Source organism: Mesorhizobium sp. WSM4833, assembly GCF_055811095.1.
Window position 1 is genome coordinate 1 of record NZ_JBVVQG010000009.1, and the last position, 54710, is coordinate 54710.

General features: G+C 59.2%; 59 protein-coding genes and 3 pseudogenes (1 of these 62 running past the window's edge). 18 read left to right on the plus strand and 44 right to left on the minus strand.

What is annotated here, in order from left to right; translation table 11 throughout:
* Positions 1-377: 377 nt before the first annotated feature.
* From AC0L2D_RS19100 to AC0L2D_RS19130, 7 genes are all read right to left on the minus strand, one after another.
* Complete coding sequence (locus AC0L2D_RS19100; protein ID WP_013525019.1) at positions 378-758, minus strand: DUF982 domain-containing protein; 381 nt, start codon at positions 756-758, stop codon at positions 378-380.
* Between the two features lie 476 nt (positions 759-1234).
* Positions 1235-1609: an SPW repeat protein gene (locus AC0L2D_RS19105; protein ID WP_420845292.1), complete on the minus strand. Its 375-nt coding sequence runs from the start codon at positions 1607-1609 to the stop codon at positions 1235-1237.
* 24 nt (positions 1610-1633) lie between these two features.
* A complete protein-coding gene (locus AC0L2D_RS19110) occupies positions 1634-1957 on the minus strand; it encodes a hypothetical protein (RefSeq protein WP_027163556.1) in 324 nt (107 codons plus the stop codon).
* Positions 1958-1969: 12 nt separating this feature from the next.
* Complete coding sequence (locus AC0L2D_RS19115; RefSeq protein ID WP_013525022.1) at positions 1970-2737, minus strand: NADH dehydrogenase ubiquinone Fe-S protein 4; 768 nt, start codon at positions 2735-2737, stop codon at positions 1970-1972.
* Positions 2738-2808: 71 nt separating this feature from the next.
* On the minus strand, positions 2809-3318 hold the full coding sequence (locus AC0L2D_RS19120) for an Hsp20/alpha crystallin family protein (RefSeq protein ID WP_013525023.1): 510 nt from the start codon (positions 3316-3318) through the stop codon (positions 2809-2811).
* Positions 3319-3390: 72 nt separating this feature from the next.
* Entirely contained in the window at positions 3391-3867 is a 477-nt protein-coding gene (locus tag AC0L2D_RS19125) for an Hsp20 family protein (RefSeq protein WP_164752017.1), read from the minus strand.
* Between the two features lie 228 nt (positions 3868-4095).
* Positions 4096-4449: a hypothetical protein gene (locus tag AC0L2D_RS19130; RefSeq protein WP_013525025.1), complete on the minus strand. Its 354-nt coding sequence runs from the start codon at positions 4447-4449 to the stop codon at positions 4096-4098.
* A gap of 286 nt (positions 4450-4735) precedes the next feature.
* On the opposite strand from AC0L2D_RS19130, the gene AC0L2D_RS19135 reads away from it, so the two are divergent.
* Positions 4736-6076, plus strand: a complete 1341-nt coding sequence (locus AC0L2D_RS19135) for a Do family serine endopeptidase (protein WP_473541933.1) — start codon at positions 4736-4738, stop codon at positions 6074-6076.
* 562 nt (positions 6077-6638) lie between these two features.
* Here the strand turns inward: AC0L2D_RS19135 and AC0L2D_RS19140 are convergent.
* The 12 genes and pseudogenes from AC0L2D_RS19140 to AC0L2D_RS19195 all read right to left on the minus strand — a co-directional run bounded on the left by AC0L2D_RS19140 (position 6639) and on the right by AC0L2D_RS19195 (position 18531).
* Entirely contained in the window at positions 6639-6875 is a 237-nt protein-coding gene (locus AC0L2D_RS19140) for a hypothetical protein (protein ID WP_013525027.1), read from the minus strand.
* A gap of 478 nt (positions 6876-7353) precedes the next feature.
* Complete coding sequence (locus tag AC0L2D_RS19145) at positions 7354-8607, minus strand: GGDEF domain-containing protein (RefSeq protein ID WP_473542166.1); 1254 nt, start codon at positions 8605-8607, stop codon at positions 7354-7356.
* Positions 8608-10125: 1518 nt separating this feature from the next.
* The gene (gene ku / locus AC0L2D_RS19150; protein WP_027163560.1) at positions 10126-10950 is read right to left on the minus strand and encodes a non-homologous end joining protein Ku; all 825 of its coding nucleotides are present in this window, start codon (positions 10948-10950) and stop codon (positions 10126-10128) included.
* Between the two features lie 83 nt (positions 10951-11033).
* Positions 11034-11894 (minus strand): ATP-dependent DNA ligase, encoded by an 861-nt coding sequence (locus AC0L2D_RS19155; RefSeq protein ID WP_027163561.1) that lies wholly within the window; start codon positions 11892-11894, stop codon positions 11034-11036.
* A 235-nt stretch (positions 11895-12129) separates the two neighbouring features.
* Complete coding sequence (locus AC0L2D_RS19160; RefSeq protein ID WP_084652748.1) at positions 12130-12450, minus strand: KTSC domain-containing protein; 321 nt, start codon at positions 12448-12450, stop codon at positions 12130-12132.
* 598 nt (positions 12451-13048) lie between these two features.
* Positions 13049-13240, minus strand: a complete 192-nt coding sequence (locus AC0L2D_RS19165) for a hypothetical protein (protein WP_013525035.1) — start codon at positions 13238-13240, stop codon at positions 13049-13051.
* Entirely contained in the window at positions 13237-13377 is a 141-nt protein-coding gene (locus tag AC0L2D_RS19170) for an entericidin A/B family lipoprotein (protein WP_032809501.1), read from the minus strand. The genes AC0L2D_RS19165 and AC0L2D_RS19170 overlap by 4 nt, the downstream gene beginning before the upstream one ends.
* A 344-nt stretch (positions 13378-13721) precedes the next feature.
* Positions 13722-13911, minus strand: a pseudogene (locus tag AC0L2D_RS19175) (alpha/beta fold hydrolase); the annotation flags it as partial.
* Between the two features lie 150 nt (positions 13912-14061).
* The gene (locus AC0L2D_RS19180) at positions 14062-14772 is read right to left on the minus strand and encodes a hypothetical protein (protein ID WP_024505780.1); all 711 of its coding nucleotides are present in this window, start codon (positions 14770-14772) and stop codon (positions 14062-14064) included.
* 5 nt (positions 14773-14777) lie between these two features.
* Positions 14778-15371: an SOS response-associated peptidase gene (locus AC0L2D_RS19185; protein ID WP_013525037.1), complete on the minus strand. Its 594-nt coding sequence runs from the start codon at positions 15369-15371 to the stop codon at positions 14778-14780.
* Between the two features lie 1391 nt (positions 15372-16762).
* Positions 16763-17245: a DUF2269 family protein gene (locus tag AC0L2D_RS19190; protein ID WP_024505778.1), complete on the minus strand. Its 483-nt coding sequence runs from the start codon at positions 17243-17245 to the stop codon at positions 16763-16765.
* Positions 17245-18531 (minus strand): SDR family oxidoreductase, encoded by a 1287-nt coding sequence (locus AC0L2D_RS19195; RefSeq protein WP_473541938.1) that lies wholly within the window; start codon positions 18529-18531, stop codon positions 17245-17247. Before AC0L2D_RS19195 ends, AC0L2D_RS19190 begins: the two co-directional genes overlap by 1 nt.
* Between AC0L2D_RS19195 and AC0L2D_RS19200 the strand changes: the two genes are divergently transcribed.
* Complete coding sequence (locus AC0L2D_RS19200; protein WP_164778240.1) at positions 18436-18912, plus strand: hypothetical protein; 477 nt, start codon at positions 18436-18438, stop codon at positions 18910-18912. The two genes, AC0L2D_RS19195 and AC0L2D_RS19200, sit on opposite strands and share 96 nt — an antisense overlap.
* 53 nt (positions 18913-18965) lie before the next feature.
* On the opposite strand, the gene AC0L2D_RS19205 is transcribed toward AC0L2D_RS19200, so the two are convergent.
* Entirely contained in the window at positions 18966-19490 is a 525-nt protein-coding gene (locus AC0L2D_RS19205; protein WP_013525050.1) for a YciE/YciF ferroxidase family protein, read from the minus strand.
* A 550-nt stretch (positions 19491-20040) separates the two neighbouring features.
* The gene (locus AC0L2D_RS19210) at positions 20041-20175 is read right to left on the minus strand and encodes a hypothetical protein (RefSeq protein WP_013525051.1); all 135 of its coding nucleotides are present in this window, start codon (positions 20173-20175) and stop codon (positions 20041-20043) included.
* A gap of 444 nt (positions 20176-20619) precedes the next feature.
* On the opposite strand from AC0L2D_RS19210, the gene AC0L2D_RS19215 reads away from it, so the two are divergent.
* Both AC0L2D_RS19215 and AC0L2D_RS19220 read left to right on the plus strand, forming a co-directional pair.
* Positions 20620-21588, plus strand: a complete 969-nt coding sequence (locus AC0L2D_RS19215) for a manganese catalase family protein (protein ID WP_013525052.1) — start codon at positions 20620-20622, stop codon at positions 21586-21588.
* Positions 21589-21713: 125 nt separating this feature from the next.
* Complete coding sequence (locus tag AC0L2D_RS19220) at positions 21714-22763, plus strand: chemotaxis protein CheB (RefSeq protein ID WP_013525053.1); 1050 nt, start codon at positions 21714-21716, stop codon at positions 22761-22763.
* 131 nt (positions 22764-22894) lie between these two features.
* Here the strand turns inward: AC0L2D_RS19220 and AC0L2D_RS19225 are convergent, their stop codons facing one another.
* The 6 genes and pseudogenes from AC0L2D_RS19225 to AC0L2D_RS19250 all read right to left on the minus strand — a co-directional run bounded on the left by AC0L2D_RS19225 (position 22895) and on the right by AC0L2D_RS19250 (position 28427).
* Entirely contained in the window at positions 22895-23047 is a 153-nt protein-coding gene (locus AC0L2D_RS19225; RefSeq protein WP_155925010.1) for a hypothetical protein, read from the minus strand.
* Positions 23048-23676: 629 nt separating this feature from the next.
* Positions 23677-24285 (minus strand): EF-hand domain-containing protein, encoded by a 609-nt coding sequence (locus AC0L2D_RS19230; protein WP_013525054.1) that lies wholly within the window; start codon positions 24283-24285, stop codon positions 23677-23679.
* 169 nt (positions 24286-24454) lie between these two features.
* Positions 24455-24658 (minus strand): annotated as a pseudogene (locus tag AC0L2D_RS19235) (IclR family transcriptional regulator domain-containing protein); the annotation flags it as partial.
* Between the two features lie 91 nt (positions 24659-24749).
* Positions 24750-25085, minus strand: coding sequence for a helix-turn-helix domain-containing protein (locus tag AC0L2D_RS19240; RefSeq protein WP_082827633.1), 336 nt, complete (start codon positions 25083-25085; stop codon positions 24750-24752).
* A 1705-nt stretch (positions 25086-26790) separates the two neighbouring features.
* Entirely contained in the window at positions 26791-27522 is a 732-nt protein-coding gene (locus tag AC0L2D_RS19245) for a Crp/Fnr family transcriptional regulator (RefSeq protein WP_013525055.1), read from the minus strand.
* A 653-nt stretch (positions 27523-28175) separates the two neighbouring features.
* Positions 28176-28427 (minus strand): hypothetical protein, encoded by a 252-nt coding sequence (locus AC0L2D_RS19250; RefSeq protein ID WP_473541942.1) that lies wholly within the window; start codon positions 28425-28427, stop codon positions 28176-28178.
* 432 nt (positions 28428-28859) lie between these two features.
* Here AC0L2D_RS19250 and AC0L2D_RS19255 point away from each other — a divergent pair, with 432 nt between their 5' ends.
* Positions 28860-29081, plus strand: coding sequence for a DUF768 domain-containing protein (locus tag AC0L2D_RS19255; RefSeq protein ID WP_013525056.1), 222 nt, complete (start codon positions 28860-28862; stop codon positions 29079-29081).
* Positions 29082-29693: 612 nt separating this feature from the next.
* Here the strand turns inward: AC0L2D_RS19255 and AC0L2D_RS19260 are convergent.
* From AC0L2D_RS19260 to AC0L2D_RS19275, 4 genes are all read right to left on the minus strand, one after another.
* Positions 29694-30029: a DUF982 domain-containing protein gene (locus AC0L2D_RS19260; RefSeq protein ID WP_473541944.1), complete on the minus strand. Its 336-nt coding sequence runs from the start codon at positions 30027-30029 to the stop codon at positions 29694-29696.
* Positions 30030-30187: 158 nt separating this feature from the next.
* A complete protein-coding gene (locus AC0L2D_RS19265; RefSeq protein ID WP_013525059.1) occupies positions 30188-30580 on the minus strand; it encodes a response regulator in 393 nt (130 codons plus the stop codon).
* A 79-nt stretch (positions 30581-30659) separates the two neighbouring features.
* The gene (locus AC0L2D_RS19270; RefSeq protein WP_013525060.1) at positions 30660-30902 is read right to left on the minus strand and encodes a DUF982 domain-containing protein; all 243 of its coding nucleotides are present in this window, start codon (positions 30900-30902) and stop codon (positions 30660-30662) included.
* Entirely contained in the window at positions 30902-31132 is a 231-nt protein-coding gene (locus tag AC0L2D_RS19275) for a hypothetical protein (protein WP_473541946.1), read from the minus strand. Before AC0L2D_RS19275 ends, AC0L2D_RS19270 begins: the two co-directional genes overlap by 1 nt.
* Positions 31133-32217: 1085 nt before the next feature.
* Between AC0L2D_RS19275 and AC0L2D_RS19280 the strand changes: the two genes are divergently transcribed.
* Both AC0L2D_RS19280 and AC0L2D_RS19285 read left to right on the plus strand, forming a co-directional pair.
* Positions 32218-32961, plus strand: a complete 744-nt coding sequence (locus tag AC0L2D_RS19280; RefSeq protein WP_013525063.1) for a Crp/Fnr family transcriptional regulator — start codon at positions 32218-32220, stop codon at positions 32959-32961.
* 9 nt (positions 32962-32970) lie between these two features.
* Positions 32971-33198: a DUF6894 family protein gene (locus AC0L2D_RS19285; protein ID WP_013525064.1), complete on the plus strand. Its 228-nt coding sequence runs from the start codon at positions 32971-32973 to the stop codon at positions 33196-33198.
* A gap of 476 nt (positions 33199-33674) precedes the next feature.
* Here the strand turns inward: AC0L2D_RS19285 and AC0L2D_RS19290 are convergent.
* The 4 genes and pseudogenes from AC0L2D_RS19290 to AC0L2D_RS19305 all read right to left on the minus strand — a co-directional run.
* Positions 33675-34010 (minus strand): annotated as a pseudogene (locus AC0L2D_RS19290) (Crp/Fnr family transcriptional regulator); the annotation flags it as partial.
* A 391-nt stretch (positions 34011-34401) separates the two neighbouring features.
* Positions 34402-34647, minus strand: coding sequence for a DUF6894 family protein (locus tag AC0L2D_RS19295; protein ID WP_063174025.1), 246 nt, complete (start codon positions 34645-34647; stop codon positions 34402-34404).
* Positions 34648-34689: 42 nt separating this feature from the next.
* Positions 34690-35073: a hypothetical protein gene (locus AC0L2D_RS19300; RefSeq protein ID WP_027161841.1), complete on the minus strand. Its 384-nt coding sequence runs from the start codon at positions 35071-35073 to the stop codon at positions 34690-34692.
* A gap of 733 nt (positions 35074-35806) precedes the next feature.
* A complete protein-coding gene (locus AC0L2D_RS19305; protein ID WP_473541950.1) occupies positions 35807-37723 on the minus strand; it encodes a hybrid sensor histidine kinase/response regulator in 1917 nt (638 codons plus the stop codon).
* 256 nt (positions 37724-37979) lie between these two features.
* Here AC0L2D_RS19305 and AC0L2D_RS19310 point away from each other — a divergent pair, with 256 nt between their 5' ends.
* Entirely contained in the window at positions 37980-39419 is a 1440-nt protein-coding gene (locus AC0L2D_RS19310) for a DUF7125 family protein (RefSeq protein ID WP_473541952.1), read from the plus strand.
* Entirely contained in the window at positions 39416-40471 is a 1056-nt protein-coding gene (locus tag AC0L2D_RS19315) for a sensor histidine kinase (RefSeq protein ID WP_013525069.1), read from the plus strand. Before AC0L2D_RS19310 ends, AC0L2D_RS19315 begins: the two co-directional genes overlap by 4 nt.
* 35 nt (positions 40472-40506) lie before the next feature.
* Here AC0L2D_RS19315 and AC0L2D_RS19320 read toward each other — a convergent pair whose 3' ends face one another.
* Complete coding sequence (locus tag AC0L2D_RS19320; RefSeq protein WP_473541954.1) at positions 40507-40836, minus strand: recombinase family protein; 330 nt, start codon at positions 40834-40836, stop codon at positions 40507-40509.
* A gap of 235 nt (positions 40837-41071) precedes the next feature.
* The gene (locus AC0L2D_RS19325; protein ID WP_473541956.1) at positions 41072-41263 is read right to left on the minus strand and encodes a recombinase family protein; all 192 of its coding nucleotides are present in this window, start codon (positions 41261-41263) and stop codon (positions 41072-41074) included.
* A gap of 267 nt (positions 41264-41530) precedes the next feature.
* Between AC0L2D_RS19325 and AC0L2D_RS19330 the strand changes: the two genes are divergently transcribed.
* The 3 genes from AC0L2D_RS19330 to AC0L2D_RS19340 all read left to right on the plus strand — a co-directional run bounded on the left by AC0L2D_RS19330 (position 41531) and on the right by AC0L2D_RS19340 (position 43118).
* Positions 41531-41845 carry a YMGG-like glycine zipper-containing protein gene (locus AC0L2D_RS19330; protein ID WP_127366923.1) on the plus strand — a complete coding sequence of 105 codons (315 nt, stop codon included), beginning with the start codon at positions 41531-41533 and terminating at the stop codon, positions 41843-41845.
* A 179-nt stretch (positions 41846-42024) separates the two neighbouring features.
* On the plus strand, positions 42025-42639 hold the full coding sequence (locus AC0L2D_RS19335) for a class I SAM-dependent methyltransferase (protein WP_127366922.1): 615 nt from the start codon (positions 42025-42027) through the stop codon (positions 42637-42639).
* A complete protein-coding gene (locus AC0L2D_RS19340; RefSeq protein WP_473541958.1) occupies positions 42636-43118 on the plus strand; it encodes a nuclear transport factor 2 family protein in 483 nt (160 codons plus the stop codon). The genes AC0L2D_RS19335 and AC0L2D_RS19340 overlap by 4 nt, the downstream gene beginning before the upstream one ends.
* Before the next feature lie 244 nt (positions 43119-43362).
* Here the strand turns inward: AC0L2D_RS19340 and AC0L2D_RS19345 are convergent, their stop codons facing one another.
* The 5 genes from AC0L2D_RS19345 to AC0L2D_RS19365 form a co-directional block, all read right to left on the minus strand.
* Positions 43363-43674, minus strand: coding sequence for a hypothetical protein (locus AC0L2D_RS19345; RefSeq protein ID WP_127366921.1), 312 nt, complete (start codon positions 43672-43674; stop codon positions 43363-43365).
* Positions 43675-44605: 931 nt separating this feature from the next.
* Positions 44606-45916, minus strand: a complete 1311-nt coding sequence (locus AC0L2D_RS19350; RefSeq protein WP_473541960.1) for an HlyD family type I secretion periplasmic adaptor subunit — start codon at positions 45914-45916, stop codon at positions 44606-44608.
* Positions 45916-47661, minus strand: a complete 1746-nt coding sequence (locus AC0L2D_RS19355) for a type I secretion system permease/ATPase (protein WP_473541962.1) — start codon at positions 47659-47661, stop codon at positions 45916-45918. Before AC0L2D_RS19355 ends, AC0L2D_RS19350 begins: the two co-directional genes overlap by 1 nt.
* A gap of 101 nt (positions 47662-47762) precedes the next feature.
* A complete protein-coding gene (gene eglC / locus AC0L2D_RS19360) occupies positions 47763-49154 on the minus strand; it encodes an endo-1,3-1,4-beta-glycanase EglC (RefSeq protein ID WP_473541964.1) in 1392 nt (463 codons plus the stop codon).
* A gap of 350 nt (positions 49155-49504) precedes the next feature.
* On the minus strand, positions 49505-49768 hold the full coding sequence (locus AC0L2D_RS19365) for a hypothetical protein (protein ID WP_013525078.1): 264 nt from the start codon (positions 49766-49768) through the stop codon (positions 49505-49507).
* Positions 49769-50065: 297 nt separating this feature from the next.
* On the opposite strand from AC0L2D_RS19365, the gene AC0L2D_RS19370 reads away from it, so the two are divergent.
* From AC0L2D_RS19370 to AC0L2D_RS19395, 6 genes are all read left to right on the plus strand, one after another.
* Positions 50066-50587, plus strand: a complete 522-nt coding sequence (locus AC0L2D_RS19370) for a hypothetical protein (RefSeq protein WP_473541966.1) — start codon at positions 50066-50068, stop codon at positions 50585-50587.
* A 20-nt stretch (positions 50588-50607) separates the two neighbouring features.
* A complete protein-coding gene (locus AC0L2D_RS19375; protein WP_013525079.1) occupies positions 50608-51516 on the plus strand; it encodes a lipid kinase in 909 nt (302 codons plus the stop codon).
* 388 nt (positions 51517-51904) lie between these two features.
* Entirely contained in the window at positions 51905-52141 is a 237-nt protein-coding gene (locus AC0L2D_RS19380; protein ID WP_013525080.1) for a hypothetical protein, read from the plus strand.
* Positions 52138-53385 carry a hypothetical protein gene (locus AC0L2D_RS19385; protein ID WP_473541968.1) on the plus strand — a complete coding sequence of 416 codons (1248 nt, stop codon included), beginning with the start codon at positions 52138-52140 and terminating at the stop codon, positions 53383-53385. The genes AC0L2D_RS19380 and AC0L2D_RS19385 overlap by 4 nt, the downstream gene beginning before the upstream one ends.
* Entirely contained in the window at positions 53372-53569 is a 198-nt protein-coding gene (locus tag AC0L2D_RS19390) for a hypothetical protein (protein ID WP_473541969.1), read from the plus strand. Before AC0L2D_RS19385 ends, AC0L2D_RS19390 begins: the two co-directional genes overlap by 14 nt.
* 51 nt (positions 53570-53620) lie before the next feature.
* Complete coding sequence (locus AC0L2D_RS19395) at positions 53621-53995, plus strand: hypothetical protein (RefSeq protein ID WP_473541971.1); 375 nt, start codon at positions 53621-53623, stop codon at positions 53993-53995.
* A 3-nt stretch (positions 53996-53998) separates the two neighbouring features.
* Here AC0L2D_RS19395 and AC0L2D_RS19400 read toward each other — a convergent pair whose 3' ends face one another.
* On the minus strand, positions 53999-54445 hold the full coding sequence (locus AC0L2D_RS19400) for a GtrA family protein (RefSeq protein ID WP_245268669.1): 447 nt from the start codon (positions 54443-54445) through the stop codon (positions 53999-54001).
* Positions 54438-54710: the end of a class I SAM-dependent methyltransferase gene (locus tag AC0L2D_RS19405; RefSeq protein ID WP_013525084.1), read on the minus strand. Its footprint extends 420 nt past the window's final position; the window shows 273 of its 693 coding nt (coding positions 421-693); its start codon lies beyond the right edge, outside the window; its stop codon occupies positions 54438-54440. Before AC0L2D_RS19405 ends, AC0L2D_RS19400 begins: the two co-directional genes overlap by 8 nt.

Consider the following 54710-nt stretch of genomic DNA (forward strand, 5'->3'; position numbering starts at 1 on the left):
GGCGCCCGCCCGGCCGGCGCCTAACGTCCCAACAAACCCGCCACAGGCGCCGGCCACCCCTCCAATCGCTTACCGAGATGTGGATTGTGGGGGATGCGCACCATGTGTCGGCGATGACCAGTCGATGCCCGTCCGCGTGAACGTCTGCGCCCGCCGTCCTCTCGAGTCAACCTGGGGAGAATTCGACCATGGAACACAGTTTGGCTGAAAATAGCGGGTGCAGTGAAGGCCTGTGTTCGGCTTGGGCTGCAATCGGCGGCTGCGGCTTGCAAATGTGAAAGGCTCTTTGCTCATCGGGGTTGGCAGCGGGAGGGCGATCGTCCGCACCCCCCGAATACGATAGCGCGAGTTGCCGGCGCAGCCCGTCCGTCATCTGGTCAACCGAGCCTCTCCTCCTCGTGAGCGCGTGGCAGATTGTTTGCTGCGGCGGCGTGATTGCCGCCGCAGAGAGTTTTAACGGTTAGTTCGTGTGCACTGCCAATCTTCGGCCCTGTCATCCAAGACGGCGCCAAGGGAACGTCTTCGATCACACCCACCCTGCGTGCCCAGGTCGCAAACGCCTTGTGCGCGGCCTCGACCGACTTGCGACCATCATACGCCGAGTAGCATGTATCACAGGCCGCTCCGTAGAGAAGGCCGCGCCTTTCGACCGGCCATTCTTCCAGAAATTCTATGGCATCCATGACGCAACCGATCTTTTTGAGGACGAAACTGTCATCTCGCACGAAAATCGGCTGTTTGAACGTAGCGCTCTCCATCGTGACCTCCCTTCAAGCCCTAAAGCGGCGCTTGTGTCTCTTCGGGTGACGCAGGATGATTCCTCGGCAAAACATGCCGGTCTGCGTGACGCCTTCGGCACAGAGAGGATATTGGAAATGCCTCTTTTCAGTTCAAGAGAGAATTGGCCGGCCGAGCCCAGCAGCCTCTTGGCAATTGGCACCTCATCCCGCTGCCAGCGCGTCTGTCCGCGAGGCCCTCGGCCCACCAACCTGCACGTCGGCGATTTGCCGTCGCGTAGCAAGGCTCTAACCGGCTATTTGGATTTGCGTCACGAGCTGCGTAGCTGGAAGAGCATCAGCGCAGCGAAGGCGGCGTTGTGTTTTCCTTTTTACTCATGTCCATTGCGGCCACTCCACACAGCGCGGGATATAGGTCGTCAAACCGGAGGGCATCGATTTTGGTCTCGCGAAAAAAAGAGCGGGCCCGGAAGGTTCGGACCCGCCAGCGGCTATGATCAGGCTGCAGAGAGCGGTCGGTCATTCGTGAGCCAAAGGCTGGCTGCTGCCAGGGCAGCAACCACAGCGCCAGCGATGGCGTGCGACCACATTGCTGCCGCCAGGCCGGCAAAGCCAAGCACCCAAGATGCGGCCACAATCCACAGGCCGACGACAAGGTTCGCCCATTCCTCATATTTGTGGAACGCCACCAAGGCGCGCGCTGCGATCAGAACGGTGATTACGCCCGCGATGAAGGCGTGCCAGACGGCAACAGCATCGGCAGCATAGCCAAGGAGCCAAGGCGAGAGCGCCAGCGCGATGCCGGCAAGGATGTTTACGACATCAAGCGCCCGCCTGCTGCTGTCGGAAGCGAGATTCTTCAACATCGTCATTCTCCTTTCCTGCGTTTCAGTACGTCAATGTACCGCCCTTGAGTCGAGGGCGGGTGCGGCAGCGGGCCTGTTCGGCCCGATGCCGCAAAGCTTCTTTGGTCCGGATTTGAAACGGACGCCGTCCTTCGGCGAGATCGGCTCAGTCAGGAGGAAGGGTTCGATCTGCCGAGGTTCGAACGCATTGCCGGCGATCTCACTCAATGCGAGATGCGGCCGGCTCTTCGGGCTGGCCGCCAGCCGGGGCGCTGCGCCGCGCGCCAGTGCGCGCGCCCGCCCTGCTGCCGCGACCGCAAGCGCGAAGGGGTTCGGGATGGTCCGTTGGGCGTCGAAGACGATCAGTGGGTCCATTCTTGCCTCCAATCATGCGGCTATCCGGGATCGTACCGGGCTGAGCCGAGTCTGGAATCTCTGGGTACTGCCTTCCAAGGCCAGCAGAGCGAGCTCAACCTCGCCCAATCGCGTCGGACGTGCATTTTCCGGCATGCCTTCAGCGGTGGCCAAGTCGATCAGGTACTCGTTCCAGGCCCAGTTCTTGAGCACGGCACGTTTCTCGTCGGGTGCGAGTACCGGGTCATCCACCACCTCCATCGGACAGGCGTAGAATGTCTCGGGCTCGGAAAGCGCCGTCTGTATGTGCGCTGCCTGTGCACCAGCGCCATAGTTGTTGCTTGCCTGGAGCCATGCCAATTGTAGCCGTTGCCAAACCACGTCGGAAAAGGCGTGCCTCTCCTCCGATGCTTGCCTGTTGCTGACCTTGGCCTGAGAGCCAGAAGATGGAGCCTGCACCACGTAGCTGAGGCCTTGGCGCTCCGCATAACGGATCGCCGCCTCCAGCGTCGGAAAATCAAGTTGAACCTGGGTCAGGGTGTCCCGGCCGCCCGTATAGCCCATCAGCGGCTCGATGAACGGGGCTGTGCGAGGTTCGAAGATCAATCGCCAGTCCTTGCGGGGCTTTGCCGAGGTCGTGGCCGAGCGGCATGGCTGGTAGATCCGTGCCGTCACGCCGTCCGGAAACACTGACCGCCCCATTGACAAAGCCGGCTCGTCGACACGAGGCCGATTGTCATTGTCCGGCCGGCCGGAGGTCCTGGTTGGGCTTCTGATGTCGCTGCTTTGAACTGTCTCCATTGTCTGTCCCTCCCATCATGAAGGGTGGTATGAGCAGCGGCCGTGACGGCCGCTGCTCATACTGCCGTGCGTCAGTTCTTGCCGTTGATTGCGATCCGCTTGGCCTTCGCCTGCGCCCGCTCGGTCTTGGGCAAGGTCACGGTCAGCACCCCGTTCTTGAAGGCGGCGTTGACCTTGTCTTCCTCGACCTCGTAGCCGAGCGGAATGAGGCGCTCGAAGCGACCGTAGAAGCGCTCGGAGAACTGCCGGTCTTTGTCCTCGGTCTCGGAACGCTTCTCGCCTTTAAGCTTGAGCGCCCCGTTGTCCAGCAGGACTTCTATGTCGCTCTCGTCCAGGCCGGGTATTTCCGCCGTGACGCGGACTTCCTTGTCCGTGTCGGAAATTTCGACGCTGGGCCAAGTGGCGGCAAAAGAGGGACTGAAGGCCGGCAGTCTGGCGCCGAAGCTGCGGAAGGCGTCATCGAACAGCCGGTTTACCTCCCGGTGGAGGGAGACGAAGGGGTCTCGATCTCCATCAGGGAAGAGACTGGGCGCCGAGTTTCCGTTGCCCCGGCCCCATGGGATCAAATCACGTACGCTCATTGTCTTTCTCCTTTCGTAGGTCTGTGAGCCGGGCCGGACGCCCGGCTCAAGCGATGCCTTCATCGTGGATTCTCAGGCCGCCAGCTTCTCGGTCTCGACCTTGGGGGCTTCGATCTTCGGCATGGGAGCCCCGCTGGAGATCTCGACCTTGCGCGGTTTCATCTCCTCGGGAACCTCGCGCTTGAGATCGATGCTCAGCAGCCCGTTCTCAAGGCTGGCGCCAGCAACTTTGACATGATCGGCCAGTTCGAACCGACGCTCGAAAGCGCGCCCGTTGATGCCGCGGTAGAGATACTGGCCGTTCTCATCGCCGGATTGCGACCCGCTCACGACCAGCATGTTGGGCTGGTGAGTGATGGTCAGCTGGTCCTGCGAGAAACCGGCGACCGCCATCGTGATGCGATAGTCATCATCATCAACCTTGGCGATATCGTAGGGCGGCCAGTTGTCGAACGAGGCCACACGGCTCGCATTTTCAAGCATGTCGACCATGCGGTCGAAGCCGATGCTGGACCGGTACAGGGGGGTAAAATCGAGGTTCATAACCACATCCTCCTTTGAGCAACATGGATCATAGGAGGCGCCAAGAGCCTTGCCGCCTCCTGGTCTTGCCGGCCCCATCAGGCGACCGGCGACCATCAATTTAGAATCGCGACTTGCACCTTCAAGAGGTATTAGGAAAATTTTCAGCGGCAATCCGGGCGAAACGCACCCATGCCACCCCCCGCCGGCGGGGTCACTCGCCGACGGGATGGTTCACGAACAATCAGGTCGCGCTTAAATCCGATCGATGAATGGCACGAACCCGGCCACCACCGCGCTGTCACTGCCATCAGGACCGGCAAGCTCGTCCGATTGATCCAATTGTTGCAAGGCATCCATGATCGCATCGAAGCTGACTGGTTCACCCGCCCCCGGCAGCATGCGAAGCGCTGGCACGGATTCTACCGCGCAGGCATCCGACGCCCATGACGAAAGGATGGCGCGCTTCTCCTGACCGTCCAGGGCAACGTCGGCCAAAACGTCGTGGGGATGTTTGAAATGCCGTGCCGGATGCAGCAAGCGGTCCAGAAAAACATCGGGGGCCACGGGTTCAATCGAGGCAAGATGGGTCGAAATGGCTGCTTCCATTGATGGTCCTCCGCTTCAGACAATCTCCTGCGTGTTTGAGTTTGGCGGCTCTCGCGATTCCCGCCAGACGAAATTTTGGGACGTCTCAAGCAAGTTTCAATGGCTTGGCACGGGTCACATTTCCCGTGGTCAACGCCTTAGAACCATTTTATCCAGCCGGTGAAACAATCGGCGAGAATCTCAGTTCTGACGTCGGGCGAAAATCAAGGACCCGAATCCGGCAGGAGAACCAGTCATGTCTTACCTCTCTAGGAACTTGTGCATTGGCTTGATCACAGGAGCCCTGATGCTCTCGACTGGCGGCCTTGCTCCGGCCACCGCACAGGAAATTCCGAACGACTTCAGCGCAATCGTGCGTCAGAAGCTGCCCGCGGTTGTCGCCATCACGACCAGGCAGATCATCCAGGATCAAACGACGCTCAACGACTTTCTCAATCCCTTCGACGGAGGAGGGCGTATCCAGCCCCAGGTGCGGGAAGCACTCGGCTCCGGCTTTGTGATCAGTCCCGAAGGCTACATCGTCACCAATAACCATGTCGTCGCCGACGCAACTGAGATTCACGTCGTGTTCTCCGACAAGGAGACGGCGCCCGCCCGGGTGGTGGGCCGCGATCCGGCAACCGACATCGCGGTATTGAAAGTCGATCCTCGGCCCAACATGACGGCGACGGCCTGGGGGGATTCGGACGCGATGCAACCAGGGGCCTGGACCATCGCCATCGGCAGTCCCTTCGGCCTCGGGGGCACGGTCACTGTCGGCGTCCTTTCTGCACGCTCTCGCGATATCCAGGCCGGTCCTTACGACGATTTCCTGCAGACTGACGCCTCGATCAACAGAGGTAACTCGGGAGGTCCTTTGTTCAACGCGCGCGGCGAAGTCATCGGAGTCAACACGGCAATCGTGTCGCCGTCAGGCGGTAGCATAGGCATTGGGTTCGCGGTGCCCTCGCGCACAGCTCGGACTATCGTCGACCAACTGATCAGCACTGGCCGCATCGAGCGCGGCTTCATCGGCGTGCGTCTTCAGGAGATCACGCCCTCCATCGCCGAGGCGCTCGGAATGCCGGGCGCCAAGGGCGCGCTGGTTGCCTCGGTCGAGGCTGGCAGCCCGGCGCAGAAAGCGGGAATCCAGGCCGGCGACGTGATAACCCGGTTCAACGACAAGGACATCCAAGGCGTCCATGACCTGACGCTGGCGGCAGCAAGCCAGAAGCCGGGATCGAAAGTGACCGTAACAACGAACCGGGGCGGCACAAACCAGGAATTGTCGCTGACTGTCGATCGACGCAGGGACCAGGAGGAACAGACCGGTGCCATTCCAAGCCTGGGGACTGAGGGCCAGCGCCTTGGTATGTCGCTGAGCGCCATTCCGGACGAAGCGCGCCAGCAACTCGGCCTGCAGGCCGACACCACGGGCGTGTTCGTCCAGGATGTCGCTCCCAACAGTCTTGCGGCCGAAAGCGGCATCCGGCCCGGCGACGTCATCGTGTCGGCCAACAACCGAAACATGACCCAGCCGTCTGACGTCCGCGAGGAATGGGCGAAATCCCGTCAGCAGAAAAAGCCAGTGCTGTTCCGTATCGACCGGCAGGGACAATCGCTTTTCGTTGCTGTGGCAAACTCCTGACTGACAGGCCAGAGACGGCGTCGCGATCTGTGCTGCTGGGCTGGCCCCCTACCGGAGCGCACCAGAGTTGTGAAGCCGATGAGCGGTATGTTTGAAGTGGCGGTCCGGCTCAACATGCGGCTGCGGGAACTGCTCTGCGGCTTTGCGCGCACGGTCGGCGACTCCGGTCGGCGAGGCGAAAGTCCTTGCGTTTCGGCGCATCCGGCGACCACACAGGTGGACAACAAAAGCCTGCGATCCGCTTCTGAGCGCGTGTGCTTTTATCGATGTAAGGAACTTCGCGCCGCAGGTTTAGACTAGCGATCTCTGGCGTGTCAACGCAAGAGAAGTCGGCGATCTCCGAAATCGGTTGAGTGATCAATGCTGTAGCGTTGTCCAGTGGCCGGCTGAGCCGCACGAGGCCTGTGATGCCTGCTACTCGGCTACGATGGTCGGGAGTCTGGAGCCCACGCGCAAGACCGACTGAACTGAAACGGGCACAAAAGTCGGTTTCACCGAGAAAGTGTCTGCAACGCTGCCGTGGATGACAGGGCCAAATTGCACATTCGATGGGTTTGCTGATTTATTCCAGACGGGTGCCCGGTTCAGCCGGGTCGTCTTCGTCGGGCTTAAGCAGGTCGATAAGCGCGGCCGCTCGTGTTCCCGGAAGCGGGCGCCCCTGTCCCATTAACGCCTCGTCAGCAAAAGCCCATGCCCATGCCTCTCTCAATTCCTCGATCGACGCACCCGTTGCGATGATCTCCGCAACCGTAATATCGTCGGCTGATCCAATGACGGAGAGAACTTCTTGCCGTGTCATCGTTTGACCGCGTTCTGACTACAACTGAACTAGATGGAGATTTCATGGAGCACTTGCAACCGATCTAATGAGGGCTGTCGCAGGATTCCCTTGCGCAAGATCAGGGGCTGCGCAATGGGCGCCATTCACCTAGCCAAACGCGCGCCACATAGGGCGCAGGGCGCAGAAATCGACGGAGCCCATGCGCTCGGCATTTGCGAAGACCCGGCAAGTCATCCAGATGATCGCCCATCACTGAGGCCATTTGGTGGAACTCCCCCTGTATCACCCACGCAGCCGGAATCGGCCATGGGTGTTCTGAACAACCCGGAAACTCGTTTCAGGGGATTATTCTCGAAATCGTAGTCTGCCGGGCGCGATGTGGAGATTACAGGGGAACCCTTCGTCTCGGTGGTCCAAAGTCCCTGAACTAACCTGTTATCGTCGACGCACGGGAAACCCCGTGATTCAGAAGAGCAGATCTCGGGCCACGCACGGCCTATGCCCCGAGGCTGCCCGGCCGAATGTGTTTGCGCGCGGATAACTCCGGTCTGTGAAGCAGCACCCTGTTGCGGCCCGTCTGCTTGGCAAGGTAAAGTGCGGCATCCGCTCGCTGCTGTAACTGCTCCGGCGAGATCGACTCAGAGGTCTGAACGGCAACTCCAATGCTCAGGGTGACCCAGCGCGACACACGGGATCCAGGGTTGGGCAAAGCGGCAGCCTCGACGCTCTTACGCATTCGTTCAGCCACAGCGGCGGCCTCTTCCTCGTTCACCCCGGGCAGGAGCACGAGGAATTCTTCGCCGCCATAACGGGCAACGTGATCGCGATCACGCCTCACGTTTTCCTTCAAGATAGTTGCGACCTTTACCAAACACCGATCTCCCTCCGCATGGCCGAGGTGGTCGTTTAGCTTCTTGAAGTTGTCAATGTCGCACATCAGCATCGCGGCACCGGCAAGGCAACGTTTGTCACGTCCCCATAGGCGCTCGAGTGTTTCCGTCATCCAGCGACGGTTGGAGATGCCGGTGAGTGGATCGGTCCTCGCCAGGAGTACCAGTCGATCATTCGCTTTCGCCAGTTCGGCGACCCTGCGTCGGTCGCGAAGCTCAAACAGGAAAGTCTTTTGAGCAAGAATTGTCATGATGCGCCGCGCGGCCACCGTTGCAAAGATACCGCTGGCGAAGAACCGCGTTCCAGCCACTGCACTCCCATGCGCGATGGCCGGGTTCTGCAGTTGAAGCATGAGATAGAGTCCGAGCGCCAGCGCAGCGATCGTCATCGTCCACGCCAGGGGGATCCCGAAGATTATGATGGCTGTGATGGCCACGAACAACATGACGTTCAATTGCCGTTCGTAGAACTCGCCACCAGCGCTTGCTCCGACCAATGCGACTGACAACAAGATCAGGAACATGCCTGCGATCAGCGAAGCTCCTTGGAGCCAAGGCGCCTGCGGTTTACGCCAGGCTAGGACCACGGCCAACGCGACGGGCGGGATGATGGCGCCGGGCAGGAGCATGGACTGCGCTACGCCCCATGGAAGCAACGCCGCGTTCAGTGCCAACGTCAGCACATCCAAAAATGCCACCCAGATCATCCACGCGCGGATGATTTTCGCCGTTTGCGACCAGACACGTGCTCGAAATAGGCGTTCGATCTCGCCACGCAGGCTGATTTCGCGCGTACGGCGCGCCAGAAGCCGGTCGACCTCAGCGGCTAGGGCAGGATCATCCTGCACATCGGGGGGCATCAGATCTGACAAGTCGATAGGCCCTACGCTGCTTTCTCCTGAACATCTATCCAAGCCATAGGCGGTCGGCGGTGGGCAAGCATGTCAACTTACCCTGAAGATTTGATTTATAGCTGCGATTTGCGAACACTCAGTCCCAAACCATCCGATGCTCGATGCGCGTACCCGAATTAACCTTTGTAATTGCGGTGGCGCTGCACCGCTGTTATCCACGCCCCGCCGCCGGGCTCGGCGAAATGTCCCGAGAGCTTCTGAAGTTGAGCACGTGAAGGAACGGGTGATGCCGATTCTTGTCATTGTCGACCTTTCGAGTATTGCCTGCAGACCAACAGGATGGATTTGGCCATGAAAGGAAGCCGACCGGTTATTTCGTTGTTGGATTTCGACATACTCTCCCGGGCTCTTACGTCAGCCATCAGGGAGAGCCCGGAATCCGATTCGACGGTCCAGGCCCGCGAGCTTGTGTGCCTATACACCGGGAAAAAGTCAGCCGACCAAAATTTGATCGCGGCCTTGCTTCACGCCAGTCGCGCCCAGCTGGACGTGGAAGCATCCAAGGCCAATCGCCCGGCCAGAATTGACTGAGTGCCTGCATCTGCTCGACGTGACCTCTCACCGGGTTGTCTCCTCGACGGAGCTACGTCCGAGACGAAGCCCAAAGGCGCGACCGACTGAGACGCAGAGCAGAATTCCCGCAGGCGACAGGACGAATATCCTGACCGCGACACGATAGCCAGCAGGTCACCGAATGGACCTTTGGAAGTCATGGCAGCGGGTTGGACTTCGATCGAGATAGCCGAGGCCATCGAGCATCCGGCCGTGGCCGACCGTCGTGGGCGCGAGGAAAACGCTGCTCTAGATCCTGCTGCTCGCACGAGCATTTTTACCCCAGGGCCATAAATTTTGCACTGACCTGAGGAACACGCATCTGCAGTCGAAGTTCGCGATGTGCTTGGTGAGGACGACTCCCTCCTTGAAACGACCAAGCTCTGGTGCGAGGGCCCGCCTCCGGTTCCGAGACCCGGTGGCGGGCCTGTGCAATGCAAGCAAGCGTTAAGTTTTTCTGCAGGCCTGGAACCTCTCTCTGAAATCGAAGTTGGGTCTGCAGCTTGGCTCCCGGGCCAGGTCTCAAAGCAGGGCCCGCCGCTGTTTGTGTCCTCAGTGGCCACTTCGTTTCCGCTCAACGCTACATTGCGATTGACTAAAGCAACGAACATCCAATGAACGCAATCTCACATGCATCGATCCATGGCCAGGTCGGCACGATCATTTTTTGGGTGACGGTGACCACGCCGACCAGTTGGTCACAAGGAGAACCAAACGACGAGACCTATAGCTACGGCACAACGGCAATCCGGCCCTCCGCGATTTGTCGCGTCGGGTGGTCTTTCCTCCCGATTGCCGCAGCGTCGCAGTGCGACGAGCCGGTGAGATTGGCCGAAGACCTGACGCCGGAAACGCGCGAGCGCGCCAAAACTACTGGGTCATGCGCGGTGATGGTGGGATTGCTATTTTTAACTATGCCGATTTGCGGCTCTTGGCCTTTGGCCGGTCTTTGCCGATGCCTTCCTTGGCGAGGCTCTTTCGAAGAACCGAGGCGAGGTCGACCACGTTCTCCTGGGGCTTTGGCGCCGGTTTCGGGGGCTTTTTGCCCTTGCGCTTGGCGTCGATCATGGCAATCAACGCATCCTCGTAAGTATCCTCGAATTTCGAAGGATCGAACTTTGTCACCTTCTTGTCGATGAGAAGCCCCGCGATTTCGAGCAGATCCAAATCATATTTTGGGCTTTTCACATCGTCGAAGACGGTGTCTTCCGACGTCATCTCATTGTGGGTGCGCAACTCGGTCAGCAGCATTCCTTTTTCAAGCGGCTGTATCAACACTTCGCGCCCGCGCTGATAGAGCACGACGCAGGATCGCGCCGCAACGCGCTTCTTGGCCATCGCATCGCGCAGGACAGAAAAGGCCTCCAACGAGGCGCCGTCAGCCGGGATTAGGTAGTATGGCTTCTCCAGGTAACGTGTGTCGATCTCGGCAACTGGAACAAAGGAATCGACATCAAGCGTATGCTGCGACGTCAGTTTCAGTTTCTTGATCTCGTCCGGCTCGACGTGGATGAAATCGCCCTTGTCCGCCTCATAGCCTTTGATCTGATCCTCGGCTTCGACAACATCGCCGGTGCCTTCGTCGACATAGGCACTCTTCACGGGTAAACCGTCGCTGCGGTTCAAAATCTTGAAGTGGATTTTCGATGCCTCGCTGGTGGCACCCACTATCTTGACCCCGCACGACACGGAACCGACCCTCAGAAAACCCTTCCAGACCGCGCGTGGCGCCACCATGCCGTTTCTCCTAGACGTCGACTTCCGCACAACGCCAGGCACACGGTTCTGTTCCGCGTCATGGGCAGCACGTTGTCGCAAGCTTATTCCTCACGGTAGTCCAGCAGCTTGGCGTGGCGGAGCCTTTCCTCGCCCTTCAGGAACCGCACGCGGCCGACCAGACCAGGCTTAAGCCATTCGGCCTTTTCTTGCTTGAGACCGATAGGCACTGGTCCGCCGACCTTCCCTTGCACGCGATCCCAAAGTCGCTGGCGCTTGTCAGCTTTAAACGCAACGAAAGCGCCGCCGGCATAGCGGCCCTTGTCGGCCATGAGCACCATTGCGGGCTTTCCAGCCTCGCGCTGCACGCCAATAATGTCCATTTCCTTTTCGGCATAGCATTTGATCTTTCGCCAGTTCATCGTCGGCCCGCTGCGATAGACGCTGTCCTTGCGCTTCGAGACCATGCCCTCCAACCCCGCCCTGTCGACCAGGTGATAAACCGCGTCACCGGTGCCGGGCATGGCTTTGCTGACCTGAATGCGGCCGACGGCTGGAATCAGTTCCTGCAGGATCTGGCGGCGGTCTTCCACCGGCATGTTGCGCAAATCATGCCCGTTCAGGTGCAGGAGGTCGAATGCCACCAAATACAGGTCGCGCGACGGCTTACGACGGGTGACGGCTGACTGCAGGGCCTGGAAGTCGGACAGGCCGGCCTCGTTGACCGTGATTGTCTCGCCGTCGATGATGAAACTTTCCGCCTCGATCGCCTCCGCCTCTCCGGCAAGTTCGATATAGCGGCCGGTCCAGTCGTAACCGTTCTTGGTGAACAGCCGGATCCCGTTTTCATCCTTGATGATTTGGGTCCGATACCCGTCGAACTTGATCTCATGGAGCCATTCGTCGCCCTGCGGTGGCGTTTCGACCAGCTCGGGCTCCATGGGCTTGATGAACTTCAGACGCATGCGCTGACTCGCATAGTGCGATTCAATTAGCGCTCGCTAAAATGGTTCCGGAACATTTTAGACGAATTGAATGTTTGATGGTTATGACGAAGCTATCCGACCTTGGACCGCCGATTCCCGGCACGCAGCACGGCGGCGAGCCTGCCGACGAGCGCGACAATTTCATGACCTGTCCGGTCTGCGGCCAGCCGTTCGACATGCGCGATTTCCGCCAGGTCGCTTGGCACAATCTGCCTCAGCATGAACCGCTGGAATCGGAGGTTGCCACGGGCCGGAACGCGAACTGGTTGCGGATCCGACCATTGAAATAGCGGCCCTTGGCAAAGGCAGATTTGAAATCGGCGACGATCTCCGGCGGTACATCCAGAAAGTCGTACTGCCTGCCACTCGCTACAAACCACACTGAGAGAACCCTGGTTTCCGGGTCGTATTCGAACTTGCGTATTGAGGTCGACGGCATGGTGCACCAGGTCATTGCCGGTGAGCGACCCGCGAGATGGCCCGCCCTGTGAGGAAGCAGAGAGCGGGCCGACCACGACTGTACGTCCATGGCCATCATCGCCTCCACGGAAGGACGGTGACAGCATTCCAACTCCCATTGGATTTCGGTGTTCCACACATAAACAAAAAGGCCCGCCACCTCTCGGCAGCGGGCAGTGTAGGTCGCTAGGATCACCCAGCGGTACCTAAAGTACACCCCGCCTCGCCAAAAGGGAAATGTTAGGTATCTCTAATGGATGATTCGGACCCTGGGGCTGACCGTGGGGTATCAAATCCGAGAATATCCTGCGGGCCAGGTCGATAGCGGAATACCGAGCTGGGGCCCCGACATCCTATTGGGCCGCCGCACAGGCAACGAAAATGCCCGTGACGCTACACCGATCCGGAAACTACTTTCTTGAGGTGACCGATGCGAGCACGGGAGGGTGTTCGCCTACCAATACACCGATTTGCTCTACTGAGTGGCTTTGAGCAGCGGCTGCTGCTTCACCTCCGGGCCAAACCGGCCGCTCCATTCATAGCCGCAGCGGGCTGTCCTAGGGATAGTTGGACTGGACGATGTGTTGATTCACCCCTGCTGGATGGCTGAGGTGCAAAACCATGCAAACCACAATGCCCCGATACGCGACAGAAAAGCCGTTGCATCGTCGACTTTATTCAAGCCGGAATTCAACCGCATGCTTGTCGGACTCACGAATGAGGCCACTGTCCATGGCGGCTTCGAACGCCTTGGTGAAATACTGATCATCGGAGGCCTCGTGATCCTGCTGCGCAAGATCGATCGGCAGCGCTCCGATCACGCGGCCCGTTGTCTTCTCGATAACCGTGACGGTCCTCTGCATCATGGTTTGTTGACCGTGTCGTCGACTGCGTTGGCCGTTGCCTTGACGTCCCGGCCGACGCCTCGGACGGTGTTGGCGCAGGCCGCAAGGGCAAAGGCACAGGCAAGAATGACAATCGGTGTGATGCGTAGCAGTTTCATGGACGGGTTCTCCTATTTGTGATTATCAAGTCCGCTTTGCCGTATCGCACCTGTAACCGCCATCACCTTGTTGTGGGCGGCCGCTTCATCTGCGGTGTCAAAGGGCGTTGCGATGGTCGTCCCATCCAGAGCCAGTATCACAGCCAGGAACGGAAGGCCGATCAGCGGTGGTGCGTAGACAACGTACGCTGGGCGGGCATTCTTCATCGCCCATGTAGCACCATTTGTCGGTCAGGACCTAATCCACCTTAAAATGCCGAAGCGCCTCTATTCTTCACATCGCCGACTTCCTGCACCACCGTGGCAAGCGATTCCTTCTATAGGAAACAGCCATGATTTTTCCTTCCGGGTAGTGATTGGGGTATGGTCGTGGAGAAATCTGCTGACAGCAAGTCGGCGACCTGGCCCCAAGTCATATGCGTGCGAGGATGGCCATGGATCAGAAGCAGAGGCGGCCCAGATCCGCCATGCCGAAGCCTTATCGGCCCGCCCTCGGTTTTTTTCCAACATTTCAAGCACGAAGTTGTCGAACATCTGCCATCCTCAAAAAATGGGCGGTTGTCGGCTTGAAGAACTCCATGAGCATGGATTGGTTCGGGACGTGCCAATCGCGACTGCAGATCGTTTCGGCTCCCAGTTAGCTTTCGCTCAGGGCTCATTCTGGACGCGAATGGCTAGACGGATTTAACGGAGCAGGCCCTCGTCGTCGAACGCGTTCCAGCCCTTCAACTTGGGCCGGGGAGCGTCATCTCTGGGGTTATTCCCGGCACCGCGACCCTTCTCGCTACCCTTTCCCGCCCGCGTCAGGGCAGCCTTGCCGGCGCCACGTCGCCTGTTCTCTGTAACTTGCTGCGCGTCCTCTTCACGCCAAAGGCTTGGCAGATCACGATCAAGGATGTCTTCGATGTGCTTGGGATCGAACACGTGGAAGGTGACGGCCTTGGATCGACCGCGCATCTTCACGGTGCGGGTGCCAATGCTTTGCAGCCGTCCGTTTTTCAGCCACTTGTGACGCTCACGCGAAGAGATCGCAAGGATGTCTTCGGCCTCGCGCGGCAGGACCGGGAGTACTGCGATGGTTTCCAGTGCCTTGGCGATCTTGTTCGAGGCGGCCTCGAACTCTTCGGCATCGTCTTCGCGCATCCGCAATGTCATGCGACCAGTCTCGGCTTTGACGTACTTCCTCACCGCCCAAGGCAGGCGGGCACGTATTTCACGCTCGATACCTTTCGTGCGCACCGACGAGCCAAGCGTCGCTGATGGCGGAAGGGGCCACTCGGTAATCAGTGACAACGAGGTGCTGACGCTTTGGCGAGAGCCGCGATCTCGAGGGGCCACAATTGCCGCAGCCAAGCCGCCAAGAATCTTTCGTGTTTGCGCAAAACGCACCGGCATCTGAGCTAGTCGCTTCCTTGTCGCACGGTTTCTACCGCCAGCGACCCGGCCGGCAGGGCCTTCAACAGCTCCACCTCGGGTTTCGTGAGGTGGATCCATGCCGCCCAATCATCCGGGCGCAGAACCACAATCTGGCGATTGTGGATGGGCGCCACGTCCAGGCCGGGTTCCGTCGTCAGCATTGCGAATGTCGGGGGCTTGTTGCCTTCGCCATCGCGCCACAGGCCGGCGATCGCCATGAACGAGGCGCCGTTGAGCGTGAAGCGATGCTTAGCCTTTGGAGACTTCTTTCCCGTGAATTCGAAGAAAGCCGACGCCGGAATAAGGCAGCGCTTGCTGTTGGAGAAGTTCCGTCCTTCCGAGCGGAAGTTGAAGATCGGCCCGCCTTTAGGCCCGGAGGGCGGAAAGGCAAAGGTCATGCGCGTGAGTTCGATCGTGTCGCCGGCGGCGCGCATGATCGGGGCGGGATCACTGATGCGGATGTCATCCGCCTGCGGCAGATCCAGTTCGGTTTGATAAGTGGGAATGTCGAGCGCCAGCAATTGCCTCATCCTGCAATATTCGGCCCAGGCGATATGCTGCTCATAGTCGTTGCACATAGCTGCCCACGCTTTCAGTCAGTTGACGACTTATAACAGATAACGCGGCTTGGCTGCGGCGCCACCATCCGGAGATTTTCCGCTATGCCCGAAATCTCGCGATCTGCTTGAGCATCGCGCAGTTTGTCCGTGATGACATCGCCGTGGCTCACAATGATGCGCTCAAGGTCCGGTTCATCAGACCATCTGCGGAAAGCCGCGCCCAGCGCCTACCGCCGCCAGGCCAGCGGGCAGTTCTCATGGGGAAAGCACTGAATGGGAACAGTGCAACGGCCGAAGTTTGACAGCGCGATTTTGTTCCACCGTCCGTGATCAGCTTCGCGCCATTTTGGAAAACCATACAGCAACCCTTTCTGGTCTGTTCGACTTCATGTGGTATGGCTCGCTATGTCTTGGACCTTTCCGAGACCGCAGTGCTGACCGAGATTCTGGCAGAGGCCCGTTCTGGTGCTGGCTCCCGTCTCGATCTGATATGCAAGGTCTGCGATGCCAAGGGCAACGAATCCAGCAATTCAGGGTAGCGTTACGGGTCCTGAGAACCGCGACGTGATGCTTCACCGGCCAACCTGCCATTGAAAAACCCGCCACTGAGGGAGCAGTAACGGGCCTTCCGGTGTATGCTCGGCCAGGGAAACCGAGCGCAATCCAAACTTCATTTTCGGAGCCATGTTGCAGTGGGTCCGCCCCTGCTGGCGGGCAGAGGCGGACCCGGCCAAGGCTTGGGACCTAGGCCCGGCAGCGGGGGACGCTGCCGCCGTTTCCAACCTGCGTCGACATATCAGGTTCCACTAATGCACAAAAAGCCCGCCACCTTTGAGCAGCGGGCGTTCCAAAGCTGCAATTCTCTTGATTAATCGATAATCCCGGAGAGCCCGGATGAGTTGGGCGAAGCCGTGAAGGCACGGGTCACGCCGGCGATGGATCCGCAGCAGAGATCGCCGAACGAAACGACTGCGGGAAACGCGGTCGCTGATTTGCTCAGGCCTGGTAGATGTGGCCTTCGTCGACGGTGGTCAAACGGCGCGTATCTCGACTGCGGCCGGACGGCGACCTCGCCGAACCGCTCGGCAACACGATCGAGGCCCCGCGGCATGCGGGAGCGCCGTGCTCGGTGACGACAAGCTCGGCTGCAATGCCGCAAGTTGCCACCGAAGTCGCCGACGATGCATTTCGAAGCCGTGCACGGGCGACGTGGATAGACGTGTCGTCGGCAATCAAAGTCCCGTCAGCCTCCCGCCACAGAGGTGCTCGGGCGATGGCCGGGAACCTGTGCAACCATAGCCAGCCGGTATGTAGGAACGGAACGAGGCAGTCTGCGGCTGGCTCCATCGCCGCCCATTTGTTAGGCGCAACGATGTTGCAGACCGTGACGAGGGAGACGAAGTCCGGTGCTACAAGGCGAACCAGTCGATCGAAGGTCGCGAAATCATCAGCCAGAAGATGGCGAGCACTGCCGCGAAGGCAGGAAAGCCAAAGGCGAACCAGAGCCGAAACAAGGTGTCATAGCGCTGTGGTGGAGGTTGCTTCTCTGCCGTGGCCTGCATAGCGAGATTGCGCATCTCGATCTGCATCCACACGACTGGAAGCCAGAACAGGCCGGTGATGAGGTAGAGCAGGATCGAAAGCACAATCCACCCCTCGGTCAGCGGATAGCCGGAATGCCAGGCGAGGAATGCACCGGTGACAGGTTGGGCGACGACGGCGGTTGCAGTGAAGATGAAATCGGCGATCACGACGATGCGTGCGACCGCCGCGATGGTCGCGGAATTTCCGGTCCGGTGAGCGAGCAGCATGAAGAAGGCGATGCCGGCGCCGGTGCCCAGCAGCACGGCCGCGCCGACGACATGCAGGAACTTGAGCATGAAGTAGGTCATCAGCGTTCCTCCAGGACCGCCAGCGCGACAAAATGCAGAACCAGGATCGGCAGGATCTTCAGGAATGGGCCGAGCGGCTCGTTCCACAGTTCTGGTCGCAGCATGGTCCCCACGATCGCATAGAAAAGAGCCACCGCAATCGCCCCGAACAGCCCCAGCCGACTGGTCGGTCGCCAGGCGATCAACGCGCCGACCGCCATGTCGGCCAGCGCTCCGGCGATGACTGCCGGTTCCGCCAGCGGACCGATGGCCGTGCCGACCAGCAAGTCGACCCCGCGGCGCCAGCCGGTGGTCAGGGAAATGATGCCGGTCATGATCCAGAAGAAGGGCAGGACAGTAAAGATCGCCGGCTTGACGAAATAGAGACGGGCGAACCATCGCTCCTGCACCGTCGCGGGATTGAGCTTTAGCGCCGCTTCGAGGCTGGATGGTTGGATCCCTGTCGCTGTGATCCACGCCTGCGGGTCGCCGACAGCGCCCCGCACGATTTCCTTGGCCGCATTGCTGCGCATCGGCGGGCGCCAGCCGAGCAGAGCCGCCGCATCGCCGACCCGGTACAGGCCGGCCGCGACGCTACCGGGCAGAGTGAACTCTCCAGCCGGTCTCGACCCGAGCCAGCGGCGGTAGAGGCCGACCACCTTCCTCATAGGCAGCGCTTCAGGTCCGGCAAGGTCAAGCGCAAGGTGCGATGCGCTATTGGGCCGGAGAAAATGCAGGACAGTGGCGATCACGTCATCCAACTGTACGACCTGAAGCCGACCCGTGCTGGGCATCACCGGCAACAGTGGCAATGCGGCCAGTCCGCGAAACAGCGCACTGGCGCCGAACGCCGGCCGGCCCAGCACGACCGACGGGCGCAGGATGACCCAGTCCAAATCGCGCGCCATCAACGCCTGGTCGCCAGCCAGCTTGGTGGCCGAGAAGGCGGACGGCTGCAGCCGATCGACCCCGATTGCCGAGAAGTGAATGACTTTTCTCACGCCCGCCTGCTCACAGGCGGCAAAGAGTGCCGATGCGCCACCCGCATGCACACCGCCAGTGCTTTCTTGCGCGCTGTCCTGCAGCACGCCGGCGCAGTTGACGACCGCGTCGATGCCTATCAGATGCGGGCTCCAGTCCTGCGTCTGCAGCGCCTTTGCCATGTCGAGCAAGACAGGCGGCAAGCCTCTGAAGGGAGCGGCGCCGGCACGATGCAGCACGCGAACGATTTCATATCCATCGGCGGCCAGGCGCGCACAAAGAGAAGCTCCGATCAGACCCGACGCGCCGGTGACGAGGACCCTCACCTGGCACCTGAAAACTGCAGTGACAGTCGCGCCTCATCCTGTCTGCACGCGGAGCCGGACGAAACAGCGGTGTCGCTGCGATCGGGCCGCACGATCGAGCGATTCCGCGCGCCTCGCCGAGGGCAGATGGAAGCGAGCGTCGCGGCGCTGCTGGCGCGTCCGGCCAGAGCTCCGACAGTTTCGAGCAACGATATCGAGCGGAAGCTCGGGTTGATTGTTCCTTTGGTTTCTACCATGGGCGCTGATCCCAAGCTGCCACGGATGTTCCTGCAACCATTCATGGGCAAGGCGAGTTGTTCGCGCAGGAATGATCGCCTCGGACGGTTCGGTGCAACGACCGTATCAACTATTTGCTCATGCACGCAGCGCCAGCCAACCTGATCGACGGTGTCGATGGACTCGATCTCCCTCCCGCCCAACGCGTTCAGCTAGATCTAAGCGGCATCTTGCAGCGCCCTTTCATTTACGTTGGTTTCTCCAAGCTGCGTCAACGCCTCGTCCGTTGCCTTCTCTTCGTCGAGCGTCTGCTGCAGCAGCGGAACCGCGTCATTCAAGCCGAGCAGCCTTGCCCAGGTTACCAATGTCCTATAACGGGCGATCTCATAATGCTCGACGGCCTGGGCAGCGGCAACAAGCCCGGCGTCGAGGGCCGGCGCCGCCTGGAACTCCTCCAGTATCTCCCCGCCCTCCTCAATGATGCCGTCGATCGCGGGACAGGTCTTGCCCTGCGCGCGCTTGCCGAAAATCTCGAACACCTGCTGCAGCCGCTCAACCTGACCCTCAGTCTCGTCGCGGTGCTTCTCGAACGCGGCGGTCAACTCTTGCGATTCGGGACCCCTGGCCATTTTCTTGAGGGCACTTAAGATCTTACGCTCCGCGTAGTATATGTCCTTCAAGGCTTCGTAAAATAGATCTTCCAGGCCCTTTGTGCTGCTCTGGGCGCTTTTCTTCGTCGCCATCTCCATGTCCCACTTCGAGTTCAATGCTTCGCGGCATATGCAGCTCTAACAACCAAGGCCATCGGTTGTTCCTCGCCCTCAAAGACATGGTGGGAACACGAGCAAGGACCGTGATCTCGCTCCGTTCTGGTCGGCACAACCGGCGCCATGTCGCCTCTGCGCCTGGCTAGCCTCGCGGCCGCTTGTCAAGCCGCCTGCCGCGCCTTAACCGGCGTTCTCGCCTATCGAAGTCGATTGCTGGTCACGCTTTCGCCGATCAATGTTGATAAGACGGCGGTCGGGGCCCGCGGCGCCGGAACGACCTCTTCAGCGTTTTGTGGGCAAGCTGCTGTGAGACCAGATCGCGCGCTTTTCGGCACATATTGCAAGCCACAATGGTCGCTCGGCTGCCTCTGCCGGTCTAAACGGGACCCGGCCCGCGGCATGCCCGGATGGTTGAAGCGGATTGTTGAAAAGGTGTGTCGGGGTGAACTAGATCATCCGCGGCCATCGGTTGCGACGATCGAGCGACGATTGCTCCTACCGGCCGCCCGACCGCCGTTTCGCTTCTTCATCGATCCTGCGACCTGAGAATCTTGAGTGCCTCGTCCTTGGTGAGGCCGCACTTTCGGGCAAAGTAGTTCGCTTCGATGGCCCTTTCGCGATCCGTCCGAGACGCGGTGTTCTGCTTGGCCTTCTTGCCCATCGATGCTATCGCCTCGATTATATCGCCTGCTGGTGATCAAGCGCCTACGCCGTGGGAGGGCTCACGCGGGGATCGGGTCACCAATCTTGCAGCTCCGCTGCCTGGCTCGAACTGTGGTTTGGCGCCTGGCGCCGGACTTTGCTGTGGCCATTCGGGATCTGTCATCCCATCGCTGTGACCTGCAGACGAATGCAGAGCCTCAGCAGTTTTTTCGCCGCTTTCATCGTGGGTTAGTCCCGACAACATGTTCGTTCCAGTACCCGGAGGAAAACGTGCGCGACCAGTCTTTTTCCCATCTGGAGGCGCTCATTGATGTGCGTCCCGACACGAATTTCACCCCTAGCGCGCCATGGCCTCGCGGATCGGCCACTGCGTCACTCGATGCAATATGGAACAATCCTCGCAGGCGGATGTTGGGCAACCCAACCCCCTGGAGGATTGCCAATGTTCATGCACAACAAGCGCCTGCAATACACCGTCCGCGTTTCGGAGCCTAATCCCCGCCTGGCCTGCATGATCATGGAACAATTCGGTGGCGCCGATGGTGAGCTTGCCGCGGCGATGCGCTATTTCACGCAAGGCCTCGGCGAGGATGATCTTGGCCGTCGCGACATGTTGCTCGACATAGCCACTGAAGAACTCAGCCACCTTGAGGTGGTGGGATCGATCGTCACCATGCTGAACAAGGGGCTCAAGGCACAACTTGCCGAAGGCCAGATGAAAGAAGCGGACCTTTATGTGATGATCGGCGCCAGCGGTACGACAGCCAAGGAATCCATCCTGTTTGGCGGTGCTCCCGCGCTGTGCGACTCAGCCGGCGTTCCCTGGACCGCGGCCTATGTCGACTCACGCGGTGAACCTACCGTGGATTTGCGGTCGAACATCGCCGCTGAAGCGCGCGCCAAGATCGTTTACGAACGCCTCATCCACATCACCGATGATCCGGGCATCAAGGACGCGCTCGGCTTCCTGATGACACGCGAGATCGCTCATCAAAAGTCATTTGAGAAAGCACTCTACGCCATCGAAAACAATTTCCCGTCAGGCAAGCTCCCGGGCATCGAGAGGTACGCCAGCATGTACGTCAACACCTCTCAAGGTGACGGCGATACCAATGGTCCATGGAATTCCGGCGAAGAGTGGGATCGGATCGATGACCTTGAAGAGGTGATGCCCGTCGACGGCGGAGACGGCTTGGCAACCGTCAAAATGGGCGCCAGAGACATGAAGGTGGTGGCCAAGATGGCCGACCGTACTCTTTCTGATCCGGCGTCCGATCCGATCACGGGCGCTGATCTAGGTGCCGGTCCGGGAGCTGGCCGAACCAAGAACGCGGATTTTGGCGGCGCGGCAAGCATTCAGGAGGCCCCGGCCGTGGCCGAGGCTGCTGTCAAACGCGCACGTAAGCGTTAGTTTGGACTGACCTCATTGCGGGCAACTATGTTCGGGTCAGGAAGCTAACGACGAAAGCAGGGCATCCGACTGGCAGCAGCGGACTGGCCGGAGTGCTCGCTATTTGTTGAGTGGGTGAAGCACATATGGCCACCGCCGCACCACGATCAGAGTCGGAACATGCGGGGCAGTCGGAGAAGGTCCGTGCCTACGGTTGCGAGAACCGGTGCATTGTCGCAATCGGAGCCTCGGCGGGGGGCCTCGACGCGCTGAAGAGACTTGTCAGGGATATTTCGCCGGACATTCCGGCGGCCCTCCTCATCGTACAGCACGTCGGTCTCACGAGTTACCTCGGCGACATTCTCGGTCGCGCTGCCAACATGCCGGTAGCGAATGCCGCCAGCGGCACGAAGGTCAGAAACGGGCACATCTTCGTTGCACCGCCCGGAGCTCACCTGCTTTTACATGATGATCACATGCTGCTGCGGCGCGGGCCGCGGGAGAATTTGGCGCGCCCTGCCATCGATCCCCTTTTTCGATCAGCGGCCTGCAGCTTTGGCGGCAGCGTGATTGGTGTCGTGCTCACGGGCAGCCTCTCCGACGGGACCGCCGGCTTGCGCGCCATCAAGATTTGCGGAGGGGTCAGCGTGGTCCAAGATCCCGACGACGCTGCAGTACCCGATATGCCGCTGAGCGCCTTGCAGAATGTGGAAGTCGACCATTGCGTCGCCCTGTCCGAAATGGCTGGCCTGTTGCGCAGGCTTGCGTCCGAACTCGCAGGGCCGACACCAGAAATCCCGCCTGTCATCCGCCTTGAGGCTGCGATTGCTGCTCAGGAGCACAGCACAATGGAACAGACAGAACGCCAGCTTGGCATCCCCTCGATATTTGTCTGCCCCGAATGTCACGGACCGCTTTGGGAGATCGAAGACGGGCCGATTACCCGTTACCGTTGTCACACCGGACATGCATTCGGAGCGGACGTTTTGATGCAGGCCCAGGCGGACGATGCGGAACAGGCCCTTTGGAGCCTTCTAAGAGCGCACCAGCAGCGGGCCGAGTTGGCGAAACGGACGGCGAAACGAGAAGCCGCTCGGGAAAGACATAGCTTGGCCAGCCAAATGGCTACGCGGGCCGCGGAACACGAAGCCGACGCGAAGCTTATTGAAGAAATTATCCATCGTCGAAGGCCGTGACAAAACATACGCCCCGACAACCATGAACTTATTTCGGTCCGGGGCTCACGGTTACCGGGTTGGCGGCGTCACTTGCCGGAGACCATGATCCCACAGAGACAGCAAGGGTGTCGGCAAAGAACGATATTAGGTCACATCAGCGTCAGGCGGACGTCGCGCAGGGCATTCAACAGAAATTCCGAACCATCTCCACCCCGCTCCAAAACGCCAACTTCAGCAGAAATGCTGGGAATTGCCAAGCCTCGGCTATCCGGAACAAAATACCCGACAGCAGCTTTGGCCACGAGCTAACGCTCGTGTCGCGGGTTCACCAATTGAAGTATGGCGCCGCCGACGAATGCGGCCTCGGCCGCCTGGAGAAACCCGATGTTTACAGATAAGATTGCTGCAAGAGGTCTGCAATGCTGGTCGAGCAATATGTCGAATCCAGAAAAAGGCGACATGACGTCATTTCTACCTCGACGGCAGAAGCCGCCATTCGGGAGGGTGCTCCCGAATGGGCAGATTTCCGGAAGAGCCTTTCAGATAATTGCGGGAAACCGTGTGCAAAAATCGCACACGAAAGTTTCTTTTTTCGTTCCCACGACACTGCAGCCGACAGTCATTCGGACATACTTTTGCCGACGACATTGGCCGCTTTTTCGCCGACGTTCGCTGCGTTATCCGTGGGGCCGCAATGTCGCCGCCAATTCCCCTGGGGTTCCTGGAAGCTTTTCGAACTTTCTGGGTCGCGCGGCAGCCCAAATTGCGGGTGCTCATGGACAAAGTAGGATTGATTCGGCTTTCCATGGCTTTGAAGGATCAACCCCCTGGCACGTCGCGCCCGATAGCGCAACGCCATTACTTCCACCCGCTCGCGCTCGACGCTGCCCGCTCGCCGCTCCGTCTGAAGTAAGTCCTCACCTCTAAACAGCTACGGCATGTCTTCGCTGTTTCGGCCATGCATGTTGGAGCCGTGCATGAAGGACTGGATTTCGTCCAGATCGATCTTGCCATCACCATTCTCGTCGATGTTGCTGAAGATCCTGCCGACCCCGCCTTCAACCTCGTTCTGGGACAATGAACCGTCGCCATCCGTGTCCAACAGTCCAAACACCAGTCGCATGCCGGCACCGCGCATCATTTGGTGACCACGGTGTCGAGCCATTCTGTGTCCTCTGCCCCAGTCGCCACGATTTAGCCAATGGTCGCCATGACGGCTAGCTTCATCGGGGCGGTCAGCATCCTTGATGCGGCCGTCCTGGTTCATGTAGCGATCTTCCTCATCGCGGAAACCTTCCTCAGAACCGCGATCCTGCTTCATTCTCTCCCGGACCGCTTGCTCAACCATCTGGCGGATCATTTCGCGTGTTGGTCCGTCCGCTTGTCGGTTGATATCCGGCAACTGCCCGCCGACCGGCTGTTCGGTGGCCGGAGGGGGTGCGGGTGTCGAGGGGGCCGGTGTTCCGCTTGTCTGGGCCAACGCGGGGAAGGTCAGAGCTATGAAAGCGGCCGCGGCCGTCGTGACGTGTGAATGTCTCATGGCGTGCTCCATCTATCGCGCCTGCTTGCTTGGAAGGCCAAACTGGAGCTCGATCTGTTTGTTCCCTGAGGGGACTAGGTTCCGGCGAAGGCAAGCTGCTCGTGAGCCCTTGGGCCAAGCCTCGAATGCCTGTGATTAATGAAGCGGCTAGTTCGGCTTCCGCAATGCGTCAAACGATTGCCCCGGCGATCGCCGCGATTGGGCGGTCAAGGGAATTCAGCACCGGGGCCCCAAAGCAGATGATCCCGTCCGCAACCTGCTGGTCGTCGCAGCTGAAGCCATTCGTGCGGATATCGCGCATTTCAGCAATGAGGTCGTCAATAGTTTGCACGCTTTCTGTGTTCGAGGCTCGGGAAGACCATCGGCATAGAGCCGCCGTACTTCGAAATCGCTCATCTGGCTGAGAAAGGCTTTGCCGGTGGCCGTAAAGGCTGCGGGCAAACGCATTCCTGGACGGAACTGGATCAGCGAATGGCTAACGCTCGAATTGCGTGCGGCGAGATAGAAGACCTCTCTCCCTTCGAGCACCGAAAGGATAATTGTTGCCCCCGGGCAACTCCGTCTCGCCAACTCCGTCGCCACGTCGGATTGCTGGGCAAAGGCGTTCGACCATCGCATGACGGGGGGCCTAACTGGAAGGTCTGGTCGCCGCGGCGTATCAAGAGCTCCAAGTGTACGAGCGTCGAACATAGCGCATGCGCAGAAGAACGCGCGATTCCAAGCTCGCGAGCCAGATCCGATAGCGTTGGGGAAGTTCGTGATCTCGCGACGATGTCCAAGATACGCACCCCACGGTTCAGGGCAGGGGGAAGGGCCGCTTTCGCGCCTCGTTTTGATTGATCTCGGTGTCAGCCATGGCCCCTCCCAAGCGCGTCACGCCTAAACCTTGAGGTGACAGGGCCGCAGATAGCGAGCCATCGGGCAAAAATCGAAAGGCCGGAAGGGTTGCCGTACGGTTTTACAAGGCAACGACGCTAGGTCGTTCGAACAAAAACCGCGCTGTCGAGATTGGGTCATTGCACTGTTCCCATTCGGTGCTTTCCCCATGAGAACTGCCCACTGGCCTGACGGCTGGCGGGCTTTTTTGTATCGGCGGAACCTTATTACTCATGCTCAGTTCTTGGCGGCAGCGCCCCGCACGCTGCTGGCCAAGGAAAGGCAACCCTTGGCCGGGCCCGCATCGGTCCTCACCCAAGCGGTGCGGGCCCACTGTCGATGCTGCCGAGCCCGTCTTCACACCCTTGGGCGTATCTTTCGAACAGTTCCACCTTTTCTGGATAAGGAAGGCGGTGTAAACGCTGGCAACCTTCGCACCGATAGTGGGCGGCAACGATGAACCAACGCCCTGGCTCAACCGAAGATAGTTTCTGGGAGAGCGGCATCAGGTCGCGTAACTCAAACTGCCGACGCCAGAATCAGCGTTATCCCCACCACCGGCGAACTTGTCGGACGTGTGAAGACCTTGAAGCGAGAGGACAAGCTAGGCCACGCGACTTTGCGGGCGATCCGTGAGGCGAAATCGTGAGGTTAAATGAAGTAAGCCCGCCGCTGAGCACACAACAACAGCGACGGGCCTTGCTCGCCTACGCTTGGTGGGGATTGAAACCAAGCTGAACTTAACTTGGATTTCAGAAACAGGTTCCAGCGCTACCAAAAGATTTGATCGCAGGTGGCCCGGCACCGGGTCTCGAAATCGGTGGCGGGGCCTTGCTCGGCTGTTTCAAGGAGATTTCCGTACCAATCGCGTCCCGAACTTCCATTTCAGAGACATGTTCCCTGGTCGTGGGACAGACACTTCAGCCTTTACAGGACGGCTTGATTTGGGGGGCCTTGGGCGTCGCTAGTGCTTGAAGCGAAGCTTCTGCAAAGTCCGACCGTAGATGGTAGCGAACAGCAGAGGCGTCCCTGACTTCCATGCGGACGCAAGCAAGCTCGTCAAGCAAGACACGCCCGCTGGCGCATAAGGTTGGCACGGATCGCACGCGAAAGCTCGATGTCGCTGAGGCGTTGGGAATGGGAAAAGTCAGCCCGATGTAGCACGTTCGTTTATTGATCACCTAATTGCCCACTGCTGCGGGCGTAGGCGGAGATCGATCAGGTCCCCGCAGATCTGACAATGCCCGCTATGCGGATAGCGACGGCATCAAGTCCGCCCTGGCAATCTCGTCAGGACGTGTGCCGCCGCTTCGGCCGTGTGGGCAGTGCACCCGAGAAGGTCGCCACCGCCTAACCTTGCCGGGTATTGACGACGCCGGCCTATTGGCGACGCAATCCCAAACTCCCCACGATCCGTCGCTCAATATGACAGTTGAATCTGTGCTGGTGATTTTCCATGCAACCTCGAGGGGAGAGATGGTTCTGCTTGGAATGGGAAGCGTGGTGGGCTGGGTGGCGTAAGGCCAAGGTATAGTATGCCAACGACGTTGATCTCCCTGAAGGATGTCGATCTGAAGCGCCGGATTGCGAGATGATCTCTAATGGCAACCGGTTGTGCTCCCCAATGATCTAAGTCAGGTCTGGAGACGAGCGGATGTCTCCAAGCAGCCTCACGTAGTCTGCCTCCGGCTGGCCGTAGGTGCCATTTGCAGATGCCAGAAGGCCGCTGCGGTCCCGGATACGCACTTCGCCACGTCGGGAATAGATGAACCCGCGTCCTTCCAGCACCTGAAGCCCAACGGTAACTCCCGGACGCCTCGAGCCCAGCATGATGGCTAGAAACTCATGGGTGATCACAACGCGTCCACCGTGGACCCGATCATCACACATTAGAAGCCATCGCGCCAAACGCTCTTCAAGGTTTGCGCGCGCGTTGATCAGCGCCGTATAGCTGGTCTGGATGTGGAGATACTGGACATAGCGCAAGAGTAAGAGGCGCAGCGTCGGGCTGTTCGCGAGTGCCGCCTTGAATGGCTCAGCTCCGATCCTGAAAGCGTTGCCGGGCAGCTGGACAAAACATTCATGCGCGGCATAGTCAGCCCCCATCACGAGCGCCGCACCAGTCATTCCCTCAAAACCGATAAGCGCAACCTCGGCTTCCCTCCCCAAGGTCCTCGCAACCACAGAACCGATGCCGTCCTCCAGGAAGTACACCGTAGTGATCTCCGAAGCGGCTTGCTCCAGATTCATTCTCAAATTGAGGGCACATGGCTCAAGGTGTGGCTGCAGAAGCGCTAGGTCATCGGGGTTGAGCCGACACAGCAATCCGTTTTTATAGGAATTGTTCTTTGGATTGGTCATGGCTCAATCCCGCCTGGGGCAAGAGCTTTCCAATCTCCTTGCCGTCCGCGCCCGTAAAAACGTGCAGACGATCTTGTGACGCTACACCTCTTGGCGCGACAATCATAGGAGAATGCGAATCGATGCACGGCGAGCCCCCGCCACCGTGATTACAAAAGACTTGGAAGAAATGTCAGAGTTGGAAACGTACCGAGCTCGGGTTTGTACTAAACCGACATTCTGACGCCCCGGCCTGCCCGTCTTCATTTTGCCTGACCAGCGGAAGCGGCAACGGCCTAGTCTTGGCTTCTGACAGCAACGATGCGAGGCATGGCCGAGCCTCGCTTCGACTCCCGTGCCCGTCTCACCATCTTGTACCTTCGTCGCGACCTGACTGCTTCCTCCGCCTGCTCGCGCGACATCTCCCCCGCGCGGCCAAACGGCTTCTTTTCTGGCATTCGATTGTCGTTGGCACGTTGGGTCACTGCCATGTCCGTCTCCGTTCGGAGCCGAACTTCGATTTGCCGGAACTATTCCATGCCGCTGGTGCTGAGCGTGTTTTGAGCTGAGGTGAGGCGTTGTGAGGTCAAATTCCGTCGCGCTGCATTTCTAGCCTTGCATTAGAAACGCCATCCAGAATCCGGTGATAAAGCACGTCGAGCAAGTGGAGGTATTCAATCAATCTTGCCGGGCCGACCGGCCTTGGATTCCTCCAAGTCCAACTGGGCGCGACTGGCATGAACCAATGCTGCGATCAAATTTTCGTCGGCTGACTTTTTGCCGGTGTAGAGGCGCACAAGCTCGCGCGCCTGGACCTTCCAATTGGAGTCCGGGCTATCCCGGATGGCTGACGTAAGAGCCCGGGAGAGTATGTCGAAATCCAACAACGAAATACTCGGTCGGCTTCCTTTCACGATCAAATCCATCCTGTTGATCTGCGGCGTTCGCGACACTCGAAAGGTGGACAATGACCAGCATCGGCATCACCCAAAATAGGTCCATTCCTTCACGTGCTCAAGTTTCGGAAGCTCTCGCTGACCGATCATAGGACGCAGCGGCGCAGCGTAAATACCGCAGGGCAGCACCACTGCAATAACAAAGGTTAAGCGGTAGGCACAAAGCCGACTAGCTGCGGTTTTCTTGTCCAGCTTGCCTCTTCGGCAGCCCTGCCGATGACCGAACGCGTCAAAGATAAGCGGAACCTAATCTCCCGGCGTAGCTTGTCTCGATATGAGCGATCATGCCGAGAAACTAGTACCTCGCCCTCCACCAAGGTGGCAGAACCCGAAAGGAATTCTGATCTCGGCCGCTGTCGCTGTGCTTGCGTTCTGTGCTCTTCGCGGCTGGTGGAACTTTAGATGAGCACACGCGGCATCAACTTTCTGCACAAGTGGATTGCTAACGACATCCCAGAGACGGCGCCTCCCGACGCGGTCTCAATCGGTGAACTCACCCACAAGCTCCTGGCCGACGCCAAAGCGGTCGGCATCAAGAGAATAGAGCTGGATGAGGATGTGGATAGCCTTTACCGTATTTTCGTCGAAGCCATCGCTCACTTCGACGCCGGAATTCCAGAGTAGGTCCGCGGAGCTACGGTCTCATTCAAAAAGCGGATGCATCCGCTGGTGGGATTTTTATCAGATGGCGATGCCGTTCGAACAACACCAGCTTGTCTGAGTAGCCGAGACGAATCCTGGCATTGCAGGCCTCGCAACGAAACATGGATATTACCTTGAACCATGATCCTCGCCTTACAATAGGATGGCAGCATTTGGGGCAGTCGAAAACGAGCTCCGCATCTCCCAACTCGTCAGGTATGGGCATTGAAAGTCCTTTGTGGGGAGTTTGATCCATCCGGCAAACTGCGGTCAGGGTAAGCCCCATGACCGTTGTAGAAGATTGGGTAGTCATAGGTCCATCCCACGCTACAATCCCTTTCAAGGCTAGGGTTCGCCCCCCGTGCGAACCGACGACCGCGGGGAGGGACGTAGCTGTGGCTGCCCACGCAACATCGATCTCCCGAGACAGTTCCTTACCGGAAGCCAAGCTCGGACCAATGCGTTTTGGCGGCGGGACTTAGGTCCGGCCCGTGAACTCCGCCACGTTTGTATCTGGCTTGGTCTTCAGCGAGCTACCCATCCGGTAATGCTGCCCCCGCAGGTGTCGACGGGGTGGCGGGCTAGTCTGTCTTTTCATGAGCAGCTCGGAACTGCCCCCTCGAAGCACCTCCGCGCCTCTTGAGCCGTCGCCTCACCAGCCATAGCGGCCATGCAGGCGCGGACAGCTTGGTTCCACTTAGGGCCACGCTTTGTCCATTTCACCAGATATTCGGAAGCGGCCTCCACGCTGTTGACGTTGTAGGTCATGCCGGGTCGCTTCCCGATGACGGGAACCGGAGGGGTGGACCAGTGGGTTGCCATCATACGACCCTCCCTCGCGACAATCGACGCTTGAGGTCTTCGGCATTCAGTATGCCTACCAGATCTTCGGCGTATTCCTGATCCAAATATTCCGCCGGTGCCCCCCATGCATTGGCTGGCTGTCCGGTAAACACGTCGAATACCGTCCAGCTCTCGTCCGAGTCTTGCCTTAAGCCGTATCGCAGTTGCACCACGAGGCTAATTTAGGAGATCGGAATGTCTGATGCAAATGTCTGAGCGAGGGGATCGTGTGACTGGGGGGCACGTCAGCCAGGAGCTGCCAGCCCTGCTTGTGAATTGAGAAGGTTTGCGAGGCCCGTGATGATCTGGGGCATAACGAACGGCTTGGTTATCATGAGGCTGTTTGGCACTCCAAGTGACGGCCAGTCCTCCGCACCATCGCCACTCATGTAAATGACTGGCAAACTGGGGTTGACGGTCCGCATGTGACGGGCGACGTCCCAGCCAGTGGGGCCTTCTCCGATCCTTATATCGGTCAGGAGGGCTGCGACACCATCCGGGTTACGATCAAAGGTCGCGATGGCATTGTCCCCTTTATAGACGGCAATCACCTCGAACCCGGCTTCACGCAGCGAGTGTTCGATATCCAGGAGGATAAGGCTCTCATCCTCCACGACCAGGACGGCACCTGAGTTCATTCGACGCCAGCTTCGCTCGTTGGTATCCGGGCATGCAACGGTGGCCGGCTGCGAATGTTCCTCGACGCCCCTAACATTGCTAATCGGGCAGCAGCATTTCCTCCTCCTCAGCCGCATCCTCGAAGAGTACACGGAAGTCGTTGGTCGGCATCTTGCCATCCATCGCCGTCAGGCAGGCCTCCGCCGCCAGTCGCCATTTGGGGCCACGGTTGGACCACTTCAGTAGTTCCTCGGCGGCAGTGTCGATACGGCTGATCCCAAGGCGGAATCCCGGTCTGTCGGTCTTGACGTAGACAGGCGGGTTGAACCAACGAAGGGGCATCAGGATTCGCGCACGTCGAACGCAACGAAAAGCTCCCGTTTCGTGGCACAATCGACGATCATCGCGACCAACTGGCAGTCCGTCTCATGGAGATAAAGGCCGCGCTCGCGCACTGCTGTAATGGTTGCTTTCACGGAAATGATGGCGCCCGGTTGAGGGCCCAAAAGGATCTCTCGAACCAGCTCCTTGGCCGTCGTCTGCGCAGGCCGGACAGGTGTTTGAATGTCCATCCCATCCTCCCCAGAGAGACAGAACCTCAATCGTCTATTCTGTGGCGCACTTTCTGAAAAAGACAAGTACCAGAAGCGTACAAAGCGGGTAGTAACGGGCGCGACCTTCTTGGGTCTGTGCGCTGTCATCAGACCATCCATGGGCGCTCATGGTCATCCAAACACAGCGCGGAAGGTCGGCCACCCCGAAGGAAGAATGTGCCTGTTCGGACATACATCGTCCGGAAGATGGTGGGATTACGGTCGCAGGAGCGCGCCGCCAAACTGCGCCCATAAGCGTTCGCACTCTCTCGCCCTTAGGCTCGGCGTCGCCGGTTCGCCGTAGAAGACCATGGCTCGGCGAACGTCGTATCCAGCACCGATGCGTTCGCCACGAATTGAATGGCCATTCCCAAGGTGATGGGAGCGATTTTGGCACCCGCTTTGGTCGTGAGGTCAACCACACCGAACACTTCCGCACTGGCACGCCTGCCAGCCAAAACGGCCCTCGAGATGGCACTCTTCACGGCGAGGAGCATTTCGGTCAGTCGTCCGCTGAAACGGCTCTACAAACTCTCAAAAGCAAGGTTTGTTCCCGGTCACGCGGCATCTCCCCAAGTGCCGGCTGCAAAAACCAAACTGGATCACGCGGCCTTTCTCATACCTGTGTAGTTGATATCAATCTGCTCGACCGGAAGGTCAGGCCGCCTAGCCCAGTTCCTCTCAGCGTCAAGCAGTTCATTCGGCCCAGTCAAGCCGTTCATGAACAGCCTGAGCACGTGCGCAGCTATGCGCTCTCCTCTCTCCGAAGCGAGAGGTACGCCGCGCTCGTTGCAGACCGTGTGACAAACGTGGGCCAGCATCTCAACATCGCTCGGCTCCAAAAATCGGCCCGGATACAACATACCATTTCCTTGTTAGACGATTGCGATGGATGTCCCTTACGCAAGGTCAGCGGCAGCCACAATCAACTATGATAGTGACGTCTCGACGCTGGCAAGAAAGCAGGTCGGTCGCGCTGGCTGGCCACGGGCCGTCTGCTCTGGGCAGCCCGGCGGAACATTAGCGCCCGCTGTAAGTTGGGCGCCAACCCCAACAGGTTCTTCATGGCGCAGGTTCCTTCCTCGAACATTTTGATCCGCAAGCTCCAGACCATCTCGGAACTCGCAGAACCAGATATTGCAATTTTGGGAAATGCCCGGATTGAGGAGAAGCAATATCAGGCCAACGCAGACATTCTGCGCGATGGCGACCAGCCGACGCTTTCGTTTGTTGTTCTTGACGGCATGATAGGCTCGACCAAAATGACAGGCGACGGCAAACGCCAAATCACCTCCTTTTTTGTTCCCGGCGACATTCCCGACCTTCATGGACTGCATCTGTCGGTCATGGATTGCACCTTTACGGCTCTAATGCCCTCTCGGGTGGGCTTCATGCGGCACGACGCTCTTCGCTCTATTTGCGACCAGCACCCTTCGATAACCACAGTGTTTTGGCGCTCGACGCTTGTCGATGCGGCGATCTATCGAGAGTGGGTCACCAACGTCGGAAGACGCGACGCCTATACTCGCATGGCTCATATTTTGTGCGAACTTATTGTCCGCCTCCGCGCAGTCGGCCGCATAGAAGATCATGTGGCCCGCCTTCCGATAACGCAGGCTGCGCTTGGTGATGCGCTCGGCCTTTCCACCGTACACGTGAACCGAGTTCTTCAGGATCTTAGACGCGACGGCTTGATATCCACCGTGGGCTCGCATTTTCATGCAACCGACTGGTCAGGGCTCGTTCGCGCCGGGGATTTTGATGGGATGTATCTGCACCAAAGGGCCGCTGACGTGTTGCGCCAATAGAGGTGTTCCATGGCGAGATATTTCTTTGACAGCAGTGTCCGCGACGAGCTCATAAAAGACGATGAGGGGATCGAATGTGATGGGATCGAGGAAGCATGCCGAGAGGGCATGGACGGGCTCAGAGATTTGGCGCTTGAATTCTTCAAGGACCCCGATGGGCAGCAATTGGCGATCTATGTCAGGGACGAGGCTGGTGAAAGGCTGCTGAGCTTGAGCATCACCCTTCAGGGAAGCTGAGTGGCTTTGAGCTTACCCGGTTTCGCTGTGTAGCCGCGCAGGGGCTCCAGCGTGCGAACCCGCCGTACGCATCGGCGGGGCCTTACGACAGACCGCCGGGACCGTTGTGCCGCAACCAATGAGCCGGTCGGTTTGCGAACGTCAATAGCGCCGAGGAAGGCTAATCGGCGGGTCGCGCGGGACTCATGGTGGTGCGCGGTCTCAGCGCCCAGAAGACCTCGATCACGAGTAGACGCGCGTCTTGCATGGGCCTGGCCTGCGCGAGGCTGTTCTTTGGGCAAGAAAGTGTTAAGACCGGAACATCCGTGCGCGCCCAGGGTTGGATTGCAATCGGGTCGCATCGCGGCTTCCGCAGCCGTTTCGTGTCACCGGCAATGTGGGCGGGACGGGCTGTATTGCTGGCGCGAGGCGCAGGTGCTTGGATCACTGCGGTCTACGTCCGGCATGCTTGGAGCGCTATAATCGAACTTAGAGCGCTATAATCGAACTAGCCGAACGTAATCGGCTTCTGGCTTGCCGTAGGTGCCGTTTGCGCAGGGCGCAAGTCCGCTGCGGTCCCTGATGTGCACTTCGCCACGTCGAGAGTAGATGAAACCACGTCCTTCCAGCACTTGCAGCCCAACGGTAACGCCTGGGCGTCTTGCTCCAAGCATGACGGCAAGAAACTCATGGGTGATCGCAAGACGCTCGCCGTGGACCCGATCGTCACACATTAGAAGCCAGCGCGCCAACCGCTCTTCAAGGTTTAATTTTGCGTTGATCAGGGCCGTATAGCTGGTCTGGATGTGGAAGTAGTGGACATAGCGCAACAGGATACGCCCTCTGGCGCGCGATTGACAGTGAAATGCAACCTGATGCACGGCGGCCCCTCGGCCGCCCAATTAAATCAGGGGTGTACAAAGTTAAAGGGTTGGAATCGTACAGACTCTGCTCCGTACGAATCTGACTATTTCCTGATCGAGGCAAAAGCGGGCATGATGTGCATCTTGGAAGGATGTCGACATTATCCGGTGGAATAAGGAACCAGCTCTCCCCTTAGGGCTGGATAGCGCCTGCCTTCTCGACTAGCCGCTGTAGCAGCTAGTGGGACTCAGCAATAATGCGGCGCGTTGACGTGATGTTCGGAAAGGATGATGTCAGCCTCAGCGACCGCATGCCGCTGGCGTTGGTGCGCAGCCATAATGAATAGCTAGGGCCGCGTCTTCATCTATCGGGCGGCTCACGCACCAACTCGACCGTGACCTTCACGGTGAATAGGAGCTTGCTGGTGTGATCGCGGACATGGATGGCAACCTCTCTGAAAGTGCCGTCCGGCATCCGGTCTTTGGCCATTTCAAGCAACGCTCTTGCTGCCTCATCTTCAGCGGCTTCCCGGCTCGCAATTTCTGTTCCTTCAGGATCGGGAAAGACTTCGCCATCGTCGGTTAAATCAAAGAAGAAGCGGGCCATGCGACCCTAATTCCGAACCCCCAAAAAGGTTTCCTTGTAGCGCTACTTGCTGGTGATCCAATCCACCAGGCCAGTTTCCATTCGCTCGCACCCGGCGAATTCATGTGCCAGGCTCGTGGCCAGATCACGCCATTGATACTCAGGCACACCCGTTTGCCTGACCAACTCTCGGAATGCCGAGCGGAGAATGTCGGCGTCAAAGGCGGAGACGGCGACGCTTGCCACGCCCGGATCTTCCCACCCTCGCGCCATGTCATCGTGGTGACGTTGGCGAAGGCGTTTGAGCAGTTCGCGCGATGTCTCGATTGCGCGCCTTGAACGATCCACGTCTTGGCGAAACTTGGCAGTTCCGATCATGGAATTATGCCGAACAAGATAGCCGGTTGCGATTACGGCTTGTGCAACTTCTAAATGCGTTCGAACCATCGCGGCCTCCCTTCCAGCGAAAGGAATTGTTTACCCCGTTGTCCAGCATAACCCCAACGGATTCGCTGTACGTTTTCAACCAATCGGCTATTCGGCGATTGTCGGCCAATTGCTGGGTTCTAGCTCCGGTGAGCGGCACTTCACCTCAAAGTGCCGTGGCGGCCGGCGCAGAGGTGCGCGAACCCTGGCGCCGACCAACAGAATCTGAGCGGTCATGCCTCGCGCTGGTGGAGTATATCGGCCCTTCGGGAACCACAGGGACGCCAAACACAACGACCCGGAGAAGTCGGTGCGCACAGTCACCATTCATTTACAATATTAGCGCAGGCTGAAAATCGGACATGCAGGGTAGCTCGTACATGGCCCTTAGCCCCGGTGAAGACCCAGCGCCAGCGCTTCTGTTTCGCTGCTGGGTAGGCCCTGTCCGCACTCCTGCTTGACTGCGCGACTGCGAGAACAACGCCTCGCGGGTTCCCAATTCCTTGCAAACAGTTAGATCCGGGAGCTAAGTGCGGCATAGGCTGGTAGGGCAGGCGACCAGAGCGATCTTTCGAAGAACGAAGTCGTCCTCTCGCACGAATCGGCTGCTTGAACGTACACTTTCCATAGAAAACTCCCTTCTGACCGCCGAGCAGGTTGCCGCTTCGCAAGTACTCTCAGAGAAAAATATTGGAGGGTCTTGTCCCAGCTTGACGCATCAAGGAACTCAAAGGGGGTGGTCTCTAAGGCGACCCTACGCGACATTAGCGGCTGCTATTGCGTTCGCCAATTCTTCTTCAGTAAACGGCTTGCTGAGAATTTTGATGTCGCGAGTCCCCGGGAGTTCGGCGTAGCCCGTTGCTATAATGACGGGTACGTTCGGCCACTGGCCTTTGATCGTATTCGATAGCTGCAGGCCCGTCATCTTCGGCATAGCATGATCCGTTATGACGAGGTCGAACGGCTGCTCCTCCAGCAACCTGAGGGCTGCCGCCGCAGAATGCGCCTCCGCGACAGTATGGCCGAGATCCTCGAGCATTGCCGCGGTATTCAAAAGGACCAGCGCATCGTCATCCACTGCCAGAATCCGCAGCGACGCCGTCTCAATGGCTTCCTCGGCAAGAACATCCGGCCCGCGCGCGACTTCCGAGCTCGCGGTTGCGATCGGCAGCCATAGTTCCGCTGTGGTTCCGGTTCCCCTGGAGCTCTTGAGCACTAGGCGCCCGCCCATTTGTTCTGTCATCCCATGGACCATAGACAGACCGAGACCCGTGCCTTTGCCTACGCCTTTTGTGGTGAAGAACGGTTCTGTCGCCCGAGCTAGTGTTTCTTCGTCCATTCCTTCGCCAGCGTCTGCTACCGAGAGGCAGACGTAGGGGCCCGGGGCCAAGCCAGCCTCTTTGCTTTCGCCGACCTGTTCCATCCGAGTGGAGATGACGATCGTTCCGCCGCCAGGCATCGCGTCCCTGGCATTGACGCACAGATTGAGCAATGCGAGTTCGATTTGACTTTCATCAACCATCACACGATCAAGCGAGAGCGGAAATTTCGTCTCTATGATCGCCCTTGAGCCCAGCGATCGTTCCAAGAGATCCTTCATTCCGTGTATGAGCCCTATCAAATCGACAGGCTTTGGATCGAGTTGCTGCCGCCGGGCAAAGGCCAGCATGCGCTGCGTCAAGGACGCTCCCCGTCGCGCGCCGAGCACCGCGTTGTCGAGAAGACGCAGCAATTGTGGATCGTCGGGAAGCCGTTTGCGGAGCAGCTCAAGACTACCCAGAATCGCCATCAGCAAATTATTGAAATCGTGAGCGACGCCGCCCGTCAGTTTGCCGATCGCATCCATTTTTTGGGAGTGGAAAAGGGCCTCACGTGCCTGATCCAAGGACTCCTGCGCCTTCTTCCGCTCCGTAATGTCGCGTGTGATCTTCGCGAACCCCAGGAGTTCGCCATCCTCGTGCCGAATGGCGTCGATGACCACGTGCGACCAGAACGCAGTGCCGTCTTTGCGTATACGCCAGCCTTCGCGCTCAACTCGCCCTTCACGGGCCGCGATCTCCAGGGCACTTTGCGGACTGCCTCGCTCGCGATCCTCGGGCGTGTAGAATTGAGAAAAGTGCTTGCCGATTATTTCGTCGGCCGAGTAACCTTTGATGCGTTCTGCACCCGAGTTCCAGCTCGTGATTACGCCTTCAGGATCAAGCATGTAGATCGCGTAGTCCGTCACGCCCTGAACCAGACGCTGGAACTGCTCCTGATTTTTCCGGATTTCCTCCTCCGCTTTCTTGCGCTCGGTAAGATCACGGGTGACTTTGGCGAAGCCGGTTAGTTTGCCGCTTGGATCGAGTATAGGATCCACCACAACGTGAGCCCAGAAAGGAGTCCCGTCGCGACGAACCCTCCAGCCCTCGGTCACAAATTTGCCATCGCGGACTGCTGTCTCCAGAGTCCGCGATGGAAGACCAGCTTCGCGATCCTCCTCCGTGTAGAAGCACGAGAAATGCTGACCGATGATCTCGCTGGCGGAATAGCCTTTGAACCGCTCGGCCCCCGCGTTCCAACTCGTCACGGTTCCCGAACGGTCCAACATATAGATCGCATAATCAGTAACGGCCTCGACGAGAACGCGGTAGCGATCCTCATCGGCTTTATCGACGGTTCCTTGAATCATACCCCATCCGTTCATTTGTTAACTCTGTGAAACTGCTGGCGTCTTGGATGGTTCCACAGACGATGGGAAGGCGTGCGCGCTGTGGCACAGGCCGTGACTGCCGTGGCCTGCAACGAGCTACTTGCCTGACGGGGGCGCGGCCATTACAGAAATTGGAATTTCAGATACCGGGCCGGGCCGCCGATCGCTCCACCCAGTTCTACTTCGAACCTGTGATACTGGCGGCTTGCGATTCCTGTTTGGAGACGATGGCGGAATGACCGAGCGAAAGAAGCAGCCCGTTGTAAGTTCCGGCATTGCCGGCTTGGACGAAATTCTTCGCGGTGGATTGCCCGCTTCAAATTTCTATATCGTGCAAGGCGATCCAGGCGCAGGCAAGACGACGGCGGCGTTGCAATTCCTGCGCGCTGGTGTGGCAGCCGGTGAACGCTGCATCTATGTCAGCCTTTCGCAAACCGCCGCCGAACTGCAAGCGATTGCGTCCTCACACGGCTGGACGCTTGATGGCATCCGCGTTGAGGAATTGTCCGCTTCGGAGACCCTGAGCGGAGCGGCCGATCAGACGATTTTCCAGACTGCGGACCTTCGATTGGATGAGACGCGCAAGGCGATTGAACGCGCGATTGAAGAACACAAGCCACACAGGCTTGTTTATGACTCGCTGCTCGAGATCCGGCTGATTACCGGCGACACACCGAGGTTCCGGCGCGAGCTGATTGGTTTCAAGGCCTTCCTGGCCAAGCGGGGCATTGTGGCGGTGTTGCTCGACACCCAGACCAGCGGAGGCGATCACAATGGCGAGGAAATAGAGGGCATTGCCCACGGCGTGATCCGGCTTGATAAATCTCTCGAGGACTACGGCGGCGTGCGGCGGCGTGTTGAAGTCAGCAAACTGCGCGGTGTGCCGTTTGCAGACGGTTATCACGATATGGCCATTCGCGAAGGCGAAGGCGTTGTGGTTTTTCCGAGGATTGTGCCCGGGTCGCCTGCCGAAGTGACCAAGCCGCAGCTGATCAAGTCAGGGGTAGACGCTCTCGACGAGATGTTCGGCGGCGGCCAGGAATCGGGAACCATAACGCTCGTGATTGGTCAGTCGGGGACAGGCAAGTCGACGATGTCGTCGCTTTACGCCACTGCCGCGCTTCAGCGGGGCGAAAGCGTGGCCCTGTTCCTGTTTGAGGAGCGGCTGGAGACTTTCTTTCGCCGGTCCGAAGGCCTTGGGATGGATCTTCGGCAGTTCTACAAGGACGGCCAACTCGTCATCTACGATTTTAGTCCGAACGAAATCTCGCCCGGAGAGTTCGGCCAGATTGTGCAGCAAGTCGTCAGTCGCAACAATACCCGCGTAGTCGTGATTGACAGCTTCACCGGCTATCTGAATTCTCTTCCCCACCGGGAAAAGGCGGTGCTGGACATCCAGTCTCTCCTGAAACATCTCGCTCGCGCTGACGTGCTAACCATGCTCATTGTCGCCCAGCATGGTTTGCTCGGGCAGAATGTTGGGATCGACGTGGACGTCAGTTTTCTCGGCGACACCGTGCTTCTGCTGCGCATGTCCGAGCATGAAGGCCGCCTTAGGCGCAATATCACGGTTGTCAAGAAACGCCACGGTCCCCACGATCTCGATGTCCGGGAACTTTTCATCGCGAGTTCCGGCGTTTCCGTGGTTGCCTACAATCCTCTGCCCGAGACGTGAGCGACGTCGAGCGAAACGGGCTGGGAACACTGGATTGGGTGCTCATTTTGGCGCCTTACCGCAAGGATGCTGGTTACACCGCCTCCCTGCTGCAGGAACGTGGTTTACGGGCTCGAGCGGCGAGCCCCGAGGACTTAGAGGGATTGCTTGCACTGTCTCCTGGAGTGCTGGTTGTCACCCACGAAGCCTTGAATCCTCAGGCGATCGCAACAGTTGAAGGTTTCCTTCAGGCGCAGCCCAATTGGTCGGAAATTCCAATCGTTGTTTTGTTGGACCGTGGGGCACAGCAGTCACGCATCCAAGCGGCGCTGAGTGCTGCCTGGCCACGTTCGCGCCAGATATACTATCAGCGTCCAGTGGCTGCGCTCGAACTGATAAGCGGAATCCAGTCGGCACTCCTCACCAGAATTCGCCAGCGCGACGTGCGTGACTATCTTGAGCGGGAGACGGAACTCCGCCTTGAGCTAAATCATCGAGTGAAAAACATCCTGGCGACCGTCATATCCATCTTCGATATGACCAGGCGCGGCGCGATCTCGGCAGAAGGACTTGCAGAAGACTTCAAAGGGCGATTGAGAGCCTTGTCGGATGTTCATTCTGCAGTTTTTGCTGCCGGTGGCGAGACCGTGGCCTTAACGGATGTGGCAAAATCGGTCCTCGCGCCATACCTTTCCAAGCAACAAACTGCCATCACGATCGACGGACCCGAGGTGCTGCTTTCGCGCGATGCCGGTACAACTCTCGCCCTCTCGCTTCATGAACTAGCAACAAACGCCATTAAATATGGCGGCTTGTCCCGCCCCGAAGGCAGGATACGATTGGAATGGAATATAACGGCGAGTTCGGAACCAGTGCTGACGCTGAGATGGATCGAATCAGGAGGACCGTCGGTAGTTCAACCCTCGCGAGTAGGGTATGGAACACGCTATATGCGCGCCGCATTGACCAGCCTATTTGGAGAGGCTCCAGATCTTGTTTTCGCGTCGGATGGCCTGCGTTTCTCTATTCGCGGCCTACTGTCCCGCCTTGCACCCGATGAACGGCTAGGCTGATCGCGGCAGCGCCTACAATTTGGGCAGCGGAAATTCTAAGGTCGGTTGAGACCGGTGACCACTCCCTTGGCATTCAACGACCGCGCAATCTGAAGCTCGGTCCGACCAGCCTTCACGTATTCATGGTAGATCCAGCGCACCGTCGCAATTTCATCAGGTGGTCCAGGCACGAGGATGACCCGATCCGTCTGGAGGCTCTTGTACTCTTTGAGAGCGAGCATGGTCTTTGTGCGCCCATGCTGGTCGACGAGCCGGCGCCTCAGGCCCAGGCCGGACGACCCTCCTTGCCGGTATCCCATTCGAATGAGCCTGCACTGGCCGGCAAACACCTTGACTGACAACACCCGGCTGTGCTCGGCCGCCATGCTGCGCTTTATCGCCTTGAGCAGGTCTGATCCGATGCTGCCATCGTTTGCAAACTGTTCGCCAAAATATTCAATTCAACGCCGGCAACGCGACACCGATACTCGTACGACGCACTCTCATCGGGGTTCGGAAATCGGCCCCAGCGGCTCACGTCGTAGACGATGACGATTCCAAATCCGCGTTCTTCGTTTCGACATCCGCCAAAGCCTTTCAGGCCGGCGCGACCTTCAAGGTTCAAGCCGCTGCGACCGGCGTCCTCGCATGTGCCAGGATGTCGTAGTTCATCGCATCCGCGAATTCACGGATTGCATCCTTCTGATTGTCGATCGAATAGCTCTGGTGGTCGGTGGACATTCGCACGCATTGAGCTGCGCGCACGCGCTGTGCGTTCTCAGCAGATCGACGGACCGGGTGCGCCTGTTCCATCATTTAGCGCCTGGAGGCAGATTGAACGTCCGCTTGAACCGGACGATCCTAGCGGTATGAGGCTTCAATCTCGTTACACATTGATCGACACTTTGTATCGAATGGGACTCGTTGCCATAAAACGAGAAGCGCGGAGAATAGCAGGCAGGCTTCTATCAACACCCGAGAAACCATGTCTTTTATCGTGAGGGCTCGTGCCCCCGTTCCGCCGCATTGCAGCCGCAGGTGGCAAGCCATAGGGATATCAGGCCTTCAAGGGAGATTTGCATGAACGTTCACAAAGTCATAGCCGCCGTGCTGATGATTGCAGCACTGGCGGGGTGCGCGCAGACCGAAGGCCAGCAGCGGGCCGGAACTGGCGCTCTGATCGGCGGCGCTGGCGGCGCCCTCGTCGGTCAGGCCATCGGCGGAAACACCGAAAGCACGCTCATCGGCGCTGCCGGCGGCGCCCTGCTCGGCGCCGTCGTCGGCTCGGCCACTACGCCGCAGCGTCGCGGCGAACAGATGTGCCGCTACCAGGACCGCCGCGGCCGCATCTACACGGCGCCGTGCGACGACAGGTACTACAACGGCGATTATTAAGCAGAGTTAGTCTGCTCATCCGTTGTCTGAGTGGGAAATGGGAACGGAAGCTCCACTGTGGGGCGGTGGCCCTGCTGGTACATTGTTTCTGATCGCGCCGCCGGCGGCGGCGCTGCGTTGTCATCTTTTGCCCATAACATAGTGCTACCAGCAAGGACGGCGGGTCTCTGGAGGTCGTGATGACTGAGAGCCTTGCCGGCACCCTGAAGAGCCGTGGCAAACAGGCAGCCAAGCGGCTGCTTGGCTATGATTCCCGCAACTGGCTGCGTATCCGCCAGATCGAGGCTTTCAGCCTCTTTCTCGAAGCCAGCAACCGTAAATCCTCCGACGTGATCGAGATCTCGCCCGGCTGGAACCGCTATTGGCGCACGATGTGCTCCAACTACCGCTCTGTCGATTTCCCCGCCTTCGACATCTGCAACGACCGCACCGATGAGCAGTATTCGATCGTCATCGCCGACCAGGTGCTGGAACACGTGCAGCGTCCGCAGGCGGCGGTGCGGAACATCCACGCCATGACCCGGCCCGGCGGTTGGGCGATGGTGGCAACGCCCTTCCTGTTTCGCGTGCACGCCAGACCGCACGACTACAACAGATGGACGCCCGCCGGCCTCAAACAGCTGATGGTGGACGGCGGCTTCCCCGAAGCCAACGTCAAGGTCCACGGCTGGGGCAACAAGGCCTGTGCCAGGGCCCATATCGGTGGCCCTGTTCGCGCCTACGGCCTGTGGCGGGATCTCAGTAACGACGAGGAATACCCGCTGATGGTCTGGGCGCTCGCTAAGAAGGGGTGAGTGGCGGAAGCCGCGCTCCATCCCGGTCAGAGCCAGGGTGTCTGGCTGGACACTTGACCGGATCCGCCGCCAGTGACCTACTTCGAAATTCGAGGAGCCGTTCGCGAATGGACATTCGAGCCACATTGACGGAGCTTTGCGAGGCCTTCAATGCGCACGATCTGGATCGCATCATGGCGTTCTTTGCCGACGACTGCGTTCTGGAGATGCCAAGGGGGGCCGAGCCTTGGGGAACGCGCTGCGAGGGCAAGCGCAGCGTACGAGACGCGCTTGCCACACGCTTTGAGGGTTTGCCCGATGTGCATTACGGCAGTGGACAGCACTTTGCGGACGAGGCTGCCAATACCGGCATGTCGAAATGGACCCTCACAGGCACCACCCGCGAGGGCGTCAAAAAGGAAGTTCGAGGTTGCGATTTCTACACATTTCGTGACGGAAAGGTGATCCGCAAGGACTCATACTGGAAGATCGTGGAGTAGGGGTTGCCAATTCCTGTCTGATCTTTTCGTCTTCCCGCATCCACCGCCATATTCACCCACCAAGGGTTAGCCTCGCGCGACCACGCAATGACGCCAGCATGCTTGTCCGCCAGTGTCTTGGCAGTGCGCATCGCTCTGTCCACTCGGCAGCTCTGCCCGGCCCGACGATGGGTTGGAGGTCGCCGGTCTCATTGTCGAAGGCCGTGGTTGCGATCAGCCTGGGTGCTTTGGGTTGGGAGAGCAATTATTTGACATGCAGGGTGTCTTTCACCAACAGCCGGTGAAAGTTGGGTGGCGCAGGGGGAAGAATCTCTGTCATCTCGAACAGAGGCACAGGGACTTCCGGCTCCGGTGCTTTCTGCTTGGCCTTCAGGTCCGTGATCTCCTCGTCGCGCCGCGCAATCCGGCTTTCCAGATTGGCAATTCGCTCCGCAAGGAAATAGCGCCCAACGGCAAAGCCGCCGCCGCCGAACAATACGGCAGACGTAGCAAAGGCCAGCGGGTTAGCCGCCACCAGCGCAGAGTTGCTTTGAATGAAAGCGATAAGGTCATGCATGGCCAAAAAGCTCTCCTGTCACGCCGGGAACGATTCAACCTGCTGAGGTCGCGCGAGGGGTCGCAATACCAAGTCTCCTCCGATCAGTTATGGGCAACTTCGTTTCCCGGCCTCGCCCTGCCGTGCGGAGCGCCGCGAGTGCGTCAGCACAAGCTGCCTCAGAGGTCGTTCCGTTCATCCGCGCTATCCTAGCCGTAGGGCGGGACTTCGCAATCCCCGCGCCGGTCATCCTACAACAGGGGGCGTATCGTCGTAGCCAATGGAACCTATCCCCGGATGCCTGGGCTATGGCGAGTATCTGAGTCTCTGGCTCGCGGTTGTAGGCCATCAGCGCCTTCACGGTCTCAAGCGGGCTTTCGTAGCGGGCGACAAGCTTCACGGCTTCAGAGTGCAACTCGGCTTTGACCTCGGCATCGATGTACATCGTTCCCATCGCGGTTCCTCCTAGCGTGTCGCACGCGTGATGGAGGGAGCACATCAAGTCGCTCCTAAGTTGGCCGTTGAGCAGGTTCATCCCGTTGAGGGCCTTACGTGATGATCGGCATGAGCATGGCAGTTGGCCTTTCCGGCAGGCACGGTAAGTGAACAGAACGAGAACATAAATGTCAAGCAAGAATTGACTCGGGCGAGGGATAAATTCCTATTTTTGGCCATGCCGGACGCGGCAGAACTCGGTCGGCTATGTCCTGGCATGCTGCAGCCACCCTCAAGGCGCGGCTTCACTCGGTACTTAACCCCTAGGCTGGTTGAGCATTGAAGCCAACGTGCCCGCGTTCGACGTCCCAATGCCTTTTACCTCGGAGGCGGCCAGTGGATCGAGCCCAGCAGGGAGTCGTCGAGGATCAATAAACCGAAAGCAGCATTCTGCCAATTTCCCAGCCGATGAATGCTCGCGGCGGGAAGCGGTCGGTCGCTGCAGCCCAGGCGCGCTTCACTCCTCCCGGAATGCTCGCTGAATCTGATCGGCCAGGGGCTTGACGACATAGGACAGCATCGTGCGGCTGCTGGTCGTGAAAAACACCTCGACCGGCATGCCGGGCGCCAGGGTCAGTCTTTTGAGTCTGGCAAGTTCCGTGCGCGGCAAAACGATATGCACGGTGTAATAACCGGCGCCGGTGCGCTCGTCGGTGCTGAGATCGGCGGAGATCTTGCTGACGGTTCCGTTGAGTTCAGGCGTGGTCCGCTGATTGAAGGCCGAAAGCCGCAGCGTCGCCTCCTGCCCCTGTTTCAGCTGATCGATGTCCTGTGGAGCCACACGGGCTTCGACGGTCAGTCGGTCCGCGACCGGCACGATGAGCATGACCGGTTCGCCCGCAGTGATGACACCCCCAATCGTATGTACGGCAAGCTGAAGGACGACGCCGGCCTGCGGGCTTCGAATGTCGATGCGCTTGAGCTGGTCCTCGGCCGATACCTTGCGTTCGACTAGCTCCGAGAGTTTTGCGTGGACCTCACGCAGCTCCGTGGCGACTTCGCTGCGCAGATCCTGATCGATCTGGATGATCTGCAGGCGGATTTCCGACGTGTGACCTTTCGACTGCGCTATCGCCGCGATCAACTGCCCGTGTTCAGCCTCCAGCCGCACGGCCTCGCGCTCGAGCGCGGTGATGCGATCGATCGAGACCAGCTTGCGCTCCCATAATGTGCGCATGCCCGCGAGCTCGGTTCCGATCAGCTTGATTTCCTGGCTCTTGGCGTCCTTTTGCTCGGTCAGGCCGGAGACCTCTTCGGCGAGCTGGGAGATACGTTCCGCCAACTGCGCCTTCTGGCCAGCGCGTGCCTGCCGGCGGAACTCGAAGAGCGACTGCTCTCCGGCCATTGTTCCGCTGACATCCGGATCGTCCCGCCGAGACATCAGCGACGGCGGAAAACCGATGGCGTCCGCACCATCGCGCTCGGCCTTGAGACGTGCCAGGCGGGCATCGAGTTCATCCGCGCTCTTGGTGACAATGGCCAGATTGGCGCGGGTGACGGTTTCATCGAGATGAATCAAAACCTGTCCCGCTTGCACGGCATCGCCTTCGCGCACGAAGATTTGGCCGACCACGCCGCCCGTCGGATGCTGCACCTTTTTGACGCTGGAATCGACAACCAGCTTTCCCGATCCAATGACCGCGCCAGAGAGGTCGATCACGGCGGCAAGGCTGCCCGCTCCACCGACCAGTAGGATGGAGGTCGCAATGCCGCCAAGCAGATAACGTCGAATGGCCCGGTCGATCACCGATGTCGCCCTCTCCGGCATCAGAGCGCCGCCTCTTCAGGACTTGGGACAACTTTCAACGGAACGCTGATGGGACGGGTCACCTTGGTCATGATCTCATTCTTCGGGCCAAAGGCCTGAATGCTGCCGTTCGTCATGACAAGGATCTGGTCAAGACTTTGCAATGCACTCGGGCGATGCGCCACCACGATGGCCATGCCGCCTCTGTCGCGCACGCCCTGGATCGCCGCCGTCAAGGCGGCTTCGCCATCGGCATCGAGATTGGAATTCGGCTCGTCGAGTATGACAAGAAACGGATCGCCATAGAGAGCACGCGCCAAAGCGACCCTCTGTCGCTGGCCCGCCGAAAGCGCCGACCCGGCCTCGCCGATACGCGTTTCATAACCTTCAGGCAGGTGAACCACCAGATCATGAACACCGGCGGCGCGCGCAGCGGTCAGTATTTTGTCCGAGGGGGGCTGGGGTTCGAAGCGAGCTATGTTCTCGGCAATGGTGCCGTCGAACAGCTCGACATCCTGCGGCAGATATCCGACATGCTTGCCGAGGTCGTCCGACGACCACTGGTCGAGCGTCGCACCGTCGAGCCTGACGGTACCGCGCACTGGCAGCCAGACGCCGGCGATGGCTCTGACGAGCGAGGATTTTCCCGAAGCGCTCGGACCGATGATGCCGAGGCCGGCGCCCTTCTCCAGCACGAAGCCCGCATCCTGGACGACAAGGCGGCGCTCGCCCGGCGGCGCCACACTGATGCCCTCTACCGAGAGGCGAAACGACGGCGGCGGCAGCGAGACAGTTGTTGCAGCCTCGGGCAGCAGCCCCAGAAGGTGGGTGAGGCGGGCCCAGGCCTGGCGGGCGCTGACGAAGCTCTTCCAATGCACGATCGCGAGTTCAATCGGTGCCAGCCCCCGGCTCATCATGATCGAGCTGGCAATCATGATGCCTCCTGTTGCCTCCTGATGGATGACGAGCCAGGCGCCGATCGCCAGGATGCCGGATTGAAGCATCATGCGCACGACTTTCGAAATCGTTCCGAGCGTCCCCGCCAAATCGCTCGCCTTGGCATTCGTCTTGAGATAGTCGGCGTTGACGGCAGACCAGCGATCGGCAATGCGTGGGCCAAAACCCATTGCCTGAAGCACCTCGACGTTGCGGCGTGTCGCTTCCGCCAGCGTGTTGCGCGAAGCGGCCTGGCTGTTAGCACGTTTCGCCGTCTCCCTCGTGCGCAGTTCCGCCAGTAAGGTCAGGGCAAACAGAATGATGGCGCCCAAGAGCGCGGTCATGCCGATCCAGAAATGGAACAGGAAACAGATTGCGAGATAAAGCGGCATCCAGGGCAGGTCGAACAGCGCGGTCGGCCCAGCGCTCGACAGGAACGATCGGACCTGATCGAGGTCCCGCAATGACTGCAAGCCATCGCCGGGAAGCTTCGTGCGCAACGGCAGACGCATCAGTGCGGTGTAGACCTGCCCGCTGAGCCGCGCATCGAGCGCCATGCCGATACGCACCAGCAGCCGCGATCGGATCAGCTCAAGAACGCCCTGGAAGAGGAACAGCGTGCCCGCAAACAAGCAAAGGCCGACAAGCGTCGGCACGCTGCGGCCGGGGATGACGCGATCGTAGACCTGCAGCATGAAGAACGAGCCGGTCAGCGCCAGGACATTGACGACCCCGCTCATCAACGCGATGCCGGCGAATGCCCGGCGAAAGGAAGCCAATACCGTCGTGAGCGTCGTTCGCGGCGGCTCAGATGGATGGATGTGAGACATCTTCCTTCACCTCGGGTCCAGCGCGGGCGCAAGCGGCAATGAACGCGTTCGAGACCAGTTGGTGAAGGATGTCGGTTTCACTCCATCTTCCAGCATGGCACCTAGATGAACCAGTCATTCAGCGCGTAGGCATGAACATAGTCGACGTGCATTTCAGAAGGGGTGGCAAGCCCGTCGGCGGGCGCTCCCGCCATGCCGCCGACAGCCTGGTCGACCAACATATACATTGGCTTGTGCATGTCGGCAGGCGTTGGTGCGCGGGCAACTTCTACATCGTCGAAATACCAGACCAGTTCGCTTGGGGTCCAAAGCACCCCATATTTGTGGAACCCTTCGGTATCCGCTGCATATACGGTCGAGGTCACTTTCGTATGCGACCCCGTGGCATTCGAGTGGCTGGTCAGGGTGAGCTTGTTGGGATCCTGGCCGACCATCTCCACGGCGTCCAGTTCCGGCGGCCAGGATCCATCCGCCGGAAGAAGCCAGAAGGCCGGCCATGCACCCTGCTTTTCGGGCATGTCGGCTCGAATTTCGAAATAGCCGTAGGTCTGTGCGAAGGAATGGTAGGTCGTCAGCAGACCTGACGTGTAATCATAGTTGTTTATGTAGGGCTTGATCGCATCGGGAGCCCGGGCGGCCGTAATGGTGAGAACACCGTCCTGTACGCTGAACGGGTTGACCGAACTCGTGGGGGCGTAGCTGGTGTCGATATACCACTGAAGCTCGCTGTTGGTGGTGAGCGAGCTGCCGTTCGGAGCACCCCACCAGAAGTTCGTATCCCAGGTCCCGCTAGAACCGCTGTGCAGGTTCAACGTATTGAACTCGTCCGAGAAGGTGAGCGTCAGATGCGGCTTGTCCAGGGCGAGATCGAACTGGTTGGCGCTGAACTGGTCGATGGTCTTGTTCTCGAAGACGAGAAACTCGGTTGGCGACAGGGTAAGTCGGACGTTCGATCCCGACTGCACCATGTTGGCGTGCACCTGGTCGAAAGAGAGGAAGCCGTAGCCTCCGACGCGCACGGTGTCGTCGGCGCCGAAGTCGAGAATAAGGTCGCTGCCATTGCCTGGTTTGACGACGAAAATGTCAGCGCCGGAGCCACCCTTGAGAACGTCGTCGCCCTTCAAGCCGTCGAGCGTCTGCTGGCCGGAACCGCCGACGACGATATTGTTCAATGCGTTTCCGAAGGCATATTGTTTATCGCCGGTGACCGTCAGATTCTCAAAATTCGCCGGCAGCCTGTAGCTCATCCAGGTCGAGATCGTATCGATGCCCTCGTTGAGCAGCTCCGCCGCTTTGTTTTTCGCGGAGTACAGGTAGTAGATATCGTCGCCCTGGCCGCCATACATCGTAACGCTGACGCTGCCGTCGCCATACAGCGAATCGTTGTAGATGCTGCCGTAGAGGGCCGGGCCCGAATTCGTCGCCGAGTACCACCTTGCGGAGGACCCACTATAGGGGAGCGGAACGCCCTTGGCATTGATTACGGTGGCCATTTTGCTTGCAGCTCCGTTGGTTTGTTCCAAGCCCTAACACGATGCAAGGCAAAAGGAGCCGATAGGTTTTGTCTTCAAACTCAGGAGGGTTATCAAAAGGTAAATGCCCGAGGGGCAAGACGCGTCCGTCAGGCGAAAGCTGGCTTGAGCGTGAAGTGGGGCGACTGGGGCCGGTTGGGCGAAGAGCGCGCACCAACGACAATGCTGCCGAAACGTGGCAGGCTTCTGAGCGGAACCTTGGACCCGAATCGCAAGTTTGGCGGGACACCCGCGAGAGCCCTGCCGATCGGGCGCGGATGCGGGACCACGTTCCCCCTAGCCGCCGAACGCTTGCGGCCATTCCTCGCAGATCAGAGGCCGAGGGTCTGACCCGTTTCCATCTGAAGGAAATCTGCCGACGAATTCCGCAACACCGAGTTCTGGAACGCGTCGAGGGCAGAGCCGTGGGTGATATCGACCAGCACGGCCGCTGCGGCTTCAACCTTATCGGCCGCTTCGTCTACCTTGTCGAAACGCATCAGCATTCGATCGTGGAGCATCGACAACCGCGTGGCGTGGTAAAGCACGCTGCGCTTATGGTAATCCGAGTCCAGCGGCTCAAACAGTATTGTCATGACGGCAACTCCTCGCCATTTCATGTCCATTCGGGGGTGATTTGGAGGCCGCCCGCGTATAGATATTGGTCTGGCGCTCCCGAGGCCTCCGTCACGCGCTGTTGAGCTGCCCGGACCCTGCAGCACAGGGCGATATTCACCACGCCATTTTTCCTGTCCGTTTCTTCCTTTGCGCGCCTCAACGATTTCTCAGCACGTTTGAAGCGCAACCTTGAACTGCCAAGTTTCAAGAATTTCAGCCATCGTTCCGCTTCCTATGCGGTTGCTTCCCTCGGCTGATAATTACGGCTGTTCTGTTTGGTTCCGGCCAATCGCGACCGGCTCCCAGATTTTACAGAGCCAGGCCGATCTGGCGCTGCCGATTTAAATCTCTCCGGCAATGGGCTTGAGCGCATCTTCTGTCGCAAGCTCCAGCGGGACGCCGGCGACGTTCCGGAGCATCAAAGCGGCGCGCTGAAGGACGGACTGCAAATCCGCCCCGGATATATCCGCGATGCGATCGACCGCGCTTCAACCTCTTCCGCGATAAATAGGCGCGCCGATGATCATTCCTTCGACCATGTCCCCTCCGAGGAGGTTTCAGCTTGTTTGGGAATGGCATGTGCTGGCCAAGTGGTCTATCTCACGCACCACCAGAACCTGTGCGAAATTGCCAGGACGGTTGTGCACGGCGTGACGGCCACGAACTCGGATAGCGATCCAGGGGCCGCTGGAGGTCAAAAAATTGCGCCGTTCGCAACCGCGGTGGAGGTAGGTCCGGAGAGCCAAAAACGTCGGCTGCGGTCGAATGAACAGCCGCCTTGTGTGCATGCGTTATGAACCATCGGATCGATCTTTGAATGAGCAAACTGGCCAAAAGGCGCGCATTGCTGCTCCTCAATCCAAAGGCGCGGCGCGGCCAGGAGCTGATCGCCCCGATTGTGGAGCGGCTGGAGCGCGGCCGGCTTTCTGTCACTGTCGAAAAGTTCGAGGCGTTGCCGGAGATCGCTCGTGACATCGTTCGCTTGCGCCAAACGGCGGACCTTGTGGTCGTGTGCGGTGGCGATGGTTCGTTGTCGGCGGCGGCGATGGCTGTAGTGGAAAGCCGCCTGCCGATGGGCATTATTCCTATGGGAACGGCTAATGACCTCGCTCGCACACTCGACATCCCTATGGATCTTCTGCAGGCCGCTGACGTGATCGTGCGGGGCCGACTCCGGCAGATCGATATCGGCACGGTCAATGGCAATGCCTTCTTCAACGTTGCGAGTATCGGACTCAGCACTGAATTGGCGAAGGGTCTGGATCCCACTTTGAAGAAGCGTTTCGGCAGGCTCGGCTATGCGCTGGCGGCGGTGAAAGTGTTGACGCGGGCCACGCGATTCCACGCGAAGATTATTGAGAAAGGCGCGTCGACCGACGTCGAAACCTACCAGATTGCGGTGGGAAACGGTCGCCATTACGGCGGCGGCAACGTGGTGGAAGAGACGGCCGAGATCGATGACGGACATCTCGATCTTTATAGCTTGGAAATGACGAACCTCTGGAAGCTGGCACTGATGCTCCGCTCCTTCCGGTCTGGAAGGCATGGCGCCTGGCGAGAGGTGCGCACGGCTAGGTGCGTCGAGTTCGACATCGAGACGGAGAAGCCGATGCCGGTCAACACCGATGGTGAGATCGTCACCTCAACACCAGCCCATTTCAAGGTCCATCCAAAGGCGATCTCGGTCTTCGCGCCTCCGCCCGTCGACGACGCTGACCTCCACTAGGCAAGCAATTTGGCCCCACGATCGTCCCGAGGTCATCAAAACGGCGACAACGACCGGTCCATACGAGAAGCGGCGAGCTCGACAAATTATGATTTCCTTGGTCTGTTGCTAGCAGGTCGACATGCGCGACTTGGGGCCGTGGCCGCTTGGCACGACCGGCCTGAAAAGAGTCCTTGGCCGGAGCTTTGCGTCATGAGCCGGAATGCAAACGGTTGCTGCGGCTCGTTACAACGCGCCTTGGCAAAGGTGCCGAACGCGGCCCTTAGGCGTTCCCGAAGGCTGGTTCAAAATGAACTGATATGTGATGCAGGCAAAGGATTGTTGCCCTTTGCCGTTCGAATATTAGCAACCTCTTGACGACCGCCGGCCGCGCTCCAGAATCTCTCACATGGCGCAGAGACAGACTGGCATCGACTTTGGGCTCGAGGTGACGGCAGGCGGCGTCACTCATCTGGAACTGCGCGACGACCGTCGGGCAAGCAACGCGCCGGAGAAGGCAAAGGCGCCGGGCCACGCCACGCCGGTCGACTATGAAGCTGGCAAGGCCACGGTCGGCGGTTTGGTCACAGTCGAAGCGGGCTCCCATCAGGGGATGGAAACGCGCCGCGCCGGTGCTTCGCGATGAGAAAATCCGGGACTGACAATCTCGTCCCGGCCATCAAGAGCCCCGGCGATGCGCCGTCGATGAAGGGCGCAGAGCAGTTCGAGATTTTCCCCGACTACGGCCCGACGATCAACAGGCGCCACATGGTAGCGGCAGCGGTGGTGGCAGTCCCGCTCCTGTTCGGTTTCACTGGCCTTGCCATCCGTTATGCCGCTGTTGCTTCAACATTGGCAGAGCCAGGCTTCGAGTCTTATGCTCGTGCGCTCTGCCGATGGGATTGCCACTGGTATGTGGACATTTCCGAACGCGGCTACGAGCGCTTTCCCATCCCGAACCAAAGCAATGTCGGACGATGGGGCTTCTTTCCATTCTACCCGTTGCTGGTAGCGGTGATCCGAGCGATTTTTCCTTTCCCCACGATAGTGGTCGCAACCGTCGCTTCACTTGCATGCAGCTACGCCGCATGTCTGGTGGCATGGCCGCTGCTGAAGAAGAACATGCAGGCCTATGTGCTGTACTGCGCTTTTTTGCTTAGTGGCCCGTTCTCCTTCCACTTTACCACTTTCCTTTCCGAACCTCTTTTCGTGCTCCTGACCTCGAGCGTTTTCCTGGCACTCAAACGCTCCAGCTATCCCGCCGCTGGCATCTCGTCAGCGCTCCTCTCGGCAACGCGGCTTGTTGGGGTCCTTGTCGTCTTTGCGACCGTCATTGAAATGTTCCAACAGCATCGGAAAGGGGGCGGCTCACCACTCTCCTTTCCTCGTTGGGTGCTCGGTCGGCCGGATCTGCTCGTCGCTATCTTGATCTCGCCTGCCGGCTTGTTCGCTTACATCCTGTTTTTGTATGTCACTGTCGGCGACGGCTTTGCGTTCCTGCACGTCCAACGCGCCTTTGGACGAGTGGCTGGGAACCCGATCCTGTTTCTGTGGGACGGCCTCTCAGCGTTTCCCAAGACCGGGTGGCTGCCCACGGCGCCGCAATGGAGTGCGCTCGCGGCAATCGCCGGGCTGGCGCTATCAGTCGTGCTGATGGCTCGCAAGCAATATGGCGCTGGTATCTTTTGCGCGATCAGCATTGTCGTGCCATTGATTACGAATCTGGCCTCCATGGTCAGATACGTCATTGGGCTTGCGCCTCTGATACTGTTGATGGCGTTCTTGCTGTCGGCATCGAAACTGACCTGGATAGCCGCTTTCTTTCTCTTTCTGGTCGCCTGCTATTTCATGACAGTGGCATGGATTGGGGGCTACCTTGCTTTGGTCTGACGTCGGCAACCCCTACGCACGCGCGATCTCGCTTGGGTGTTACGCGCTCGCCGCGGCTTTGGCCGTGTCAGAAATCCTCATCCTTGCGCTGGCTCTCCATCCGAATGTCCACCCCGACTATCGGGCCTATTACATCGACCGCACGACAACCTGCCTCAACCGCGATACCGTTGGCATCTACTGACTCGGCCAGACAGTGTCCTTCCGGTCCGACGGCGCCAAACGGGCTTCCGGCATGAAAGTTTGTGGCTGGTCGGGGCCAGCAGCCGACGGCACGCATTCGCTGGGTGAAACCTCGCGGCTCCGCCTGCAGATACCGCCGCTTCGCGACGGCCTAAAGGCAACGCTACAAATGGCCGCTGTCGTTCGTCCGCCACAGATGACCCAGAGGGTGATTATCTCAGTCCATGGCGTATCCGTGCATAAGGTTACGCTGTCGGGCAAGCTACCCATGACCGTCTCGTTCTTCATTCCGCACGCAGCTTTTTCGAACGCCAGCACGTTCGAGATGACGTTTGACTATCTCGACGGGATCCCGCCCAGCAAGGCCGCCAGCAGCATTTACAAACGCTCCATCAAATTGGTGTCGTTTCGACTGGACGCCGTTTAAGTATTATCGCCGCTGGCGGGAGCGGTTGCCCTGCCGACCGGGACAGCGATCGGCAAAAACCCACCGGTCAAGGACGAAGAAATTGATGGTGGGAACGAGCAGGCACGTAATCAGGACGGGAACGACGAGCGGCAAGCCCAGCTTCACCGTCATAAGTGCCGGCGCGCCATAGGCAATGGCAAAGCCTGTTGCCGCCAGCAGGAGAAAACGTGGCGCTGCGGTTCGATGCGACCGGCCCGACACGAACGTCAGGTATTTGTGCGCGAGATACGAAAACAAGGCGGCTGCGGCATATGCCCCAAGCGAAGCCTGGATGGGCGTGAAACCGAGCAGTTGCGATTTGGAAAAAGCGGCAACCAAAGCGGCATACAGAATTGTGGCAGAGATGCCGACCATGCCGAAGCGTGCCAGCAGCGTGAGCGCGTCGCCGGGAGGCAGGTGCTCAGGCACGCGCACTAGACACATACTGTGCTCCCAACGGCACGCGGGCGAGCATGCGCTCGACGTTTCGGGCAAACGGTCTGCCTGACGGCAGCAGCAGGAAGTGCTCGGACCGGATGTTCGTGAAGCCTGTCATCTGCAAGAGTGACGCTGTTTTGGCTGCGCTGAGCAGCACGGCATCTCGGTCGAAGGGACACCGGAACACAGCCAGACGCGTCAGCGGGTTATAGGGATTATGCTCGATGATGCAGGCGACACCGCCCGGGCGAAGGAC

Coding starts and splice junctions, on each gene's coding strand:
- AC0L2D_RS19170 (WP_032809501.1), bottom strand. CDS start 13,377: ATGAAACTGCTACGCATCACACCGATTGTCATTCTTGCCTGTGCCTTT.
- ku (WP_027163560.1), bottom strand. CDS start 10,950: ATGGTGGCGCCACGCGCGGTCTGGAAGGGTTTTCTGAGGGTCGGTTCC.
- AC0L2D_RS19100 (WP_013525019.1), bottom strand. CDS start 758: ATGGAGAGCGCTACGTTCAAACAGCCGATTTTCGTGCGAGATGACAGT.
- AC0L2D_RS19305 (WP_473541950.1), bottom strand. CDS start 37,723: ATGATTCAAGGAACCGTCGATAAAGCCGATGAGGATCGCTACCGCGTT.
- AC0L2D_RS19385 (WP_473541968.1), top strand. CDS start 52,138: ATGAGAAAATCCGGGACTGACAATCTCGTCCCGGCCATCAAGAGCCCC.
- AC0L2D_RS19230 (WP_013525054.1), bottom strand. CDS start 24,285: ATGAGACATTCACACGTCACGACGGCCGCGGCCGCTTTCATAGCTCTG.
- AC0L2D_RS19350 (WP_473541960.1), bottom strand. CDS start 45,916: ATGCCGGAGAGGGCGACATCGGTGATCGACCGGGCCATTCGACGTTAT.
- AC0L2D_RS19300 (WP_027161841.1), bottom strand. CDS start 35,073: ATGGTTCGAACGCATTTAGAAGTTGCACAAGCCGTAATCGCAACCGGC.
- AC0L2D_RS19295 (WP_063174025.1), bottom strand. CDS start 34,647: ATGGCCCGCTTCTTCTTTGATTTAACCGACGATGGCGAAGTCTTTCCC.
- AC0L2D_RS19310 (WP_473541952.1), top strand. CDS start 37,980: ATGACCGAGCGAAAGAAGCAGCCCGTTGTAAGTTCCGGCATTGCCGGC.
- AC0L2D_RS19205 (WP_013525050.1), bottom strand. CDS start 19,490: ATGGCGACGAAGAAAAGCGCCCAGAGCAGCACAAAGGGCCTGGAAGAT.
- AC0L2D_RS19200 (WP_164778240.1), top strand. CDS start 18,436: ATGCAGCACGCGAACGATTTCATATCCATCGGCGGCCAGGCGCGCACA.
- AC0L2D_RS19255 (WP_013525056.1), top strand. CDS start 28,860: ATGAGCACACGCGGCATCAACTTTCTGCACAAGTGGATTGCTAACGAC.
- AC0L2D_RS19135 (WP_473541933.1), top strand. CDS start 4,736: ATGCTCTCGACTGGCGGCCTTGCTCCGGCCACCGCACAGGAAATTCCG.
- AC0L2D_RS19215 (WP_013525052.1), top strand. CDS start 20,620: ATGTTCATGCACAACAAGCGCCTGCAATACACCGTCCGCGTTTCGGAG.
- AC0L2D_RS19210 (WP_013525051.1), bottom strand. CDS start 20,175: ATGGGCAAGAAGGCCAAGCAGAACACCGCGTCTCGGACGGATCGCGAA.
- AC0L2D_RS19380 (WP_013525080.1), top strand. CDS start 51,905: ATGGCGCAGAGACAGACTGGCATCGACTTTGGGCTCGAGGTGACGGCA.
- AC0L2D_RS19120 (WP_013525023.1), bottom strand. CDS start 3,318: ATGAGCGTACGTGATTTGATCCCATGGGGCCGGGGCAACGGAAACTCG.
- AC0L2D_RS19165 (WP_013525035.1), bottom strand. CDS start 13,240: ATGATGCAGAGGACCGTCACGGTTATCGAGAAGACAACGGGCCGCGTG.
- AC0L2D_RS19365 (WP_013525078.1), bottom strand. CDS start 49,768: ATGACAATACTGTTTGAGCCGCTGGACTCGGATTACCATAAGCGCAGC.
- AC0L2D_RS19265 (WP_013525059.1), bottom strand. CDS start 30,580: ATGAACTCAGGTGCCGTCCTGGTCGTGGAGGATGAGAGCCTTATCCTC.
- AC0L2D_RS19280 (WP_013525063.1), top strand. CDS start 32,218: ATGGCGCAGGTTCCTTCCTCGAACATTTTGATCCGCAAGCTCCAGACC.
- AC0L2D_RS19285 (WP_013525064.1), top strand. CDS start 32,971: ATGGCGAGATATTTCTTTGACAGCAGTGTCCGCGACGAGCTCATAAAA.
- AC0L2D_RS19260 (WP_473541944.1), bottom strand. CDS start 30,029: ATGGGGGGCACCGGCGGAATATTTGGATCAGGAATACGCCGAAGATCT.
- AC0L2D_RS19345 (WP_127366921.1), bottom strand. CDS start 43,674: ATGCATGACCTTATCGCTTTCATTCAAAGCAACTCTGCGCTGGTGGCG.
- AC0L2D_RS19190 (WP_024505778.1), bottom strand. CDS start 17,245: ATGACCTACTTCATGCTCAAGTTCCTGCATGTCGTCGGCGCGGCCGTG.
- AC0L2D_RS19335 (WP_127366922.1), top strand. CDS start 42,025: ATGACTGAGAGCCTTGCCGGCACCCTGAAGAGCCGTGGCAAACAGGCA.
- AC0L2D_RS19325 (WP_473541956.1), bottom strand. CDS start 41,263: ATGGAACAGGCGCACCCGGTCCGTCGATCTGCTGAGAACGCACAGCGC.
- AC0L2D_RS19320 (WP_473541954.1), bottom strand. CDS start 40,836: ATGGCGGCCGAGCACAGCCGGGTGTTGTCAGTCAAGGTGTTTGCCGGC.
- AC0L2D_RS19275 (WP_473541946.1), bottom strand. CDS start 31,132: ATGGACATTCAAACACCTGTCCGGCCTGCGCAGACGACGGCCAAGGAG.
- AC0L2D_RS19145 (WP_473542166.1), bottom strand. CDS start 8,607: ATGCCCCCCGATGTGCAGGATGATCCTGCCCTAGCCGCTGAGGTCGAC.
- AC0L2D_RS19105 (WP_420845292.1), bottom strand. CDS start 1,609: ATGACGATGTTGAAGAATCTCGCTTCCGACAGCAGCAGGCGGGCGCTT.
- AC0L2D_RS19140 (WP_013525027.1), bottom strand. CDS start 6,875: ATGACACGGCAAGAAGTTCTCTCCGTCATTGGATCAGCCGACGATATT.
- AC0L2D_RS19185 (WP_013525037.1), bottom strand. CDS start 15,371: ATGTGCAACGACTATGAGCAGCATATCGCCTGGGCCGAATATTGCAGG.
- AC0L2D_RS19355 (WP_473541962.1), bottom strand. CDS start 47,661: ATGTCTCACATCCATCCATCTGAGCCGCCGCGAACGACGCTCACGACG.
- AC0L2D_RS19130 (WP_013525025.1), bottom strand. CDS start 4,449: ATGGAAGCAGCCATTTCGACCCATCTTGCCTCGATTGAACCCGTGGCC.
- AC0L2D_RS19245 (WP_013525055.1), bottom strand. CDS start 27,522: ATGACCAATCCAAAGAACAATTCCTATAAAAACGGATTGCTGTGTCGG.
- AC0L2D_RS19180 (WP_024505780.1), bottom strand. CDS start 14,772: ATGCCGGTGCGTTTTGCGCAAACACGAAAGATTCTTGGCGGCTTGGCT.
- AC0L2D_RS19330 (WP_127366923.1), top strand. CDS start 41,531: ATGAACGTTCACAAAGTCATAGCCGCCGTGCTGATGATTGCAGCACTG.
- AC0L2D_RS19160 (WP_084652748.1), bottom strand. CDS start 12,450: ATGGCCATGGACGTACAGTCGTGGTCGGCCCGCTCTCTGCTTCCTCAC.
- AC0L2D_RS19250 (WP_473541942.1), bottom strand. CDS start 28,427: ATGGATTTGATCGTGAAAGGAAGCCGACCGAGTATTTCGTTGTTGGAT.
- AC0L2D_RS19110 (WP_027163556.1), bottom strand. CDS start 1,957: ATGGACCCACTGATCGTCTTCGACGCCCAACGGACCATCCCGAACCCC.
- AC0L2D_RS19115 (WP_013525022.1), bottom strand. CDS start 2,737: ATGGAGACAGTTCAAAGCAGCGACATCAGAAGCCCAACCAGGACCTCC.
- AC0L2D_RS19375 (WP_013525079.1), top strand. CDS start 50,608: ATGAGCAAACTGGCCAAAAGGCGCGCATTGCTGCTCCTCAATCCAAAG.
- AC0L2D_RS19155 (WP_027163561.1), bottom strand. CDS start 11,894: ATGCGTCTGAAGTTCATCAAGCCCATGGAGCCCGAGCTGGTCGAAACG.
- AC0L2D_RS19395 (WP_473541971.1), top strand. CDS start 53,621: ATGAAAGTTTGTGGCTGGTCGGGGCCAGCAGCCGACGGCACGCATTCG.
- AC0L2D_RS19270 (WP_013525060.1), bottom strand. CDS start 30,902: ATGCCCCTTCGTTGGTTCAACCCGCCTGTCTACGTCAAGACCGACAGA.
- AC0L2D_RS19220 (WP_013525053.1), top strand. CDS start 21,714: ATGGCCACCGCCGCACCACGATCAGAGTCGGAACATGCGGGGCAGTCG.
- eglC (WP_473541964.1), bottom strand. CDS start 49,154: ATGGCCACCGTAATCAATGCCAAGGGCGTTCCGCTCCCCTATAGTGGG.